Annotated in this window: 43 protein-coding genes (1 of these 43 running past the window's edge); 27 read left to right on the forward strand and 16 right to left on the reverse strand. The window is 48.8% G+C overall.

The genetic code is table 11. The annotated features are described in order from the left end of the window. Nucleotides 1–164 precede the first annotated feature (164 nt). Together M1B78_RS00790 and M1B78_RS00795 are read right to left on the reverse strand one after the other, a co-directional pair. Nucleotides 165–656, reverse strand: coding sequence for an S-ribosylhomocysteine lyase (locus tag M1B78_RS00790; RefSeq protein WP_136010026.1), 492 nt, complete (start codon nt 654–656; stop codon nt 165–167). Between the two features lie 17 nt (nt 657–673). Further along, nucleotides 674–1378, reverse strand: coding sequence for a 5'-methylthioadenosine/adenosylhomocysteine nucleosidase (locus M1B78_RS00795; protein WP_257939625.1), 705 nt, complete (start codon nt 1376–1378; stop codon nt 674–676). 373 nt (nt 1379–1751) lie between these two features. Here M1B78_RS00795 and M1B78_RS00800 point away from each other — a divergent pair, with 373 nt between their 5' ends. From M1B78_RS00800 to M1B78_RS00815, 4 genes are all read left to right on the forward strand, one after another. After that, complete coding sequence (locus M1B78_RS00800; protein WP_257939626.1) at nt 1752–4256, forward strand: YfhO family protein; 2505 nt, start codon at nt 1752–1754, stop codon at nt 4254–4256. 464 nt (nt 4257–4720) lie between these two features. After that, the gene (locus M1B78_RS00805) at nt 4721–7843 is read left to right on the forward strand and encodes a SusC/RagA family TonB-linked outer membrane protein (RefSeq protein WP_257939627.1); all 3123 of its coding nucleotides are present in this window, start codon (nt 4721–4723) and stop codon (nt 7841–7843) included. Between the two features lie 19 nt (nt 7844–7862). Beyond that, a complete protein-coding gene (locus M1B78_RS00810) occupies nt 7863–9719 on the forward strand; it encodes a RagB/SusD family nutrient uptake outer membrane protein (protein WP_257939628.1) in 1857 nt (618 codons plus the stop codon). A 307-nt stretch (nt 9720–10026) separates the two neighbouring features. Continuing rightward, nucleotides 10027–10257, forward strand: coding sequence for a TlpA family protein disulfide reductase (locus tag M1B78_RS00815; protein ID WP_257930409.1), 231 nt, complete (start codon nt 10027–10029; stop codon nt 10255–10257). Nucleotides 10258–10667: 410 nt separating this feature from the next. Here the strand turns inward: M1B78_RS00815 and M1B78_RS00820 are convergent, their stop codons facing one another. The 6 genes from M1B78_RS00820 to aroQ form a co-directional block, all read right to left on the reverse strand. Next, nucleotides 10668–11600, reverse strand: a complete 933-nt coding sequence (locus M1B78_RS00820) for an Rpn family recombination-promoting nuclease/putative transposase (protein WP_257930408.1) — start codon at nt 11598–11600, stop codon at nt 10668–10670. Between the two features lie 304 nt (nt 11601–11904). Next, a complete protein-coding gene (locus tag M1B78_RS00825; RefSeq protein ID WP_176468351.1) occupies nt 11905–13134 on the reverse strand; it encodes an FtsX-like permease family protein in 1230 nt (409 codons plus the stop codon). Between the two features lie 26 nt (nt 13135–13160). Then, nucleotides 13161–13493: a 30S ribosome-binding factor RbfA gene (rbfA, locus tag M1B78_RS00830; protein ID WP_136010018.1), complete on the reverse strand. Its 333-nt coding sequence runs from the start codon at nt 13491–13493 to the stop codon at nt 13161–13163. Nucleotides 13494–13553: 60 nt separating this feature from the next. Beyond that, entirely contained in the window at nt 13554–14183 is a 630-nt protein-coding gene (locus tag M1B78_RS00835) for an O-methyltransferase (RefSeq protein WP_176468366.1), read from the reverse strand. 97 nt (nt 14184–14280) lie between these two features. Further along, nucleotides 14281–15738: a pyruvate kinase gene (gene pyk, locus M1B78_RS00840; protein WP_136010017.1), complete on the reverse strand. Its 1458-nt coding sequence runs from the start codon at nt 15736–15738 to the stop codon at nt 14281–14283. A gap of 30 nt (nt 15739–15768) precedes the next feature. After that, nucleotides 15769–16245 (reverse strand): type II 3-dehydroquinate dehydratase, encoded by a 477-nt coding sequence (gene aroQ / locus M1B78_RS00845; protein ID WP_257939629.1) that lies wholly within the window; start codon nt 16243–16245, stop codon nt 15769–15771. A gap of 138 nt (nt 16246–16383) precedes the next feature. On the opposite strand from aroQ, the gene xerD reads away from it, so the two are divergent. The 4 genes from xerD (at nt 16384) to M1B78_RS00865 (ending at nt 21930) form a co-directional block, all read left to right on the forward strand. Then, a complete protein-coding gene (gene xerD / locus M1B78_RS00850; RefSeq protein WP_257930405.1) occupies nt 16384–17337 on the forward strand; it encodes a site-specific tyrosine recombinase XerD in 954 nt (317 codons plus the stop codon). Nucleotides 17338–17473: 136 nt separating this feature from the next. Next, nucleotides 17474–19168, forward strand: coding sequence for a tetratricopeptide repeat protein (locus tag M1B78_RS00855; protein WP_136010015.1), 1695 nt, complete (start codon nt 17474–17476; stop codon nt 19166–19168). 111 nt (nt 19169–19279) lie between these two features. Then, entirely contained in the window at nt 19280–20353 is a 1074-nt protein-coding gene (locus tag M1B78_RS00860) for a DUF4369 domain-containing protein (protein WP_136010014.1), read from the forward strand. A 38-nt stretch (nt 20354–20391) separates the two neighbouring features. After that, complete coding sequence (locus M1B78_RS00865) at nt 20392–21930, forward strand: YifB family Mg chelatase-like AAA ATPase (RefSeq protein ID WP_136010013.1); 1539 nt, start codon at nt 20392–20394, stop codon at nt 21928–21930. A gap of 37 nt (nt 21931–21967) precedes the next feature. Here M1B78_RS00865 and M1B78_RS00870 read toward each other — a convergent pair whose 3' ends face one another. The 7 genes from M1B78_RS00870 to M1B78_RS00900 all read right to left on the reverse strand — a co-directional run bounded on the left by M1B78_RS00870 (nt 21968) and on the right by M1B78_RS00900 (nt 31972). Next, complete coding sequence (locus M1B78_RS00870) at nt 21968–24031, reverse strand: acetate--CoA ligase family protein (protein WP_257939630.1); 2064 nt, start codon at nt 24029–24031, stop codon at nt 21968–21970. Nucleotides 24032–24509: 478 nt separating this feature from the next. Beyond that, entirely contained in the window at nt 24510–26816 is a 2307-nt protein-coding gene (locus M1B78_RS00875; protein WP_257939631.1) for a DUF4906 domain-containing protein, read from the reverse strand. Nucleotides 26817–26876: 60 nt separating this feature from the next. Beyond that, complete coding sequence (locus tag M1B78_RS00880; protein ID WP_257939632.1) at nt 26877–27932, reverse strand: hypothetical protein; 1056 nt, start codon at nt 27930–27932, stop codon at nt 26877–26879. Nucleotides 27933–27944: 12 nt separating this feature from the next. Then, the gene (locus M1B78_RS00885) at nt 27945–28841 is read right to left on the reverse strand and encodes a FimB/Mfa2 family fimbrial subunit (protein ID WP_136010009.1); all 897 of its coding nucleotides are present in this window, start codon (nt 28839–28841) and stop codon (nt 27945–27947) included. Nucleotides 28842–28862: 21 nt separating this feature from the next. Then, complete coding sequence (locus tag M1B78_RS00890) at nt 28863–30098, reverse strand: hypothetical protein (protein ID WP_257939633.1); 1236 nt, start codon at nt 30096–30098, stop codon at nt 28863–28865. A gap of 70 nt (nt 30099–30168) precedes the next feature. After that, complete coding sequence (locus M1B78_RS00895) at nt 30169–30855, reverse strand: DUF3575 domain-containing protein (protein ID WP_176468346.1); 687 nt, start codon at nt 30853–30855, stop codon at nt 30169–30171. A 166-nt stretch (nt 30856–31021) separates the two neighbouring features. Continuing rightward, a complete protein-coding gene (locus M1B78_RS00900; protein WP_136010006.1) occupies nt 31022–31972 on the reverse strand; it encodes a DUF5106 domain-containing protein in 951 nt (316 codons plus the stop codon). A gap of 186 nt (nt 31973–32158) precedes the next feature. Here M1B78_RS00900 and M1B78_RS00905 point away from each other — a divergent pair, with 186 nt between their 5' ends. Beyond that, nucleotides 32159–33091 carry an acyltransferase family protein gene (locus M1B78_RS00905; protein WP_257939634.1) on the forward strand — a complete coding sequence of 311 codons (933 nt, stop codon included), beginning with the start codon at nt 32159–32161 and terminating at the stop codon, nt 33089–33091. Here M1B78_RS00905 and M1B78_RS00910 read toward each other — a convergent pair. After that, the gene (locus M1B78_RS00910) at nt 33078–33245 is read right to left on the reverse strand and encodes a hypothetical protein (RefSeq protein ID WP_255260474.1); all 168 of its coding nucleotides are present in this window, start codon (nt 33243–33245) and stop codon (nt 33078–33080) included. The genes M1B78_RS00905 and M1B78_RS00910 overlap by 14 nt on opposite strands. A 132-nt stretch (nt 33246–33377) precedes the next feature. Between M1B78_RS00910 and M1B78_RS00915 the strand changes: the two genes are divergently transcribed. The 18 genes from M1B78_RS00915 to M1B78_RS01000 all read left to right on the forward strand — a co-directional run. Beyond that, on the forward strand, nt 33378–33938 hold the full coding sequence (locus M1B78_RS00915) for an RNA polymerase sigma factor (protein WP_257930397.1): 561 nt from the start codon (nt 33378–33380) through the stop codon (nt 33936–33938). Nucleotides 33939–34141: 203 nt separating this feature from the next. Further along, nucleotides 34142–35179 (forward strand): FecR family protein, encoded by a 1038-nt coding sequence (locus M1B78_RS00920; RefSeq protein WP_257939635.1) that lies wholly within the window; start codon nt 34142–34144, stop codon nt 35177–35179. A 285-nt stretch (nt 35180–35464) separates the two neighbouring features. Continuing rightward, on the forward strand, nt 35465–38746 hold the full coding sequence (locus tag M1B78_RS00925) for a TonB-dependent receptor (protein WP_257939636.1): 3282 nt from the start codon (nt 35465–35467) through the stop codon (nt 38744–38746). An 11-nt stretch (nt 38747–38757) separates the two neighbouring features. Next, nucleotides 38758–40497, forward strand: a complete 1740-nt coding sequence (locus M1B78_RS00930) for a RagB/SusD family nutrient uptake outer membrane protein (RefSeq protein WP_176468761.1) — start codon at nt 38758–38760, stop codon at nt 40495–40497. 146 nt (nt 40498–40643) lie between these two features. Continuing rightward, nucleotides 40644–42839: a beta-N-acetylhexosaminidase family protein gene (locus tag M1B78_RS00935; protein ID WP_257939637.1), complete on the forward strand. Its 2196-nt coding sequence runs from the start codon at nt 40644–40646 to the stop codon at nt 42837–42839. Between the two features lie 27 nt (nt 42840–42866). Then, nucleotides 42867–43907 (forward strand): MBL fold metallo-hydrolase, encoded by a 1041-nt coding sequence (locus M1B78_RS00940; protein ID WP_176468763.1) that lies wholly within the window; start codon nt 42867–42869, stop codon nt 43905–43907. Nucleotides 43908–43950: 43 nt separating this feature from the next. Further along, nucleotides 43951–46275 carry a beta-glucosidase gene (locus M1B78_RS00945; protein WP_257939638.1) on the forward strand — a complete coding sequence of 775 codons (2325 nt, stop codon included), beginning with the start codon at nt 43951–43953 and terminating at the stop codon, nt 46273–46275. Nucleotides 46276–46438: 163 nt separating this feature from the next. After that, on the forward strand, nt 46439–46879 hold the full coding sequence (locus M1B78_RS00950) for a DUF6078 family protein (protein WP_257939639.1): 441 nt from the start codon (nt 46439–46441) through the stop codon (nt 46877–46879). A 351-nt stretch (nt 46880–47230) separates the two neighbouring features. Further along, nucleotides 47231–47842, forward strand: a complete 612-nt coding sequence (locus M1B78_RS00955; RefSeq protein ID WP_257939640.1) for a DJ-1/PfpI family protein — start codon at nt 47231–47233, stop codon at nt 47840–47842. 76 nt (nt 47843–47918) lie between these two features. Further along, entirely contained in the window at nt 47919–48395 is a 477-nt protein-coding gene (locus tag M1B78_RS00960; protein ID WP_257939641.1) for a hypothetical protein, read from the forward strand. Between the two features lie 267 nt (nt 48396–48662). Beyond that, nucleotides 48663–49466 carry a hypothetical protein gene (locus M1B78_RS00965; RefSeq protein WP_257939642.1) on the forward strand — a complete coding sequence of 268 codons (804 nt, stop codon included), beginning with the start codon at nt 48663–48665 and terminating at the stop codon, nt 49464–49466. Next, nucleotides 49456–50712: a tetratricopeptide repeat protein gene (locus M1B78_RS00970; RefSeq protein WP_257939643.1), complete on the forward strand. Its 1257-nt coding sequence runs from the start codon at nt 49456–49458 to the stop codon at nt 50710–50712. The genes M1B78_RS00965 and M1B78_RS00970 overlap by 11 nt, the downstream gene beginning before the upstream one ends. Before the next feature lie 116 nt (nt 50713–50828). Further along, nucleotides 50829–52871, forward strand: a complete 2043-nt coding sequence (gene metG, locus M1B78_RS00975; RefSeq protein ID WP_257939644.1) for a methionine--tRNA ligase — start codon at nt 50829–50831, stop codon at nt 52869–52871. Between the two features lie 134 nt (nt 52872–53005). After that, entirely contained in the window at nt 53006–54451 is a 1446-nt protein-coding gene (locus tag M1B78_RS00980) for a lipopolysaccharide biosynthesis protein (RefSeq protein ID WP_257939645.1), read from the forward strand. Then, entirely contained in the window at nt 54448–55359 is a 912-nt protein-coding gene (locus M1B78_RS00985; RefSeq protein ID WP_257939646.1) for a beta-1,6-N-acetylglucosaminyltransferase, read from the forward strand. Before M1B78_RS00980 ends, M1B78_RS00985 begins: the two co-directional genes overlap by 4 nt. A 64-nt stretch (nt 55360–55423) precedes the next feature. Beyond that, nucleotides 55424–56287: a LicD family protein gene (locus tag M1B78_RS00990; RefSeq protein ID WP_257939647.1), complete on the forward strand. Its 864-nt coding sequence runs from the start codon at nt 55424–55426 to the stop codon at nt 56285–56287. After that, nucleotides 56284–57210, forward strand: coding sequence for a glycosyltransferase (locus M1B78_RS00995; RefSeq protein WP_257939648.1), 927 nt, complete (start codon nt 56284–56286; stop codon nt 57208–57210). Before M1B78_RS00990 ends, M1B78_RS00995 begins: the two co-directional genes overlap by 4 nt. A gap of 102 nt (nt 57211–57312) precedes the next feature. Further along, nucleotides 57313–57671: the 5' portion of an ORF6N domain-containing protein gene (locus M1B78_RS01000; RefSeq protein WP_257939649.1), read on the forward strand. Its footprint extends 40 nt past the window's final position; 359 of the gene's 399 nt are visible here — the first part of the coding sequence; its start codon is at nt 57313–57315; the stop codon falls past the right edge of the window.

Genomic DNA, 57671 nt, shown 5'->3' on the forward strand with positions numbered 1-57671 from the left:
ATGGCATATGAAGAGGATAGACCATAATCACTTCATATGCCATCTTATTTTTTAGAGACATTTACTGAATATCCCTAATAAAGGATAAGGGATTAAGGATGGGGTTATGCCTATATTAAAGTCTATGCGACCCCAGTAATCCCTTATCCCTTATCCTTAATCCCTTATTTCTCTTCTTTTTCCGGATACTTCATATTCTCCTCTTTCATTTGTTCCAATACCTCATGCAAGTATTTGGCAGACTCCCATTTAGCCATCGGCAGGTCGTGGAGCAGATAATTACCACAATCTTGCGGAGCGACACCGGGAACTTCACCTTCATATTCGGCAACAAAACGGAAGGTATCTTGCATCAGTGCCAGTATGTCCTGCGGCTTCAAGTCACCCTTCATCAGCAGATAATTACCGGTGAGGCAGCCCATGGGGCCCCAATAGATAATCTTGTCCTGCCACTGCGGGTCGTTGCGCAGGTAGGTGGCGGCAAGATGTTCGATAGTATGCAGAGCACCTTGTCCCAAGGCAGGCTCGCGGTTGGGTTCTTTCATACGGATGTCGAAAGTAGTGACTGTTTCTCCGTTCACTTCATCCTGGCGGGATACGTAAATACCGCGCAACAAGCGGATGTGGTCAATTGTAAAACTGGGAATCTTCTTCATGAGTTATAAGTTATGAGTTATAAATTACCGGGAAGGGTGGAGAGGAAGGTCCATATCGTGAGGAATGAACGCTCTGCCATGGCTCCCCAAAAATCAGCATACTGCGAAGCATGGTCTTCTACTCCGGGCGTGTCGCTAATGATGCGGAAGCTGAGAAAAGGAACATTGTACAGATAGCAAGTCTGGGCAATGGCAGCAGACTCCATATCAACGGCAAGACCGTCAGGAAAACGTTGCTTGATGGTCTCCAGCTCCATACGGTTAGTGATGAACTGGTCGCCGGTGCAGACAAGTCCGCTGTGAATGCGGCTTTCCATTCCGGCTTCATTCAACGCCAAGGCATGTTTCAACAGAGATGGACAGCCCTCGTAAAAGGTGGGGAAACCTTGTACTTGTCCATACTCATTACCGTCGCCGCACCAAACGTCATGATACACCAGACGTTGGCTTGCCACTACATCAGTCACCCTCAGGCAAGCATCAATGCCGCCCGCCACACCGGTACTGACGAGGCAGTCCGGAGAAAAGTGCCGTATCAGTTCCGAGGCTCCTATCGCCGCACTCACCTTACCAATGCCACATTGCGTCAAGATTACATGGTTACCGCCCAATGTACCTTCCACATAGCGGAAACTAACATCGCCCAACGTCTTCTTATCCTGCAAGCGCTCCACCAAACGGCAGTGTTCGTTATCCATTGCACTGATTATCCCTATCGTCATTCTGTCCTAATTTAAGCTTATACATTATCATTAAAGCATGAGGGTATGTCAACATTCTCTTAATACTTTCTTTCAGGCGTGAATTACATAGATTTCACAGATTTAATTTGCTGAATCCACGCCTAAATACGATAACATAATAAAAGTGTTTATATACTTTTGACATCCCCTTTAGTCTTTTTTGGAAAGGCAAAGGTACAACATTCTGCCGACAACGTGACAATAACAATCTGCATTTATGTATCTTTGCCGCAAAAGTGAAGATAGACTGCACCTCAACAGAACTTTTTCATGCAAGCATGAAAGTTCTATATTCGGTTTGCACTATCTTTGCCCCACAATTGATTAATTGATAACTTATAACTTATAACTCATGAAGAAGCTTCTTCCCGACCTTATTGCCATACTGGCATTCGTCCTCCTTTCCTTCGCCTACTTCTTCCCGGCGGATATAGAAAACCGTATTCTCTTTCAGCACGACACAGCTGCGGGAGCAGGGGCAGGACAAGAAGTCAAGGAGTATTACGAACAGACGGGCGAACGCAGCCGTTGGACAAACTCGCTGTTCGGCGGTATGCCCATGTATCAGATAGCCCCTTCGTATGACTCCACCAAGTCACTGCAGTGGGTACAGAAAGCCTACCAACTCTTCCTACCCGACTATGTGTGCCTCACGTTCATACTGATGACTGGCTTCTACATCCTACTACGTGTCTTCGGCATACCGGTCTGGCTGGCCGGACTGGGCGGTATCATGTGGGCATTCTCGTCCTATTTCTTCATCCTGATATCTGCCGGACACATCTGGAAGTTCATCACCCTTGCCTACGTGCCGCCCACCATAGCAGGCATTGTGCTCGCCTATCGTGGGAAACTGCTGTGGGGAGGCATCCTCACCGCCTTGTTCGTGGCCCTGCAAATCACCTCGAACCACGTGCAGATGTCCTATTACTTCTTCTTCGTCATCCTCTTCTTCGTGGGAGCCTACTTCGAGAAAGCATGGCGTACCAAGACACTTCCCCAATTCTTCAAGGCAAGCGCCGTACTGATTGTGGCAGCTCTCGTCGGAATAGCCGTCAACGTATCCAACCTCTATCACACCTATGCTTACAGCAAAGAAACCATGCGCGGCAAAAGCGAACTGGTGCAGACTGGTGACGCCGCCAAGCAAACCAGCAGCGGACTAGACCGCGACTATATCACCCAATGGAGCTACGGCATCGACGAAACTCTGACCTTGCTGGTGCCCAACTTCAAAGGCGGAGCATCCACCGCCCTCAGCCAGAGTGAAATTGCCATGGGCAAGGCAAATCCCATGTACAGCAGTCTGTACAGCTCGCTGACGCAATATTTCGGCACCCAGCCCATGACGTCGGGTCCCGTCTACGTAGGAGCCTTCGTGCTGTTCCTCTTCATTCTGGGATGCTTCATCGTGAAAGGGCCGTTGAAGTGGGCATTGATAGGAGCCACCTTCTTCTCCATCGTCCTGTCCTGGGGCAAGAACTTTATGCCGCTGACGGATTTCTTCATCGATTACGTCCCGTTGTACAATAAGTTCCGTGCCGTGTCCTCCATCCTTGTCATAGCGGAGTTCACGATACCTTTGCTGGCAATCTTTGCCCTAAAACGCCTGCTCGAAGAGCCGGAAATCCTGAAGCAAGAAAAGAAGCCCCTCGGCATCAGCCTGCTGTTCACCGCAGGCATTGCCCTGCTGCTTGCTGTTGCTCCGGGCAGTATTGGCTCCGGCTACGTGCCCGCTCAGGAAGCGCAGATGCTGCAGAATGCCGTCAACCAGCAGATGATACCCGCCAACGAACTCTCCGGTATCCTTGCCAACCTGGAAGAGATGCGTGCCGAACTCGTCAGCAGCGACGCCCTGCGGAGCTTCATCATCATAGGCATCGGTTGCAGCCTGCTCTTGCTCTACGCCAGCGGCAAACTGCGCAGTTCGCTGACCATTGCCGGTATCACCATACTCTGCCTGGCAGATATGTGGGGAGTCAACAAGCGCTATCTGAACGACGCCCAGTTCGTGCCTCATTCCATCCGTACGGAAACCTTCACCAAGACAAATACAGACGAGTTGATACTGCAGGATACCACCTTGGACTATCGTGTATTGAACTTTGCCACCAGCACCTTCGATGACAACAACACCTCCTACTGGCACAAAAGCGTCGGCGGTTATCACCCGGCCAAGCTGCGCCGCTACCAGGAGATGATAGAACATCATATCTCTCCCGAAATGCAGGCGGCCTACAAAGCCATTGCCGCTGCCGGAGGTGAGATGGACAGCGTGGATGCCAATAAATTCCGCATACTGAACATGCTGAACACCAAATACTTCATTTTCCCTGCAGGACAGCAAAGACAAACCGTTCCTATCCTCAACCCGCACGCCTACGGCAATGCATGGTTTGTAAACAAGGTGCAGTATGTAAACAACGCCAACGAAGAGATTGATGCCCTGCACAACATCATGCCCACGGAGACAGCCGTAGTGGACGCCCGCTTCAAGGACATACTGAAAGGCACCACGGAAAGCTATAAAGACAGCCTCTCCAGCATCCGCCTGACAAGCTATGCCCCCAACCGCCTGACGTATGAAACAAACAATGTCCAAGACGGCATTGCCGTATTCTCCGAAGTCTATTATCCGGACGGATGGCACGTAACCGTCGACGGACAACCTGCCGAACTGGCACGCGCCGACTACATCTTGCGCACAATGTATGTTCCTGCCGGACAGCACACCATCGAAATGCGCTTTGACCCCACCAGCCTGCATGTGACGGAAGGCATAGCTTACGGAGCACTGGCACTGCTGGTGATAGGTATCATTGCAGCAGTGCTAGTGGTCAAAAAGAAATACACATAAGAGAAGAAAAACTACCTTTTTCTATCACTCCAGCCAAGCGCGTAACGCGCCATTAAATACAGATTATCTTTTTTCAGAATTCTGTATTCAATGGTGTGTTATGCGCTTTTTTTCTTCAGAATATCGCTGCTTTTCAAGAGAGCAAGTATTCATCGTATAAATCTGCATTGTTTTTACATAATACAAACCACTGTTTATCAAATACATATAACACAACTTTAATTTCAGTAAAAGAAAAAACAAATACAGTAAATCTTTCTTTATATAAAGGTACAATTTTGCATTACCGATTTATAAATCATAAAACGTTAAAAAGATATAAAGAAAATAATAACAAACAGCAAGTACGGAAGCCTTAAAGAATTTCTTAATCAAGAATACACAGAAAAGCACCACATAAGAATTTAAATATTGCAAATATACACAATTCACAATTATTTTAAATCCTAATCTAAATTAAAAAAATGAATTTGAAAAAGTACGTGTTTTTATTGTTACTGGTTCTCTTCTGCCTGCCAATGTCGGCACAAGACGGGAAGGTCACTGTCTCGGGCGAGGTAGTGGATAACCAGGGCGAACCGGTAATTGGTGCCAATGTCCTTGAGGTGGGCACCACGAACGGAGTTATCACCGACCTGGACGGACGCTTCAAGCTGTCGGTCAACTCCAAGTCTGAAATCCAGGTGACCTTCATCGGTTACACACCGCAGACCTTCAAGGCGAATGCCGTTCCGGCAAAAATCATCCTGAAAGAAGACAGCGAGATGTTGCAGGAAGTGGTCGTAGTGGGTTACGGTACGATGAAGAAGTCCGACCTGACCGGTGCCGTTGCCTCCATTAAAGGTACGGACATGGAGAAAGAACAACGCCAGACCATCCAAGACATGCTCCGCACGGGCGTGGCAGGCCTTTCTGTAGGTATGGAGACGGATGCCAAGGGAAACAGCTCCATGCTGATTCGCGGTAAAGGCTCTATTGCTGCCAGCACAGCCCCATTGCTGGTATTGGACGGCGTTATCTTCAGCGGTCAGATGACCGACATCAACCCGAACGACATTGAGCGCGTGGATGTACTGAAAGATGCCAGTTCCACAGCCGTTTACGGTGCGCAAGCTGCCAACGGTGTGGTGCTCATCACCACCAAAAAGGGCGGTGGTGACAAACCCACCATCAGCTTCAACGGAAGCTGGGGATGGAACATGGTACACTCCAGCCCCGAAGTCTACCAAGGACAAGACTTCATCAACTTCCGCCAGGACGTGATGAAAAGCCAGCAGTATGAACAAGCTGCTACGGGCTACTTCGACAACCCTGCCAACATGACCAATACCGAATTGGCCGAATGGATGGGCTCCGATACGGGTAATCCCACGCGCGTATGGCTGACCCGCCTGAGATTGGAAAGTGTGGAAATTGACAACTACATGGCCGGTCGCACCGTAGATTGGAAAGATTTGACGCAGCAGACTGCTTTGCGCCAAGACTATACGCTGAGCGTATCGGGTAAGAAAGGAGAGATGTCCTATTATACCTCCATCAACTACCTTAAGAACGAAAGCAACAATGTAGGCAGCGAATACAGCGCCATCCGTGCCCGTGTAAACCTGCAGAACAAGGTACAGGACTTCCTTACATACGGTGTCAATGCACAGTTCACCTCGCGCAACGAAGGCAAGATGCCGTATGACAGCAATAATACGGCCGAAACTCAAATCAATTCGTATGCCACATGGAGTACGGCACTTTCTCCATACGGCAACGTGTACGACGAAGAAGGAAACCTGACTTACTATCCCAACTCCAACAACAACGCCACCAACCCCCTGCTGAATATGGTCTATACAGATAAAAAGAAAGACTACGAAAACCTGAATGCTTCTCTCTATCTGAAATTTGATTTGCCGCTGGGCTTCTCCTTACAGACCACTTACTCTCCCCGCTTCGAATGGGTGAACTATATGTTCCACAAAAGTGCCGACCACCCCGGTTCGGGTGCACAAGGCGGTCTCGTCAACCGTTGGGCGCAGAAAGACTTCTACTGGCAATGGGACAACATGCTGAAATGGAACAAGAGTTTCGGTAAGCACTCGCTGGACTTCACCGGATTGCTGAACTGGGAGAAGTTCCAACGCTGGAGAACACAAGCCGAAAACGAGGCTTTCCAGCCGAGCGACAACTTAGGCTTCCACGGCATCGAATTCGGTACCGTGCCTAATGTAGGTTCCAATGACATTTACCGCACCGGTGCTGCCATGATGGCACGTCTGCACTATTCGTTTGCCGACCGCTACCTGATTACTGCCACCGTACGCCGCGACGGTTATTCCGCTTTCGGCCAGGAAAATCCGTGGGCTACATTCCCCTCCGTGGCATTGGGATGGGTCTTCACCGAAGAGCCTTTCTTCAAGAATCTGAACGTCAACTGGCTGGACTATGCCAAGCTGCGCCTCTCCTACGGTGAGAACGGTAACCGCTCGGTAGGCGAATATGCTGCCCTGATGCAGCTGCGCGCCATGAAATACCTCTACATCGACCAGAAGACAGGCGAACTGGTAAATGCCAACACCTTCTACTGCAACAGCATGGCCAATCCACACCTGAAATGGGAAAAGACCACATCCTACAACATCGGTCTTGACTTTACTACACTGGGAGGTCGCCTGGGTGGAGGCATCGACATCTACCACAAGAGCACGACAGACCTGCTGAATGACCGCCAGCTGCCTACCATCATAGGTTATCCCAGCGTGAAATCCAACATCGGTGAAGTATGGAACCGCGGTGTGGAACTCTCCCTGCACTCCACCAATATCCAGAACAATGTACTGACCTGGCGCACCACTTTCAACCTCGCCTACAACAAGAACACCATCAAACACCTGTATGGCGTGATGGAAGACGTGAAAGACGAGAACGGCAACGTAATCGGACAGAAAGAAGCCAATGACATTGACAAAGGCTACTTCATCGACCATGCACTGGATGAAGTTTGGAGCTTTAAATTCATAGGCGTATGGCAGGAGAACGAACGCGAAGAGGCCGCCAAGTACGGCCAGATTCCGGGCGACCCGAAAATCTTAGACGCGGACAAGAACTATAAGTACAGCAACGACGACAAAGTGTTCCTTGGCAATACCACTCCGAAGGTACGCTGGAACATGCGCAACGAGTTCACGCTCTTCAAGAACTTCGACATCTCTTTCAGTATGTATTCCTACCTGGGGCACATCAAGAAGCAAAACCGCTTTACCAACAACAACGCCCTGCTGAACACCGTGAACCAGATAAAGTGTGACTACTGGACTGCCGAAAACCCCATCAACGACTATCCGCGTCTGTCTGCCAAAAGCCCCAGCGGTATCACATACTACATCTATAAGAAGGCCTCCTTCATGCGTATCGACAATCTCTCGTTCGGCTACAGCTTCCCCAAGAACCTGCTGAAGCCCGTGAAACTGGAAGCGTTGCGCCTGAACCTGACCGTGAAGAACCTGGGTTACTTCACCGGCTGGCCAGCCTACGACCCCGAACACTCGGATGCCAATACACCGAGAACCGTAACTTTTGGTATTAACATGACATTATAACATATAGATAAACAAAAATATGAAAAGTTTGATTAAACATACATTAGGATACGCCGGCATGCTGGGGGTGATGTTCACCGCCACCGGCTGTTCCGACTGGCTGGACCCCAAGCCGCTCTCTTTCTTTACTCCAGAAAATACGTTCAACACCTACGAGGGACTGAAAACCAGTACCGATATGCTGAACCGCGATGCGCGTTACTTCGACTTCTATCCCACGGCAGGCTCTGCCGACCCCGACATTCTGTCGGAGTACTTCTTCTCCGAGATGGGCGTGAACGGACGTACCGATGCCTCCAACGCTCCGGTAGACCTGACACGTCAAATTACCCCATCGGCCAGCCTGATGGGCAATGCCAGTCAAATCAATAACTACTGGACTTACCTGTACAAGGGCATCAAGGATGCCAACACCATCTTCGACCGTGCCGAAGGCGTAGACATGGACGAAAGAAAAAAAAACGAAGTGCTGGGCCTTGCCGCCTTCCACCGCGCTTACCGCTACTACCGTTTGGTACATCAGTATGGCGATGTGCCTTTCATTGTGCACGAAGTACTGGGGCCGCGCTACGACTTCAACACCACCAAGCGCGAAGCCATCCTGCGCTATCTGAAGAACGACCTCGACACTTACGCTCCGTTCCTCTCCAACGATGTCTACATCGGCCAGGTGACCAAGGCAGCCGCCTACCACCTGCTGACAAAGATAAACCTCGCACTGGGCGAGTTTGAGGATGCCGTAGCCTCTGCCAACGAAGTGATAGGTGACGGCGTTCACCGCCTGATGACCGAACGCTTCGGTGTGGACAAAAACCTGGCAGAGAAAGACGTGGTATGGGACTTGCACCAGCCAGACAACAAGGCGCTGCCCGAAAACAAGGAAGTGCTCTACATCAGCATCGACCGCTACGATGCCGGCAGTGACATGCGCTCGGCAGCCGGCCTGGAAATCAAGCGCCAGATTATTCCTTGGTACTCCGCAGCCAACCAGCTGAAGACACCTGCCGGCGAGAATGGCTTTGCCGACAACAACGAGACGAAGAACCCCTACCTCGTGGAATACGGCCGCGGCCTGAACACGCTCCGCGCCACCTGGTATCACCAGTACATGATTTGGGAAAAAAATACCGAAGGTGAATACGAAGACTATCGCCGCAAGCCGGGCAACTGGATGCACGTCAGCGACCTGAAGTACAACAACCCCGACATGAAGGACAAGAGCTGGTTCGGACAAAACGTCCGCCTGTATGCCGACAACGGCACTATCCTCTCGCCGGACACCATCCGCGCATGGAGCGGCTGGCCCCACTACAAGTCCAACATCCCCGACCAGAAAGCCGGTTGGTGGCGTGGAGGCTGGGCCGACTGGTATGTGTTCCGCTTGGCAGAGACTTACCTGCTGCGTGCCGAAGCCTACGCCTGGATGGGCAAGACCGACCTTGCCGCCCAGGACCTGAACGTGGTGCGTAAGCGCGCCAATGCCCGTCCGCTGGATGCAAGTGAGGTGAACATCAGCCAGATTCTGGACGAACGCGCCCGCGAGTTGTTCTACGAAGAGCCCCGCAAGTGCGAGCTGACCCGCATCGCCTTCCTCTTTGCCAAGACTGGGAAAGCCGACGAGAAGGGCCGCACCTACAGCATGGACAACTTCACACAGAACAACTACTTCTACAACCGCATCATGGACCGTACGGAGTTCTACAACAAAGGCGTGAAGAACAAGACAGGACTGGAATACACGCTCTCTCCGCACCACGTGCTGTGGCCCATTGCCGAAAAGGCCATCGCCACAAACACAGAGGGACACATCAATCAGACTCCGGGCTATGCCGGTTCCAAAAACAATGTGGAGCCGATGGATATTCCTAACCCGTAATACTCTTTAATCTGTCAAGCAGCAAGCAGCGTTACCTCGTACAAGTTACGGCAACGCTGCTTCTGTTTATCTTTCCCTAATCTTATAAACCGAAATAACAAAGAACAAACATCTGCTAAAATCATTCTATTAATCTGCCTGTATTCACGCAAGCAGGAGCACAGAACAAAGTGTTACGCTTGTCCTAATACACCCATCCTCAATCCGTCCCGTGAAATCATAGGGGAATTAAATGTATGGCACGATGACTACCGGATATACCGAAAAGAAGATGAAGAGCACACCTTCTTGCGATATGAAAAGATGATTGCCGCATATCCTACTTCCAAAAAAGGAATACATCGTTTCGGACATCACGAAATATACTTTTGTCATCTTCTCGACATCTTGGTGTGCTCCTTGTCACAAGCTGATTCCGCTGTTGAAGGAACTGTACTCGAAAAAGAACACCGTCATAGAGTTCATATACATATCCATAGACGAGGACAACCGAAAAAAGAACTGGAAAGAGTTGATGGTAAAGGAACAAATCCCCTGACGCTCGCTCAGATGATGGAACAACTGACATTATGCAAATGATTGCACGGATTATTATTATGACATTTTCCGCTTCCACATCTTTCACTTCTTTCTGAAATACCCTATCTATCGGCTTTTCCGGTGAAACCTCTTCCCTTTTCAAGAGACAGCGGTGAAGGATATCTCCGGGAAATATATAGGCAATAGCTGTCCGCTTATGATTACCTCCGCAAGAGAAAGGTATCACCCATCTTGATTACATGTGTTATAAGGAAGAAAATTACGATAACATCAGAAAAGAAGAGCTATTTACAGCAAATCTCTCTGTATAACGGAATGTGACAAGTGTCACAAAATTCAAGAACCTGTTTTAAATTTTCTGCAAACAGGCTCTTAAACAATCTCTTAAGAATCTTTGCAAAGTGCCAGCTAAAGCTTGTCTATATCCTCACTGCCAAGTCCGGTAATATCGGATATTACAGCATTGTCTATTCCTTTAGCCTTCATTTTACGGGCAGTGGCAAAACGTTCCTCTTCTCGCCCTTTCTCCAAGCCCTCTGCAAGCCCTTCCATGCGCCCCTCTGCAAGCCCTTCCATCCGGCCTTCCATTCTGCCTTCCATCCGACCTTCCAACTTCGCCCCGTCCAGTACGTCGTTCTGTATCATCATCGCACTGAGATGCTCGTCATAGGCATGACGCTCTGCAGGAGACATGTTGTAATAAATCAGTTTCTGACGCGCTTCACCCAAGCCCGGAGCCTGGGTATCGGGACGGATACAACCCGTCTTCAGATACTCTATCCACTCCTCCAGAGGAGTGACGGCCACTTTATTGAACTCATTCACGCGAATCAGGAAGTATTCGGGAAAGATAGTGGCGGGAAGTTTATGAACGATGGCGTTCTTTTCTTTCGTGGTGACTTCCAAATGGTCGCCCGTATGAACACCTGTAAAGGTGTTCTGGCCGTGATAAAGGTAATCGTTCCCCTTACCGATGTCGAAGTAGAGGATGCTGACGGAGTAAATCTTCTTCACGGCATAGTAACGCTCGCCCAAGCTGATATGCTCGGTGATGGCTTTGGCAACGCCATAGAGGATGCGCTCCAAGTAGTACAACTCGCGGGTGTTCTGTATCTCCACGATGATGATTTCGCCCTTGCTGTTCAGTGCTTTGATGTCCACACGGTTGAACTTGTCATCTGCGGCCTGCTGGTTGCTCTCGCTCTCAAGCAACTCGATGATGGTAACCTCCTCATCCAAAAGTACGGTGAGGAAGCCTTCGAGCACACCGAAGTTGGCTTTCTGGCGAAGGAGGCGCTTCACCGCCCAGTCAAAACGGATATATCGGTCCGGTTGATTCATATCATACAATTTATTTGGCAGTTGCAAAGATAAGATTTATTTCGGATAACGGTTATGAAAATCAAGGATTTATTCGGAGATATTCGAGGGCGATTTTCTTTTTCATGCCGATTGCCGGCTGCCAACGTTACTGCAATGGAAATGCAAAGCCACTGCAAACAGATTGCAAAGCCACTGCAAACAGATTGCAGAACCACTGCAAAGAGGTTGCAGTACCACTGCAAAACGCTTGCATTCTTTTGCAGCACTTATCAATTGATTCAGAAGTAGTTATATCAAAAGGAAAGATACGTCATCTTTGCCCTCACCTCTTCAGCAGCCTGCGCGTAAAGTAATGCACCGGATACCACACGGAGAGGAAACCTACCACCGATACCGTGGCAAACACCAGCAGCACATCCGTCAGATGTATGCTGACAGGATAGGCATCGACCACGAAATCGCCGCCGCCTCCCAACGAGACGAAGCCGAAACGTTGCTGAAGAAAGCAAAGCAACAGCCCCAGCACGATGCCAGCCAGTGCACCGAATGTGGAAATCAGACGACCCTCAAAGAGGAAGATTTTGGAGATCAGACTGCTGTCAGCACCAAGGTGCCGCAAGGTCTCCACATCCTCGCGCTTGTCCAGAATCAGCATGGACAGGGAGCCTATCACATTGAAGCAAGAGATAGCCAGGATAAAGGTAAGGAAAAGATAGGAGATGAACTTCTCTATTTCCATGATGCGGAACACGTCGGCCTGCTGCTCATAGCGGTTCTGCACGGAGAAGTCGTCGCCCAGAATGCGGGAAATCTCCTTTTTGACTACATCCGCATCGGCCTCCGGCTTCAGCTTCAGTTCTACTGCCGAGACCTCCGTGCCGTAACCGAACAGGCGACGGGCAAAAGCAAGAGAGGTGAGAATATAGCCGGCATCGTATTTCTGCTGGTTGACCACGAACACTGCCCCTGGCGAGAACAGATGGCCGCGGCTGAAGGAAGCGGAAGGATTGGCCAGGTTGACCCGGGCGTTCCGTTTGGGAGCATATATCTGCAAGGGATCGACGAACTGAATCCCAGTGCCCAGTTCGGAGACCAGTTCCACGCCCAAGATGCCGTAATCAACGACCTCGTCGTGCAGGATGAACCTGCCGGTACCATAAAGCAGGCTGTCGATGGAGGTCAGTTGCTCGAAGTTATCGTCTACGCCCTTGATGACTGCCATGGCCTGACGGTCCTTGTACTGCACCATGGCATTCTCTTCCAGCGTCTCCGTCCATACCTCAATCTGGGGCAAGGCACGCAGTTGCCGGAAGACGGCAGAATGCGGGTCGAACACCTTCCCTTCGCGAACCGTGATTTTCAGCTCCGGGTCGAAAGCCGTAAAGAACCCCGCCACCATATCCTGAAAACCGTTGAACACGGAAAGGGTGCACACCAGCGCCAACGTGGCCAGTGCCACTCCGCATACCGAGATAGCGGAGATGATATTGATGGCATGGTGCTTCTTCTTGGAGAAAAGGTATCGCCGGGCTATGAAAAAAGACAGGTTCATGATGAATCAGCCGGTCACCGGACACTCTATTTCAGCAGTTCGTCTATTTTCTCGAGATAATCCAGCGAATCGTCCACAAAGAACTTCAGTTCGGGAATGATGCGGAGCTGGTGGCGCACACGTTTGCCCAGCTCATAGCGGATGGACTTCATATTGGCATTGATGTTCTTTATCATCTCCTCCCCTTTCTCGGAAGGAAAGATGCTGAGGTAAGCACGCGCCACACTCATGTCGGGGCTGATGCGCACGACACTGACCGATACCAGCATGCCGGGCATGGACTTAGTCTGCAACAGGAAAATCTCACTCAGCTCCTTCTGGAGCAAACGGGCTATTTTGTTCTGACGGGTTGTCTCCATACATTGAATTCCTTTATTTCAGGAACAAAGGTACATAAATATATCACTCGAACGCTATGTTTACAGTTTTTTTATGATAGTCAGGCCGTCGCGCAAGGGAAGAATCACCTTTTCCACGCGCTTGTCGTGTGCCACAAGGTCATTGAAGGCCTTGATGCCGATGGTCTGCAAGTCTTTGCCATGAGGATGCTCTTCAAGCACATGCCCGTCCCACAACGTATTGTCGGCTATGATATAGCCTCCATCGGAGAGGCGGGCAAGCACCATCTCATAATACTCTATGTACTTGCGCTTATCCCCGTCGATGAAAGCCAGGTCGAAAGTGAGGTCCAGTTGCGGCACCAACTCCAAGGCATCGCCGATGTAGAACTTGATTTTATCCGCGTAACCGGAATTCTCCAGCCACGGGCGGGTGAAGTCTTCCTGCTCGTCGTTAATCTCGAACGTATGCAGCATCCCGCCCTCCGGCAACCCTTCGGCCATGCACAAGGCAGAGTATCCGCTATAAGTCCCTATCTCCAGCACCTGCCGGGGACGGATCATCCGGACAAACATCTTGAGCATGCGCCCCTGCAAATGCCCGGAAGCCATGCGGGGATATAGCAGCTTGACATGCGTGTCACGATAGAGTGCTTTCAGATAATCGCCCTCATCATCAATGTGCTGCAAAATGTATTCGTCAATCGTCACTTTGTTAATTGATAATGGATGGTTGATGATGGACAGTTGATAATGGACTGCCACTCCGCATGGCACTCATCCATCATCAACTGTCCATTATCAATTATTATAAGTATCTGTTACTATTGGGCAGCACGCTGTCTTCCGCATGCTTCAAGGCATCTTCCACTACGTTGATTTCGAGGAAGGAAGTGCGCGTACCGGCTTTACCGCTGCTCAGATAGCCCACCATGTCGGTAGGCAACAGCTTGCCTTCCTTCAGCAGGCGGCGCAAGGCGGCGAAATAATACTCCTGTCCGTTGGCCAGTTCGGGCATGTAGATGGCCTCCACACCATACGAAAGAGCCAGGTGACGCATGGTCTTTTCCTTGTAGCAAATGGCCAATACCGGATATTTGCCACGGAAAGCAGCAAGGTTACGGGCAGTACGGCCGCTGTAGCTGTCGGTGATGATGGCACGGATTTTCAGTTTGGTGGTAGCCTTTACCGCTTGTTTGGCCAGGAACGCAGTCACATCGTTGCTGTTCTCGTCCAACGGAATACGGATATCATTGTCAGGCAGCTTGTCTTTCTCCGCTTGGGCGGCAATCGTGGTCATTGTCTTCACTGCTTCTACCGGATACTTTCCATAGGCGGTTTCGCCGCTCAACATCAAGGCATCCGTACGATAGTAGATGGCATTGGCAATATCCGTCACCTCCGCACGGGTGGGACGCGGATTGGAAATCATGGTATGAAGCATCTGTGTGGCTACAATCACCGGTTTTTTGGCAAGAATGCACTTGCGGATAAGCACACGCTGGATGCCCGGAATACGTTCCTGCGGAATTTCAATACCGAGGTCACCGCGAGCCACCATCACACCGTCCGCCACTTCCAGGATTTCATCAATATTGTCGACACCTTCCTGATTCTCAATCTTGGCAACAATACGGATGTCGCTATTGTGAGCATCGAGGATGGACTTGATGTCGAGTATATCCTGCTTGTTGCGCACAAAAGAGTGGGCAATGAAATCTATATTCTTCTCAATGGCATAAAGGATATTGGTGCGGTCCTTCTCCGTCAAAGAGGGCAGATTGATGCGGACACCCGGAACGTTGACGCTCTTGCGGCTGCCCAAGACTGCTTCATTCTGTACTTCGCAAAGCAGATAGTCGGGAGTCTTCTCCACAACAATCAACTCCAAATCACCGTCGTCAATTAAGATATGGCCGTCCACATCCAGATCTTTAACAAAGTGAGAATACGAAACAGAAATACATTCACGGGTAGTTTCCTGTTCCGGATTGCCTACCACCTTCACACGGTCGCCTGCCTTGAAAGGAATGGGCTCGGCAAGGACAGTAGTACGGACCTCCGGTCCTTTCGTATCCATCAGGATGGCAATACGGTTGGAAACCGTACGCACATTGTTTATCAACTTCTCAGCACCTTCACGAGCAAGATGTGCAGTATTCATACGTACAACATTCATACCCGCATCGAACAACTGCTTTATAAAATCAACATCACAGCGCTGGTCAGAAATCGTTGCTACAATCTTCGTTTGCTTCAATAACATAATCTATATACCTATTTTATTTAATAATCTTTAGTCAGCTCCCTCAAGTAAACTAATAAACTCCTCTCTGCTGACGAAGTCAGTGAAGAGAGCTTCTTTTAACGCCTCCATGGCCAGACGGTAGGAATTCAGCCCGAAACCGAGAATAACACCCTTGCAAGCGCAGGAAATCATGGACACATGACGAAAAGCCTCGCGGGCATGCACATTAGAGATATGTACCTCAATCACCGGAGAAGTGACCGAACGGATAGCATCTTGCAGGGCGATGGATGTATGTGTGTAAGCACCCGCATTCAAAATGATGCCATCCACATCAAAACCCACCTGCTGAATCTTATCTATCAGCTCTCCCTCAATGTTGGACTGGAAATAGTCAATTTGTACATCCGCATATTTCTTACGGAGCTCAGCCAGATAGTCTTCAAAAGTTACGCTACCGTAAATGGAAGGTTCACGTTTGCCCAAGAGATTTATATTGGGGCCGTTAATAATCTGTATCCTCATAACACAATTTTTTATACCTTTGTCCCTTGAAAAGGGCTTGCTCCGTATCCGGCTGATACTTGCTCCGTAGTCTATAGGTACGGAACAAGTACGAACCGACCGGATACGTAATTACAGCGCAAAGGTAGCAAAAAAGAAATGAAATCAGAAGAAAAGTTCATGAATAAGGAGAAACAGGCACTGATAATCAGAAAGTACTACCAGTATCTAAAATTAGAGAAAGCACTCTCGCCCAATACGGTGAATGCTTATCAAACGGACTTGGATAAGTTGTTGCGTTTTCTGAAAGAAGAGAACATCGCTATCCTTGACACAACGCTGGATGACTTGCAACATTTTGCCTCCGGACTACACGATATCGGCATCCATCCCCGTTCGCAGGCACGCATTCTGTCAGGCATCAAGTCATTCTTTCATTTCCTCGTTGTGTCCGACTATCTGGAGGGAGACCCCAGCGAACTGCTGGAGGGGCCTAAAATCGGATTTCATCTGCCGGAAGTGCTGACGGTGGAAGAGATAGACCGCATCATCTCCGCCATCGACCTAGGCACAAATGAGGGGCAACGCAACCGGGCCATCCTCGAGACTCTATACAGTTGCGGCCTGCGGGTATCGGAACTGTGCAACCTGAAAATCTCCGACTTGTATTTCGACGAAGGCTTCATCAAAGTAGAAGGCAAGGGCAGCAAACAACGCCTTGTACCCATATCGTCCCGTGCCATCAAAGAGATAAGGAACTGGTTTGTGGACCGCAATGGAGGTTGGAAAATCAAAAAGGACTTCGAAGACTACGTATTCCTGGCACGCTGGGGCAAAAATATCTCACGCATCATGGTATTCCACCTTATCAAGGAACTGGCAAAGCAGGCCGGCATCACCAAGAACATCAGTCCGCACACCTTCCGCCATTCCTTTGCCACTCACCTGCTTGAAGGAGGCGCCAACCTGCGCGCCATACAAAGCATGCTGGGCCACGAATCCATCGCTACAACAGAAATTTACACACACATCGACCGGCACAGATTGCGTAGTGAAATCATAGAACACCATCCCCGTAATATAAAGTACCGCAAAGAGCGGGAAATTCATTAAATTATGATAAAATTACCGCGTGAGTTAACAAACTGTAATAGGATTTAATATCTTTGCGTTGTTGTGTCCATGTCTAAATAGCACACTAACATGAAATAGACAAATTTCAATTACAAACAATTAATTTATACCTAAAATGACTAAGAAATTGTATCTGCCGTTTTTAATGGCAATGGTTGTTGCATTAATGACATCGTGCAGCAAAAAGATGGGTGAATTGTCATCAGATTATTTCACCGTGACTCCTCAAGTTTTGGAAGCTGTAGGTGGTAAAGTTCCCGCTACAATCAACGGAAAATTCCCCGAAAAGTACTTCAACAAGAAGGCTGTGGTAGAGGTTACCCCGGTGCTGAAATGGAACGGTGGCGAAGCTAAAGGCCAGTCTGCTGTATTCCAGGGAGAAAAGGTAGAAGGTAATGACCAGACTATCTCTTACAAGATGGGCGGCAGCTACACCATGAAGACATCTTTCGACTATGTACCGGAAATGGCAAAATCCGAACTGTATTTGGAATTCAAGGCTACAGTAGGCAAAAAGACTGTCAATATACCTGCCGTAAAAGTAGCCGACGGTGTAATCTCCACTTCTGAGATGCTGGAACAAACATTGGGCAGCGCTAACCCCGCCAACGGTGACGACGCTTTCCAACGTATCATTAAAGAAAAACATGACGCCAACATCATGTTCTTGATTCAACAAGCCAACGTACGCGCCAGCGAATTGAAGACTGCCAAAGAATTCGGCAAAGAAGTGAAAAACATAGACGAAGCTGAAAACAAGAAAATCAGCAACATCGAAATCTCCGCATACGCTTCTCCCGATGGTGGTGTAGGCTTGAATACCACTCTGGCTGAGAACCGCCAGGACAACACGGCTAAAATCATCAACAGAGATTTGAAGAGAGCAAAAATCAATGCAGCGGTAGACACCAAGTATACAGCTCAGGACTGGGAAGGCTTCCAGGAACTGGTATCCAAATCAAACATCCAAGACAAAGAATTGATTCTCCGCGTTCTTTCCATGTATCAGGATCCCGAACAAAGAGAACAGGAAATCAAGAACATCTCTTCTGTTTATAAGACTTTGGCTGACGAAATCCTGCCGCAACTGCGTCGTTCACGTCTGACTTTGAACTACGAAATCATCGGCAAGTCCGACGAAGAAATCGCCAAACTGGCTGACAGCGATGCCAAACAATTGAACATCGAAGAATTGCTGTATGCTACCACCTTGACTAAAGATGTTGCCAAGCAAGAAGCTATCTTCACAAAAGCTACTCAAATTTACCCTAACGATTTCCGTGCTTACAACAACTTAGGCAAACTGGCTTATCAGGCTGGTGACCTTAACAAGGCAGAAAGCTACTTCAAGAAAGCCCTTTCCATCAAGGATGCTCCTGAAGCAAACATGAACCTCGGTCTGATTGCCTTGACTAAGGGTGACAGAACTACTGCAGAAAGCTACATGAGCAAAGCTTCCGGTTCTAAAGAGCTGAACGAGGCATTGGGTAATCTGTATGTAGCCCAAGGACAGTATGAAAGAGCAGTCAACTCATTCGGTGACACAAAAACCAACAGCGCAGCTTTGGCACAAATCCTGGCTAAGGACTACAACAAGGCTAAGAGCACACTGGCCGGCGTAGAAAAGCCAGACGCTTACACTGACTACCTGAAGGCTGTACTTGGTGCAAGAACCAACAATACATCTATGGTAACCAGCAGTCTGAAGAATGCCATTGCAAAAGAACCGGCTTTGGCTAAGAAAGCTGCTTCTGACCTGGAATTCGCCAAGTACTTCACTGACACGGACTTTATGAATATCATCAAATAATAAAGGTTAGATTAAAAAGAACGTGCCCGGCATAGAAATATGTCGGGCATTTCTTTTTATTCACACCAAAAAGAAGTATTTTCGCGACGAAGTATCAGAAAAAGACCCGGAATGAAGAAAATCTATCTTGCATACCTTCTGCTTATCATATTGTCTGCCTGCGGCGACAAAAACACGAATTCAGTCCACCTAAGTGGTGAAATCAAAGGACTGGGGAATGATACCCTTTATATATATGGTACGGACAAGTTCTATAACCGTATGGACACACTGCTTGTCAAGGATGACAAGTTCTCCGTAACCCTCAGCACCGACACGCTGGCCTCTGCATGGTTGCTATTCAGTGACGGTACAGAGTATCCTCTTTACTTGAACAAAGGAAATAAAATAAAGATAAAAGGTTCTGCTTCCGATATTACTTCATTGGAAATTACGGGGAATGTCTTCAATGAAGAACTGACAGCCTTTCAGAAAGAGTTGAAAGGTTTAAGCACTTCCTCGGAGAAAGCATTGGAGGAAAAAGCAAAGACCTTTATCAACAGCCATCCTGCTTCATTGGCAAGCATCTATCTGCTGGAAAAATATTTCGTGCAAAAACCGCAACCGGACTTCGCCTTAATCAAAGAAATGACAGAACACATGACCGGAGGACTAAAAGACCGCCCGTATGTAGATGAACTGCTTGACCTTATCCAAGAAGAAGAGAAAGTATCTGTCGGGAAAACAATCCCGTACATTCATCTGCCCAATGCGAAAGGTACACAAATCAGCCGCACCAATTTTAAGGACAAATATCTGTTGATACATTTCTGGGCATCCTGGAACCAGCAAAGCATGGAAGCCAACGCTGCCCTGCGCAGGATTTACAAGAAAGAAGAAAAGAACAAGCTATTCGCCCTCTGGGGCATCTCCCTGGACATTGACAAAAAGGAATGGGAAGAAGCAATCAAAAGAGATACCCTGAAGTGGGAACAGAGTTGTGATTTCTCCGGATGGAATACCTCTCCCGTCAAGCAGCTCGCCATACAAGCATTGCCGGCCAATCTGTTTCTTAGCCCTTCCGGAAAAATTGAAGGGAAAAACATGAGCGAGGAAGACATTAAGAAGAAACTGGCAGAAATAGAGCAAAAGGAGAAAGAGAAGGAAAAGACCGGAAAGAGACTCAAAAAACAAAACCGACGGTAGCCCCCACCCTGCCATCATTAACCCCTAATTATTAAAACGTGCTCATAAAAGTTTTTGGAGCGGCTGTTCAAGGTATTGACGCAACCCTCATCACCATTGAAGTCAACAGCTCCAGAGGCTGTATGTTCTATTTAGTCGGCTTGCCGGATTCTGCGGTAAAAGAAAGCCATCAACGCATCATATCTGCTTTGCAGGTCAACGGTTACCGGATGCCGACCAGTAATATCGTCATCAACATGGCACCGGCAGATATCCGAAAAGAAGGCTCTGCTTATGATTTGCCTTTAGCCATCGGCATGCTGGCAGCCAGCGAGGTTATCCGGTCTGATAAACTGGACCGTTATCTGTTGATGGGCGAACTAAGCCTCGACGGTAGCCTGCAACCAATCAAAGGAGCACTCCCCATTGCCATCAAAGCCAGAGAACTGGGCTTTGAAGGAATGATAGTTCCCTGCTCGAACGCACATGAGGCCGCCGTAGTGAATAACTTGAAAGTCTATGGCGTGGAAAATATCAAGGATGTCATTGAATTCTTCAACGGAAAACAAGAATTGGCTCCGACGCAGGTCAATACCCGTGAAGAGTTCTACTCCCAGCAAAGCTCTTTCGAGCTGGACTTTGCGGAAGTAAAGGGGCAGGAAAACGTGAAGCGGGCTCTGGAAGTAGCCGCCGCAGGCAGCCACAATATTCTTCTCATAGGGGCCCCCGGCAGCGGAAAATCCATGCTGGCAAAGCGCCTCCCCTCCATACTTCCTCCCCTATCGTTGGGAGAAAGTCTGGAAACAACCAAAATCCATTCCGTTGCCGGAAAACTTGGCAAGGGCGGCGGACTTATTTCAAAACGCCCGTTCCGCGATCCGCACAATTCCATTTCCACAGTAGCCATGACCGGTGGAGGAAGCTTCCCCCAACCCGGTGAAATCAGCCTGGCACATAATGGAATCCTGTACCTCGACGAATTGCCTGAGTATAACCGCAGCGTTTTGGAGGTTCTCCGCCAACCGCTGGAAGATAGAAAAATTACCGTATCACGCATTCGGTGCAATGTGGAATATCCCGCCAGTTTTATGCTGGTAGCCTCTATGAACCCATGCCCATGCGGCTACTATAACCACCCGACCAAAGCCTGCGTTTGCAGCCCCGGGCAAGTACAGAAGTATCTGAATCGTATATCCGGGCCTTTACTCGACCGCATAGACCTGCAAATCGAAGTCACCCCACTCCCCTTTGAAAAGATGGCGGACACCCGCCCGGGTGAGTCGAGCGCCACGATACGAGAGCGTGTGATATATGCCCGGCAAATTCAAGAAGCCAGATACGCAGACATTCCCGGTGTATATTGCAATGCGCAAATGAACAGCAAGTTGCTGTCTCTCTACGCCCGTCCGGATGAGAAAGGACTTGCCATGCTCAAGAATGCCATGAACCGGCTGAACCTTTCGGCACGTGCCTACGACCGCATATTGAAAGTGGCGCGCACCATCGCCGACTTGGAAGGCAGCGAATTGATACAGCCGGCGCACCTGGCGGAAGCTATCGGTTACAGAAACCTGGACAGGGAAGACTGGGCAGGATAAACCGAGGTACAGCATCAGGACTGCCACCTTTCGAAAATCACGTTTTCTCTATCCGAATGCGTGCATCCACCGCCATCACCTGCTTTTCAGTGGCCAACAGCGGATTGAGGTCCAGTTCCTTGATTTCGGTGGCAAAACGCAACAAGGTAGAAAGCCGCACAATGATTTCTGCAAACTTGTCCTCGTTCACGCCTTTCTGCCCGCGCGTACCTTTAATAATCTTATAGGCACGCAAGGAATGAATCATAGAGTAAGCCTCCTCGTAAGACAAGGGTGCCAGACCGGAAGACACATCTTTCAGCACCTCCACAAAGATGCCTCCCAGACCGCAGAGCACTACATGCCCGAACTTCTCTTCATATTTGGCACCGATAAACAGCTCCGTACCCTTCAGCATGGGTTGCACCATGATGGAATGCGCCGCGGGAATCTGCATCATGCGATCGAACTCCAACGCCAGATGCTGTTCACCCTTGATGTTCAGGACAACGCCTCCCACATCCGATTTGTGTACCGGCCCTACCACCTTGGCCACCACCGGAAAACCTACCCGGCGTGCAAAGGCAAGCACCTCTTCCTTCCGGTCGGACACAAACTCCTCTACCACCGGAATGCCTGCCGAACGAAGCAGCGCCTGCACATGGTGCGGGGCAATGTAACCGTCCTCGGAAATGGAATCAATAATCCGACGTATGCGGGGTACGTCCACTCCAAAGAGCTCGATTTCATTATTGGCAGGCCGCGGGGCGTTCATTATCCGCGAAAGTGCCGTACCCAAAGTCACTTCATCGGCAAAGTTCACATGGCCTTTTGCCAGAAAAGCAGCAACCTCGGCTCCTGCCGTATTGATGGAAGGAAGAATCGGAAAAATCGGCTTCTTACAATGCTGCATCTTCTCATGCAGCACGTCATACATTTCGAACATGGTCACCAGTCCCGGGGTGCCGAAAATAGCCATTACAGCATCAATATTGTCAAACTTCTCCTCACAATACTCCAAACAGAGGCGCAGGTGTTCCGGTGTACCCGTGGCCAGGATATCAATGGGATTTCCCACGGCTGCACCGGGAAAAAGCTTGCTCTTGAGTTCCTCCGCCACCGGCCCTTCCAGTTTCGGGACATTCAGCCCGCCCTTGCTCAACGCATCGGTCAACATCACTCCCGGTCCTCCGGCGTGGGTGATAATGACAAAGTTCTTGCCTTTCAGTTCCGGCAAAGTAAAAATGCACCCCACCGTTGTCAGCTCCTCGCGCGAATAGCAACGCACAATACCTGCCTTACGGAACAAGGCCTCCACCGCCGAATCACTGCTGGCAATGGCTCCCGTATGCGAACTTGCCGCCCGGCTGCCGCTCTCGCTGCTACCCGCCTTGATGGCTGCAATCTTGCAGCCCTTCTTGATGAGCGAAGACGCATGGAACAGCAGGCGGTCGGGGTCACCGATACTTTCAATATAAAGAAGTTTTATGCGGGAATCCGTCTCCGGATTGAATTGTTCGTCCATGTATTGCAGCACTTCCTCCACACCGATTTGCTTGGCATTTCCCACAGACCATACTGAGTTGAATTGCAATCCCTTGGTCACGGCGCTCTCCAGTATGAACACCGCCGTGGCACCGGAACTGGAAATCAGGTCCACCCCTTGCGGATGCAGTTGCGGGATGGGCTGGCTGAATACGCTATGATGCCACGAGTTCATAAAACCGATGCAGTTGGGGCCTATCAGGGAAGCTCCATACCGGTTTACCGTTTCCAGTATACGGTCTTCCAACGCAGCTCCTTCAGGAGTTTCCTCGCCAAAGCCGGCAGAGAGGATGATGAACGCCTTTACCTGCTTCTCCGCGGCAAGTACTTCCACGACATCGGGGCAAAGGACGGCAGGAATGGCAAGGATGGCAAGGTCTGTATCGGGCAGTTCTTTCACGTCGGCAAAAGCGGCAAGGCCCTGCACTTCGGTCTCTTTGGGATTCACAGCACGAAGTTCGCCGGCATATCCGCCGCTAAGCAGATTCTTCAAAATAGCCCCTCCGGGCTTGTGCACGTTATTGGATGCACCCACCACCACGATGCTGGCCGGATGAAGCAATTGGCTTGTTATCATAGTCTGTTCTTACATTAAGTTAGTGATTCATGCACAAATATACATTTTCCATACGTAAAAACAATCGGAAAAGGAAGAAATATGCCTTAGCTCCATACGGCCTTTTCATTGAAGGAAATTGAAGGGAGTTAGAAGGAGTTATCGCCTTTCGGGCTCGGAAGTTAAAGCCGATAGTTATGTTGATGTAGAGCGATACTATCGGCCTAACTCCTTCTGACTCCCTTCAACGAAAGAGCTGTGGCTTCTGCCAGAAAACGGCAATCTTGCCACAGGATATAGGTTACCCGCCTGACAAACACTTGCAATAGAGTTGCAAGATACAGACAATAAACTCCTGAAGTATTCGTTGTAAAAATGATAAAGACAGGCTGCCGGTTCTATCCCAAGCCTTGGGATAGACATCCCCAACTTCGGGACGCATATCCGCAAGCCTGGTTTCACTTTTCTATTGCCGCGCACCCACGGCCCTTTACAGGAATCACTCGTCCATCTCCTCGCGCACGCACCGCACCGGATATGCGCAGGAACGGCGGGCATACTGGTAACCGTAATCGTAAGGGTTCACCAACTCCGGATGGATATGGAAGATGGAAGAAGCATTGTGGTAAGAAGCCGCAGAGGTGTAGTATCCTCCACAGGAATTCACCACGAAGCAACTGCCGTCGCCGGTTCTCCAGCCACAGAGGGGGAAGAATGAAGTCGGACCGCTGCGCCAAGCCTGCATATAGAACGTCATACCATGATGCGCATGCTCACTACCATGGTTCGAATAATTCTGCTGTGTATAAGTGGAGGTGTTCAGCCCTGTACTTGTGAATCCCATCCACGCATCGCTTCGAGGCAATATCCAGCCGGCAGGACAGGGATCGAAAAGGGACTTCTTCGTAGCCCCGTTATTGGCCACTACATTGTTATAGTTGACAGTGGCTTCGTCAAAAGGAACCCCACCCCATAGTTTGTCGTTATGTCCCCAATACCAGTCACCGTCATTGATATAATATGCCGGGTCGTGCGTGCTTCCATTGCCCGGACCGGGTTGTCCGCTACTCTCTCCGCCATTCTGGAACAAGCCGGGAGTGACGGTCGCCATAAACTCCGTAGGATTCTGTATGGAATGTTCTATGTTGCCTGTGTCCGGAGTCACCATGACGGCCCTGAACAGCTCTCCCGTGCCAGCCGTACTGGTCATAGGCAGCAGTTTTGCTTTGCTGTCATATACACTCTGTACATGCGGATAAGCATTCGCATAAAAGGTGACCGGAACCGTTCTTGCCGTTTGCGGGAAGGGGTCCTTCCGGCCCCACTGGTAATACATGCCGAAGGTACCTATATTGCCCACATCGGTGCTCACCGCTCCCAGGTTGCAGGACATGAAACTGTATCCCGGAACACGCTTACCGGTATTGATGCCGCTGCTGTTCCAGCTGTATGTGGTGTACTTCACCGCATGCGACAGCTGTGCCGGAGCTTCATTGTTCACCCAGATGTGCCATGACCAGATGATGACACCTTTGGCATTGCGCGCCGCAATTACGGCATTGCCGTTAATGCCACCGCTCCTTACACACACTTTCTGCTCTGTCTCGTCAAAGAAAACCCGGTCTTTTTTCGAATTGTCACCGATGGGAAAGTGCGTCCCGTCACCGGTCTGCCACAAAATGTCCACATCATGGAGGGCCTTGTCCGGATTGTTCTTGTCCACATAATCGGTATATTTCCAGCCACCTCCGGTCTCGGTACGTGTATAAGGGTCGAACATGATGAAAGCGTTGTGCTTCATCACGTAGCAGTTGGCGGGTGCTGCCACCACGCGGTTGTCCGTCTTGATAGAGGTGAGGCTGAGCTTCACGTTGTAGTTATGATTCCGCTTCACGTCAAAGTTGTCCACGGTGTTCATGCCCGGATAGATGGTATATATATAGTTGCTGCCATCGGCCTCGGAAGAAACGTAGAGCTGAAGGTGCAAGGCGTTGGCAGGCGCGTTCCTGTTCTTGTTCTCGGGGTCGGTGTTCTTGTTACTACCCTGCATGTTCTCGGGCATGTACCAGACATAATCCACATCCGCTGCCGGCGACTTGATGGTATAGTCCACCACCGAATCGAGTTTCTGGGGATATATCGTACCCGCTGCCGGTGCCACGGCGCGAAAACCGGCGGGAATATTCTTCACCTCTGCACGAGTGATTTTCAGTGCATTTGCCTCCTCATTCTTGACAATACGGAAGGTAATCTTGGCCAGCATCCGTACCAAGGAGATTTCGAAATTGTTCGTGTGCCCGGGAAGGATGTTGAGCGTGGCACTGCCCAGCATCAGCATGTTGGTGCCATCCTCATCGTGCAGGTCGTCTTTCCCGAAACTGAACATCAGCTCCGAGAAGCGTTCCTCAGTGGCCAGACTGTCACTCACGAAGCCTTTGTCATCGTTCAGGTTGGCCAGCACATACACCTTACTCGAAGTAGCCGGACGAAGCATTATCTTCACATCGTCAAGGTCATCGGGCTCATAATAGCGGGGCAAGGCGATGAGTTTGCCCTTGGAGTCGTACTGGAATACCCAGATGTTATCCACCGCCTTCTCCTTGGCCTCATCCAATACACGTGTCGATGCGGTTCCGTCGTCCGGCAGCCTGCCTATCACACGGGCAGGACGCACCGATAACGACAACGACACCTCTTCCATTCCGGCCTCTCCGGCCTCGTGAGTTCCGGGGCCGATGACATCATCGGCACATGCCCATAGTATGCATAACAAGCATACGTTCAATATATAATTAACTGGTTTCATAAGTAGTTCATCAGAATTCAGAAAATAAACGCTTCATCATCCCACACACAGGAAGACATATCATCCGCCTATGACAAAATCGTTGTTCACGTTCTGCCACTCGGCGACGGTCAGTTTCCCTTTCTCGTCAAGCACAAACGTCACAAGCATCCTATAAAGATGCCCTGCACGCATTTCGCTGTCGTCGTCTTCCTGGTTTCGCACGTAAAGCTTATAGGTCTCCGCGCCTACATTGCCTTTCAGCTTCACATTCATCTCCACATACATATTCTTCGACGGATAGGAATAGGCTGTACACACCGCCGAGTGCTTTGACAAATCAATACCCTCACCGTTGTAATGCGGCTCGTCTCCACCCGAGAACACAGCGCTGTTATCGGGCGTGGAACATGCCAAATTGCCCTTCTTTGCTTCCGCATTCTTGTTGCCGTTCAGCAACACGGACGTCTGCACATCCACCAGCTTTACTCCGGTGATGACAACATCTTTCGTCAGCAGAGGAGCGACACACTGTACATACAGTTCCAGACGGGAAACCACCGCTGATGTTTCAACTTCCACCTTTAGCGGCGTGTCAGACGCCGAGGTGCTCTGCCGTACGTCGGTGCACGTCTCCCCCCACAACAGCACTTGCCCGCTCGTCCGTATGTAGTCCAAGTCGTCGGAGCCTACCACCACGCCTTTCAACTTTTCGTAGCGATAGGGGCTGGTCCATGACGTAACCGTTTCGTCACCGGTTTCAGCAATCGTGTCGGGTGTTTCCTCCGAAGCAGCCCCCACCTGTCTCACCAGTTTCTTTTTCAGCTCTTCACGGGGATTTCCCACAACGACAAAAGTCTTTTTCCCCTCGCGCAACTTGAATGCCACCATAGTGGAAGTGGCATCGAACGTAGCACATCCTTCCAAAATCCCGTCTGCATTGTAAGCAAATACAATGCCCTGCTGCAAAGTCGGTGAAAGTCGGTCTCCGTCCGTCTCTCCCGCCCGAGTATGCACTGCCACAGCGACAAGAGGGTCGGCAGAATCAATGCCATCCCCACGTTCACAAGCAACGGCCATCATCCCCCAGACAACAAGCAGCACCGTCCGGGTCATTATTCCAACTATCTGTTTCATATTTTTATTCCGTCAGGCAGGGAAGATGCTGTCTTCTTCCCACACCGGCAATTTTATGGTTACATTCGTGCCCGATATGCTTATCAGCATCTCTATCACGATTTCTTCTTTTCCTGCAAGGTGGATGCCATGTTCTGCCATGTACTTCTGCAAGCTGACTTCCGCCAGTTTCTTACCGCTTTTGCAATCGAACACCATCACTACGGCCGGAGTGTCCTCCCCGAAAAGAGGCAACTCGCACACTCCCCCATACATATTCCGCTCCGGAAAGGCATCCATGGAGGGCATGAACAGTGTCTCTTCACCTGCCGCCTCACCCTCAAAGCTCATCTCGGCCGGAAACATCCCCGCCTTCACCTCATAGGGACAATCCGTATCTTGCACCACGGTCTGTCCTGCGAAAACAATATAAGGTTTGAAGGTAATATGCGCAGCATGGAAGCGAAGTACAGTCTCTTTTCTGCCATCCACATCGGCAAGAGTGAAAGCGGTACTTCCCAGATAAAGCGGGTCGTTGCTGCCGGGCAAAGAACCGCTTGCCACCTCCCGGTTGCAGACACGGGCACCGGCAAGCGTTTCGGTGGCAGAAGCCATGTTCTGCCTGCCTATGTTTCCCCAACACACCACCTGATAGGTACCTGCCCGAGGCAGGCGCAACTTGAATCCTTGGAAATGTTCCAGATTCTTCTTGTCCAGTCGCGAAGCAATCACCAGACTCCCCTGCTCGTCATAAATGTAATAGTCTACGGCGGATATATACTCTGCAAAACAGTCTTCCGCACCGTCGGCCATGTATTCAAACCTGACGACCGCATTGTTGCAGCCACCCACCTCCACCTCGGTGAGGCAGGAAACACATCCCAAGGCCAAGGAGAGAAAAGACAACAAGAATTGCAATATTCTTTTCATAAGCACCTGAACCGTTGCCTTTTACAATGCAGGATAAATATTATCAATCTTCCAAGGAGCAACACTCACCGTAACCTTGACACTTACGTCCGTCGGCATAATCTTGTCTGAGAGGTTGGTAGTTCCAAACTTGATTTCATCTATCTTGTAGATATGTCCATTGTAGAAGTTCACAGCGTCCGCATGGGCCGAATGGCTTCTCACGAACCGGTTAAGATTGATATAACGTACCCCTTCCAGTTTTTTCTCTTCCCAGCTGTTGGTGGTCTCGTCATAAAGTTTCACTGTCATCCCGGACAGTTTCAAGAGAAGGTGAACACCCAGATGGCCTTTATAAGGTTCCACACCTTCGGCAGGCTCTTCAATGGCAAAGAACGGATAAGCCCACTTCTTGCTCTGAGTGGCCTCAGGATAGAAAGAATAAACATTGTGGCCGTCCTCTGTCTGTTCCTGCACCTTGCTAAACTCAATGCAATCGGCCATCCAGCCATATCGGGTATAAAAGGTTTTCAACTCAGCTTCCACATCACTGGTCGCATAATCCGGAGATACCCAGTCAGACTCGACGCACTGCTGATTCAAAGGCATTTTCTCATAGAATCCGGCCACATAAACACCGTCCAGTTTGTAATCAAGGATGGTCTGGTCGGTCGTAATCTTGCCTATCTCCAGACGGGCGCAGAGGGGAGACAAAGTTACCGTGGCTTCCTTCATGCCTGCACCTCCATCTGTCAACCCCTCTATGCCGGCAAGTGCCACATGATTCATGTTGTCTGCGTGCTGGTTGCCCAGAGAGATTTTCTTGAGGTGTATGTCGGATATGAAAGGAAGGTCTCCACTATGAATATCCTTGTCGTTCAATTCATCACTGGTCACATTACCCACGATATAGACCTTGGACACATCTCCTGAGATACCCGTGAACGTATGTCCCTCTTGTATCTGCTTCAACGACAGCTTGTGTCCTTCATCATCCACATCTTCCTCATTGCTCACAATGCTGTAATGGGTTCTCACCTGTCCTTTTGGGGTAAGGAAAAACAGATAGCCACTCTGAAACTCCACAGCGCTCTCTGTCTTATCATTCTTTTCGTCTTCTATCATACGTACCTTAGGCACTTGTACGTTTTCAATTCTCACAAATACTTTTTGACCCGACTTGCCACCCTCGGGCAATACTCCTTCTTCTTCTGAACGAGTACACGCTGCACAACACAGCATCATTACCGCCAAAACGGAATAAAAAATTCTTTTCATATCTAAAAAACTAATTGATTTTGTTTCTATCGCAAAGTCTTCACCGGAACACGAAAACAAGTGTGATACATCAGAACCGATAAAGCAGATTCAGGCAGAACCCCGTCAACACAAACTCATCCCTCTTGAACTTACGGCACAGACATCTGTCGCCTTTTTCGTTCAACACATACTTCTTCACATCGGAATGACGATAACCTGCACGCACATTCAACTCTACAGCAAGCCCTTTCCAGACAGGCTGAAGATAGCCCGCCGAAACGCCTTCGCTATGAAAATGTCCGGTATGGTTGGCTTCCGGTATGCGGTCGTTAAAGTCTCCTATCTGACCGTAGACACCCACAAAGAAACCCTTGAACACTTCGTCTTTCTTGAGCCAGAAGCGCGGTTCGAGTACATAGGAAGTAAATCCCTGAAAACGGTTTCCTCCTTTGTAAGAGTGCTCGCAATAGGCAAAAGTGCCCTTCAGAGAGTAACGTTTTCCCCAATAATATTCAGCATACACATTGCCTCCGTATGTAGTATACGATAAGTCCGGACGAAACCCTATCCATGAAAGCAGGTTTGTACCCACCGCCACACGCGGCTTCTTCTTTCTGAGCGAGTCTTCCGTTTCGAAGTGGAGAGAGCCATCACTCAGGCTAGTAACATTTTTTTTGCTTTTCAAATGCTGTACGGATTGTTCTTGCGCATACAACACCGCTGGGTTCGCCATACAGCAACTCAACATAAAAACAACCAAAAACTTTCTCTTCATGAGACCGTATTTTTACTATTTATTATGCTTAATTTTAAAAACGGTCGCAAAATTATTAATCTGATACAACGCAAACAAATGAATAGTGCTTATTTTTCTTAAAAAAAGAAAACGACCTATATACAGCCTCTCCAGATGCTCCTGATTCGCCGTATGGCAATTAGAATCAGAGAACGGGATGAAGAATCAAATACTCTTCTATCTGTGCAAAAGGAGCATCCTTCAGCAGTACATTCTTTTCTGCATCAAGCAGATAAAGCGTAGGGATGGCTCGCAGGTCATACAATTGTCCGGCATTGATGAGCTGTCCGGAATCATAGCCGTTTATCCATTCCTTCGGAAAGTCCGAAAGGTGTTCGTTCCATTCTGAAAGATTTTCGTCTGTATACATGGCAAGGAGGGTGAGCTCATGGTCGGCAAGCATGCGGCTCACCAGTGCGGAGCTTTTCAATTCGGAAATGACGGCTTCGCAAGCATGGCAACCGGGATTGTTGATAAACAAGAGGGTATAGTCCGACCGGAGTGCATGTAGAGTACCCTGCTTGCCGGATTTCAGAGTGTAGACAAAATCGATGGCGCGACTGCCTTTCCGGTTTTTCTGCGCCAGCTCGTAACGGGCTTCGGGAACGAGTTTCTCCGTATCGGTCAGTACCGGGGCACGCAATATGGTTTCGAGCATAGCGATATAAAACTCTTCATTGCGGATGGGCGAGTTTGGATCGTACCAATATTTATCGGCCAACCCCATGAAATGTTTGAGGACAACCTTATTGACGAGAAATTTATGAAAAGTTTCCTTGATACGAGCTTCCGAATAGTCCTCGGGGCAGGGAAGAAGCAAATAACAGAAGTTAACCCAAGCTTGCTCTATTCCTTTCTTCTCACAAGGAAAAACTGTTGTCTGGGCGGCAATCGGAAAGTGGTCCCAATAATGTCGAATCAGATAATCTTCTCTTTGGGCAACAGAGGTAAGGGTAGCAGGAATGGCCGGCAGTTCGAAACTCTGTGTACTGTCTTGCCCAGCCACCGGTTCTTTAGCGGTTTCAGCAGACTTGGGACGTACACATGCACAAGCAACCAGCCCTATTAAAAGAGCATAAGACAGTTGTTTTTTCATCTTTCACAATCGGATAATTTCGAGATAAATAACAGGTGCAAAAATACTAATTATTTGCTCACACTCTTCGTTTCGGATGCCCAAAGTGAGAATTTCACATCTATCAAAACGTTCCAAGAAGCTTGAATTATGTGCAACTTATATTATCTTTACGCCCTGAAATACAACTAGCAAACCTCATCGTTCATGGAAAACCGTGTCAAAGAGATAGATTATCTGAAATGTATCTTCATCATCCTGATGATTATTTTTCACCTTGTATATATAGGCGACAAGTATCCGTATGCGAAACAAATCGTCTATACGTTCCACATGTCTGCTTTCCTGATTATTTCGGGCTATCTGGCCAACAACCGGAAGGATGCCCGAAATTTTCTCCGCAAGTTCCTATGGATTTTCATTCCGTATGTTTGTATGGAGGCAGCCTACACAGTGATGTCGCATTTCCTACCCGTACGCGAAAACGTGGCTGAAATCACTCCCGCCGTACTGATTGACAAGGTATTCCTTCATCCGATGGGTCCTTACTGGTATCTGCATACGCTGATTCTGTGCAGCCTCATCTATTACATCACGTTCCGCTATGTACGGTTGTCAGTGGTCTCCCGACTGGTTGTGGCTGGTGTCTGCCTGTTTGCCCTTTCCTATTGCGGAGGATTGATGAACTTCTCCAATGCCCTCTATTTCCTTATCGGCATAATAGTGAGCCAAAGCGGGCTTCGTTTTACACAGGTCTTTCGCGGCACACCTCTTGCCATTGTCCCATTCGTCATACTATGCTGTTTTCCCGCCAATCTGGATAGGGGTACTCTGGCAGGAGTCGCCATCACCTGGCTTTCCATCAGCCTGTTGTTGGCAATCTACAATTATCTGTCTGCACAAGTCCGGTGGCTCACCTTTTTTATAGGGCGTAATACGCTGGTCATACTCCTTTTCTCACCTATCTTCACGATTCTTTCCAGGACATTTTTACCCGTGTTTGCCTTCGACCCTACGGGGATGCTGTTCCTTGTCACTGCTACCTTCTTTACCCTTAACGGCTGCATAGCTATGGCGTGGACTATGGACAAACTACACGTTTCCAGATTCTTCTTCGGAAAGAAGACTATATTGTGTTGAAGCGGTTCACATCTCCGCCCACAAAGGGAAGTTTCACTATAAACTCCTTTTCGTCCTTAAGAATCTCCACTCGCGTGCCGTATGGGGCATATTGCCGTTGCAGGTTCTTGATACCATGCAAAACCCAAAACCTATGTAAAATAAAAGATTTCATTTTCGATATTATTAATTAATATTGATTACATTTGTAACGTTTTATAATGGTTCATTAATAGTTAATAATTGAAAGATATGTTCTGCACATCTCTTTCAATTATTTAGAAACGATTATCCACCTTAAATCAAAATGTATCACCAAGGAGATAGGATAATATGGGAACTCTGCCTGAAAGGAGATCGTAATGCTTTTGAAGCCTTGTATCGAAAGTACTACCCTATATTATATAATTATGGAAAACTATATACCCAAGATGCGGACATCGTAAAAAACTGCCTGCAAGATTTTTTTTTGAAACTGATTTCCAACTATGCCAACCTATCACAACCTATTTCCATACACGCTTATTTATTGAAAGCTTTCCGCCACACCTTGTACAACAAATTAAGGTCGGAACAGGCACGCCACGACATCCAGACCGATTATACCGACAGTGTACTTAGCATCAAAGCAGAACAAATCATAGACGAAGAAGATTCCTCACCAAGAAACAGATTCATCTGCCATGCCTTGAAAACACTGTCTTCCAAACAACAGGAAATCCTATATCTATATTATATAAGAGAATTAAGCCATGAGGAAATAGCCGAGTTATTGAATATCAACTACCAATCCAGCAAAAATCTGCTCTTCAGGTCAATTGCCAAATTAAGAAAAATACTCCTCCCTACGGAGGATATCCGGGAATGAAAACAAACCGCCTACGCTTCCCCTATTTACCAAAATCAACAACGACAGACAGCCTTTTCCGGAGGTTGTGCCAACAAAAACATCTTTTATTGAAAAAAAACAGAAAAACATGAGTACCAAAAACCATTGTAAACTGTAATATCTACAAAAGCAATATACGAATGGTCAAGAACAACATACGAAAAACACAGTTTGAAAGTGAAATGAAGGATTTTATTTCACTTATAAAAAAGCATGAACAAATCTCAGACAAGGAAATAGAAGATTCATGGGATAACATCCGGCAAAATCTACCCTTCTCTTTCTCCCCCAAAAAGAGAAGAGTAAAAGCCATTTTCCGGTATCTGCTTGCAGGATGTTCGGTCGCCGCCTCCATAGCCATCATTTGTATCACTTCCATAAACAAAAACACCGGTTGCAAAGAATCCCAGTTCCTTACCGAACTAGCGGCTCCGGTTCCGGTCGGCAATCAAGTACAGCTGGTGTTTTCCGACAACCGGCAAATAGAATTGGAGAACAACTCCAACATCAATTACGATGAATCCGGCTGTGTCACCGTAAACAATGAATCGCCCCAAGCGCCCGAATCCGCAGAAACCGAAGAGCAGAAATTCAATCAGGTTATCGTACCGAAAGGAAAACGCACCCATCTCGTCTTGTCAGACGGTACGAAGATTTATGTGAACTCTGCCAGCCGTATCATATACCCAACGGTTTTCGCTACCGACAAGCGGATGATAGCTATAGAAGGAGAAGCCTACCTGGAAGTGGCACACAACGCCAAAAAGCCTTTCATCGTAAAGACCAAAGGCATAGATGTCAGGGTGTTAGGCACATCTTTCAACATAAATGCTTATGAACAAGACAATATCTCGGTGGTATTGGTAGAAGGACAGGTAGAGATCAACCCGGACAAAAAGACAAAAATGCTGCTGGAGCCCTCGCAAATGGCTTGTCTGGAAAACGGAATCCTGCGGAAAAAGGAGCAAGTGAACACCTTAAAATACACCTGCTGGAAAGATAATATCATGCTGCTGGAGAAGGAAAAGGTAGCGGAAGTATTGGACAAGGTAGCGCGATATTATGATGTCTCCATCCAATACGATAAAGATGCAGCTTCCCGAAGACTATCAGGAAAACTCAACCTTTGCGATTCCATTGAAAGTGTGCTTGACATCATAAAGGTTTCCGCCTCCCTGCAGATGGAGAAGACCGGAGACAACAAGTACCGATTTTATTAAAAGAGATAGATTCCCAAGTATTAACGAATAAAAACAGATTGCCTATGAAAATATGAAAACAATAAGCCAAAAAGGGTCGGATGACAGTTGGCGCTTCAATCCAGACCCTTCAAAAGATAATCCTTAATATAGTTCTAAGAATTTGACTACAAAAGTATGAAAAAAAATATTGCAACTAATCGGAATAGGAATTATTACATAAAATTAGCATGTTTATTGCTTTTTTCAGTACAGTTTTCCACCCTGAACACATCTGCTCTAGCCTCCTCCCATGCAGACAAAGAGATGCTGACGATTCTATTACAAGACAAGACTCTGAAGGAAGTATTTTCATATATTGAAAAGCACAGCAGCTATATCTTTATATATGAAGAGGCCGTCAACCTTGAAAAGAAAGTCAGCGTAAACTTCTCGGCCAAACCTGTGGACGAAATCATAAAAGAAGTTTTCTCCGCAAACGGACTCTCCTACACAATAAAAGGAAGACAGATCATCATAAAAACGAAAAATGAGCACCAACCGTCGGCACCTGCCACCGCACAAACCACCCTCACTGTCCGGGGTAATGTGAAAGATCATACGGGCACGCCGCTTGCAGGTGTAAACGTCATCGTCAAAGGCACAACAAGAGGAACCATTACCGACATCGAGGGTAACTTTGAGCTGCCCAACATAGCCAAAGGCTCTATCATACAGTTTGCCTATATTGGCTACAAGAGTCAGGAAGTGGGGGCTCAAGAAAATATGTCAATCATCTTACATGAAGACAACGAGTTGCTGGACGAGGTAGTCGTCGTGGGTTATGGAACCCAAAAGAAAGTCAACATGACAGGAGCAGTCTCTTCTGTAAAGTCTGATGCTTTGGAGAATCGTCCCATGAACAACGCAACCAATGCATTGGCCGGTCTGGCCGCCGGTTTGTCCGTCACCAACACGGGAGGAAGCACACCCGGCTGGGAAAGTCCCACTATCCGAATCCGCGGTCAAGGTACGTTGAACAATTCCGATCCGCTTGTTGTCATCGACGGTATGACCGGAGGCAGCATCAGCGACATCAATCCACAAGACATCGAGTCCATCTCCATCCTGAAAGATGCCGCATCATCGTCCATATACGGTTCGCGTGCCGCCAATGGGGTCATCTTAATCACTACCAAAAAAGGTACGGAAGGCTCTTCAAGAATTACATATAGCGGCAATGTGTCGTTTGAAAAAGTGGCCAAACGCCTGAACCTCGTGACAAACTATGCCGATTTCATGGAAATTCAGAATGCCGGTCTGATAGCCAACGGACAAGCTGCCCGCTTCTCGCAAGGCAAGATAGACGAATGGCGCAACGACGCAGGCAAGAACCCTACCATATATCCCAATACCGACTGGCAAGACCATATATACCGTAAAGTTTCTGTTGTCCAAACCCACAACATTACGGCGAATGGCGGTTCAAAAACAGCCCGTTACAATCTCTCTTTCGGATACGTCAACAATCCAGGTATGATATATCATACAAATTACAAGCGCTACCAGATGCGCGCCAATGTAGATGTCAACATCAAGCCTTGGCTGACCGTAGGTACCAATGCATACGGATATGTGGACTATAACAATCCTTCGGCAAGCACAGCTGCATCCGGCGGAGACGTAATCTGGGGTTACGGAGCGTTCAATACCGTACCGGGCATGACGTTGTATGACCCCGAAACCGGCCTATATGGAGGCATTCAGAACCCGGAAGAGGAAAATATCAGCAATGCAAATCCATATCGTCGGATGTGGTTCTATAAAGAAGAATTCCCTACCATCACCCGCCGCACCGTAGCAAAGATGTACGGACGTATCACCCCTGTCAAAGGATTGACGATTGACGCCTCTTATACTTACAATGCTTGGGACCGCCGTATGGAACACCATCTGACCGACCGTGACTTGTTCCGCTTTACAAAAGACGGTCCCATTCTGCTCCGTGCAGGAGATGTCCGCACGTACATCAGGAGATACAATTACCGCAACGATTTCCGTTCGTCGGACGTGACGGCCCGCTATGAATTCAAGGTTGACAAGCTCGATGCTTCGGTAATGGCCGGTGCCAGCCAGGAGTACAACAAATACGACAATGATTATTACCTGAAATACGATCTCGTCGACGAATCATTGACTGCCCTGGATGCAGCTTCCACACTGGGACGCATCACCGGCAACTATAACGAATGGGCCATGCGTTCCTATTTCGGCCGCATCAACCTAGTGTGGGACGACAAGTATATGTTGGAAGCCAACCTGCGCGCCGACGGCTCTTCACGCTTTGCACCCAACAAACGGTGGGGATATTTCCCCTCGGTATCGGCCGGTTGGCGCATCTCCCAAGAGAAGTTCATGGAGCCTTATCAGAACTGGCTCAACTCCCTAAAGCTTCGCGCATCCTACGGTTCATTGGGTAATAACGCAGCATCCAACAACTATATGTACCAAGCTCTGTATGCCACCACCAACTATGTACTGGGCAACACCATCACCGGAGGGTTTTCGCAGACAACCCTCTCCAATTCCCAACTGACTTGGGAAAGTACATATGTAACGAATGTCGGCATCGACTATGGTTTCTTGAACAACCGGCTGACCGGTTCATTCGAATGGTTCAACAGAGACACCAAGGGCATCTTGATTTCACTTCCCGTACCTTTGGAGCATGGTACCTCTTCCGTTCCCAACCAGAATGCCGGTGAAGTAAACAACCGTGGTTTTGACTTTGACATCAACTGGAGCGACAAAATCAACAAAGTGACCTACTCCGTAGGTTTCAATATGGGCTTCGTCAGCAACAAAGTGACGAAATTCCAAGGCGATGTCGCTTCCATCAGCGGAGTCCACAAGATTCAGGAAGGGAAACCCATCAACCAATACTACGTGCTGAAAGTAGACCGCATTGTTCGCGACCAGGCGGACTTGGATTATGTGGAAGAGCTGGTAAAGAGAAATCCGAAATATTTCGCTACCTATCAACGTCCCGAACTGGGCGACTTCTTGTTTGCCGACACCAACAACGACGGTAACCTGGATGCTGATGACCGCGTAGAGATAGGCCACGGTGACAGTCCGAGACTGACATACGGTGCCAACTTCAGCCTGAAATGGAACAATTTCGACTTCAGCATGCTTCTTCAAGGCGTGGGCGACTACGACGTCTATTATAACAACCAAGCCTTCCGGTTTACCACTGTCATGGGTAACTCACTCATCAAAGATATAACGGACAACGCCTGGACAAAGGAAAATCCTTATAAATCCAAATATCCGATATTGCGTAACAGTGCAAACAGCAAGAACGATATGGCCAGCGACGCTTTCATTCACAATGCGGCCTACCTCCGTTGCAAAAACATTCAGTTGGGTTACACAGTCCCTGAGAAGATCTCACAAAAATTCTTTGTAAAAAACCTGAAAATCTACACCAGCATCGACAATCTGTTTACCATTACCAGCTTCCCGGGATTGGATCCTGAAGTCGCAGCAACCGTAGGTTATCCTGCTGTCCGTCAATATTCCATAGGTCTCAATGTTTCATTCTAAAGCAAAATACGATGAAAGTTAAACATATACTATCCGCTTTTTTAGGCTTTGCCCTCTTGTTAAGCAGTTGTGAAAGTCTGGACTATACACGTCCCGACCAATTGTCAAATACAACTTTCTGGAAAACAGAACTTCACGCCAAGCAGGCGGCTGTCGGCCTATACCAGGCTATGATGCAACCATGGTGTTTCGGGTTGGAGTTTGCCTTCGACATGTGTACCGACTTGGCCGACGGAACCAATCCCTTTGCCGACATTTCGCGAGGAACCTCTTTCGCTTCTACCAGTGGAGCCGTACAAAATCATTGGCAGTATCTTTACGAACTGGTCCATCGTTCAAACACCGTAATCCGTAATGTTTCGACCATGGATATCGACCAAACCAAGATCGACCCGATAATCGGTGAAGCCAAGTTCCTTCGCGCCATGGCCTACTTCCGCATGCTCAACTGTTGGGGAGGAGTGCCTTATTATGACGAAACCTGCATTATCGAAGAAGAATTCGCCACGGTGACCAGTCCGCGGAGTTCCGCCGAAGACATCCGCAAACATATCATCGACGACCTGACTGACGCCATCGCCAAGCTGCCAATCAGCTGGGAAACCGGAGATTACGGCCGTGCCACCAAGGGAGCGGCGTATGCACTTCGTGGCAAAGTCTACCTCTTCAACAAAGAATGGACAAAAGCCGTTTCCGATTTTGAAGAAATCGTGTACAACAAGACCAACGATTACGGCTACGAGTTGCACCCCAACTACGAAAACCTATTCCGGCTCTATAACGGCGCACGAAGCAAAGAGATGATTTTCGCCATCCAATCCATTGACGGTAATGTCGCAGGCTATGCCTTGAATATCGTCGGCTATTTTGGCAACAAAGCCACTATGCGACTCATTGCCAGCAACTGCATCGTGCCTTCTACCAAATTGGTCGATTTGTATGAGAAACCCAACGGACAGAAGTTCGACTGGGACGAGGTGTTCCCCGGATTCAACAACGGAACTTCACAGTTCCGCCGCAAATGTCTGGCGGTTGCCATCAACGATGCCAGTACGGAAATCATCAGTACGCTGGACTGCGACGTAGAAAAAGTAACCGCCGCCTATAATGACCGCGACCCGCGCTTGTGCTGGAACGTGATTACTCCATTCTCTCATTACCTAGGTACCGATGCCGGTTCTAATCCGAGAGATAAACAATTCGTTATCGTAGATCCTACCAAAGGCGGCGCACCTATGGAAGCGCAGTCCTTTATCCGCAACTCGGAAGGCTGGAATTCATACTTCTGGCGCAAATGGATTCCCGAAGGCAACATGGACGGTTATTGGGGAGAATACAACCGTACTCCCTACGAATTCCCGTTGATTCGCTTGGGCGACGTCATCCTGATGCTTGCCGAAGCCTACAACGAACTGGGTGAAACTGATAAGGCGATTGCCGAAGTCAACAAGATTCGTGCCCGTGTCCGCATGCCGGAACTGAACTCCGGTCCGGCTTGGATGGCCGTTGGCAGTAAAGACGAAACAACCCAACGCATCCGCGACGAACGAGCCCGCGAACTGGCAGGTGAAGGCCAACGCTACTGGGATCTCCGCCGTTGGGGGCTGCTCGAATCTACGGTTAAGAATGCTACCGACATCCTTGGTGACTTGATGTACGAACGCGTATACCAGCCACGACACGAAATCTGGCCCATACCGTTTGTAGAGATGGAACGCAATCCTAACCTGACCCAGAACGAGGATTGGTAACCTTGGCGTAAACATATCTTCAAGAGAACAGGCTTGTATGAAAAAGCCAAGCCTGTTCCTGCTTTCTTCTATAAGAAACGATATGAAAGCAGACGATTCCTGCCAATAATATAGATGCTTTTCCCACCGCCTTTAATCAACAGAATATGAATAGAACCATAAGATTATGTATATCGTGTGTTTTCCCCATGGCGCTGATTCTCGGAGGATGTGACCAAGGAAATCCCCCCAAAGAGGTGAATGTCTACCCGACTCCCCAGGAAATGGACGTATCTGACAAGTGGATAAAGATACCGGAAAAAGGATACCGGATAGAAAGCACGGAAACACCTGACACGGATGCAATGAACTTGTTGAAGCAATCCGTACCCATAGCAGAACAAGCCCAACAAGCAATCACTATCGGGAAACTGGATAAAGCAACCGATGAAATGCAACGTTCGGGCGCTTATACCCTGACAGTCAACAGTAACGGCATCCATATCGGAATCTATGACGACCGTTCCCTTTTCTATGCTGTCCAAACCTTTCGGCAACTAATCCTGGAAGGAAAGGAACTTCCGGTCTGCCTGATACGGGACTATCCCGACATAGCCTTCAGAGGAGTGGTGGAGGGCTTTTACGGTACTCCCTGGTCCTTTGAGAACAGGGTAGAACAACTGAGATTCTATGGCCGCATGAAAATGAATACCTACATATTCGGCCCCAAAGACGACCCCTACCATCGCTCCCCCTCATGGCGTATACCCTATCCGGAAGAACAAGCGGACAACATCCGCAGGATGGTAATAGAAGCCCGGAAAAATAAAGTGGACTTTGTCTGGGCACTACATCCCGGAATGGATATCCGCTGGAACGACGCAGACCGGCAGGCCGCCATACAAAAGCTGGAGAGCATGTACGGCCTTGGAGTAAGGGCATTTGCCGTCTTCTTCGATGACATCGAAGGAGAGGGAACGGATGCATACAAGCAAGCCGCCTTCATGAACCACCTCAAGAAGGAGTTCGTAGACAAGAAAGGAGACATCCAACAGCTCATCCTATGTCCGACCGAATACAACAAGGACTGGGCAAAAACCGATTATCTGGATATTCTGGGTAAACTACTCGACCCTTTCATCCATATCATGTGGACCGGTGACAAGGTCGTGAGCGACATCACATGCGAAGGACTCCAGTGGGTCAACAGACGAATCGGACGTCCCTGCTACGTCTGGTGGAATTTCCCGGTAAATGACTACTGCCTGGCTCATCTGCTGATGGGGCCGGTGCATGGTCTGGAGAAGAATACGGCCACAGACATGCACGCCTTCGTCTCCAATCCGATGGAATTTGCAGAAGCAAGCAAAGTAGCGCTTTGGAGCATATCCCAGTTCACCTGGAACATAAATGGATTCAATCCGGAGGAAGCCTGGTACAAAGCATGTGAGGCGCTTGTTCCGGAAGCTCCCGATGCATTCCGGCTCTTCTGCGAACATAACGCAGACATCGGTCCCAACACGTGGATGTTCTTCAGAAAAGAGTCTTTCAATTCCGACAAGTTACTCACCCGGTTCTGGCAATCCTTAGCTGCCGGAACATATCTGGAGAAAGAAGCCGCCGAAATCATAAACATGTTTGCTCAGATAAGAAAAGCTCCTGAAACTATCAGAAGCAGTTCTGCAAACGAGCAGCTGATAAAAGAAATCGGCCCTTGGCTGACGCAAACGGCCAATGTGGGAGAAGCCGGTGTGGAAGCCATGAAAATGCTGGAGCTTGCCCAAAAGAAAGATACGGAAAACTGCCGCGAAGCCTACCGTAAAACCCGGGAAACTCTGGAAACGACAGCTGTTTTCAGCCGCCCTTACCGCCGTGGAGAGCAGGATGGCATCCGAAGCGGCTCCCAAGTATTGTTACCTTTCATCCGCAACATCGTGCAACATGTGGAAAACACCCTGCTCACCGACGAAAAACCGAAAGAGAAAGCGGAAGTACTGGCAGGTTCGCAAGCTTTCGACGAACTGTCTTGTTTCTGCGAGGATGATATGGTAGGATTAACGCCCCATTTCCCATTGGTGACAATAGCTCCCGGAGAATACTTCGGTTTCCGTATCGAAGAGAGCAAGCAACCGGTCGCACTGGTCTACGATTTGCGTAAAAGCAAATCCAAAGGACGCCAGTTCCAAGGGTCTATCGACGGGAAAGTATGGTTTCCACTACGGCAAACCGGAAAAGACCGCCTGGATACCCTCCGCATCCACGAGCCACAGACCCGATACATCCGCTGCCTCAACAAGTCGCAAACAGAAATGTCCATAGGAATCGGACGGTTCCTCGTTCTCACAGAGCCTGTCGCACCATAAAACAATCTTCAACAATCCATTTACATCATGAAAAAGAATTTTATACTTCACTTATTTATAGGAGGACTATGTATCCTCTTACTGACACCCCAAAGCACCTATGCCCAAAAAAAGGATGGGATAGAAAGAAGCGCCTTTTGGGGGAATTCCGAGAAATACCTGAACAGACAAGCTTTCAAGATGTTTGACCTGATAGACCAGGCCTTGACTGAGAATCCTCCGGTGACAGGTGCTCCAATGAACCGGAAACTGGCTCTCTATAACTTGGACGCCATGCTTCATGAGACCAAATATGACAATGGAGAACCCCTTGGCAACTTCATCGCTTCACGGATGGATAAAGTCATAACCGACCTTTCCAGTCCGGTGAAGAAAGGAATGAAGGTGTACAAGATATACAATGAGGGAATCGTAGCCCGCACTGCCTCGGTCACCTTGGCCTTCGACCTTGCCAGAGGATGGTGCCAAGGAAAAACTCTGCTACCCGATGCCTTGGTACAACAGATTGTAGACCGATGCGACATTCTGTTCCTCACCCATAACCACGGCGACCATGTAGACCCGGTTGTTGTGGACATGTTCCTGAAGGCCGGCAAGCCGGTGGTAGCGCCGACAAACATATTGCCGGACAAAAAGGAAATCTTGCATGAACGTTCCCATGAAATGATTGACAAGAAAATAGAGCTAAGCGACAACAGACACATCTGCGTAAAGATATTCCCCGGCAACCAAGACAACCTGATGAATAACATCTACGTAGTTACCACTGCCGAGAAAAAGACCATTGCCCATGTGGGCGACCAATACAACAAAGAGGACATGGAATGGATTGTCAACATCAAACAACACATTCCCCGACCGGACGCACTGGTTGTGAACTGCTGGACTCACCGGATGAACGACTTAGTGAACGGCTTCAATCCCAAACTGGTAGTTACCGGACATGAAAACGAAATGGGGCACACGATTGACCACCGCGAGGCTTTCTGGCTCACTTTCGAGAAGATGGAGAAAATCAGCAAAGACTACACAGTCATGGGATGGGGCGAATGGTTCCACTGCCGCTGATGCACAACCAATAATTTAAATCATACTTAAACAGGCACTTGCAATGAAAATAAAGACAATACTGACAGGATTGGCAACTACTGCCGCTATCCTCGCTGCTTCCACCCATGTGGATGCCAGGAATCCGAAACTAAGAGCAAACAATATCGACGCAATCATCAAGACCATGACTCTGGAAGAGAAAGTCGATTTGATAGTAGGAGCACGCATGTATCATCAAGACCCTGACGCGGCCCCTCACATCAAAGAGTCCTGGAAGGTTATTCCCGGTGCGGCGGGACGCATCAACCCGGTTCCCCGCGTGGGCATCCCTTGTGTGGTTCTTTCAGACGGTCCTGCCGGATGCGGAATCTTGCCGGTGGAAGGAGAAGAGAATTACTTCTGCACCCATTTCCCCATTGAAACGCTACTGGCCTCTACATGGGATGTGGATTTGGTAAGGAACGTGGGACAAGTCATCGGCAACGAAGCCAAGGAATATGGTGTCGACGTGCTGCTGGCTCCGGCCATCAACATTCACCGCCATCCGCTGTGCGGCCGCAATTTCGAGTACTTCAGTGAAGACCCGTTGCTGACCGGCAAGATGGCCGTGGCCTATGTAGACGGCGTACAGAGCAATGACATAGGAACTTCCGTAAAGCATTTCGCCGTCAACAACCAAGAGACCAACCGCATGAACAACAGCGCGATTGTCTCTCCGCGCGCCTTACGTGAAATCTACCTGAAAGCTTTCGAGATAGTAGTGAAAGAGAGCCAGCCCTGGACTATCATGAGCTCGTACAACCGCATCAACGACGTATACACCTCCGAAAGCCCGGAACTGCTCACCACCATCCTGCGTGAAGAATGGGGATATAAAGGCACCGTCATGACCGACTGGTGGGGAGGAGCCGACGGAGCCGCCCAAATGATTGCAGGCAACGACATGCTGGAACCGGGCACCAAGGAACAAGCCGCCCACATCATCGAAGGAGTGAAAAACGGTACGCTCGACGAAGCCGTGGTGGACTGCAACGTGCGCCGCATCCTTGAGCTGGTAGTCAAGACTCCCCGTTTCAAAGGATACAAATACGGCAACAATCCCGACATGAAGGCCCATGCCTCCGTTACCCGGCAATCGGCAACCGAAGGCATGGTATTGCTGAAGAACGACAACCGGGCACTGCCCTTGTCTTCGCAAGACAAAAACATTGCCTTGTTCGGTGTGGTTTCCTACAACTTCTTCTCGGGAGGTACCGGCTCCGGTGATATCAACCGTCCCTACGTAGTATCGCTGCTGGACGGACTGAAAAACCAGAACATCACCGTGGATGAAAACATCAAGGCCCTCTACCAGAGCCACAACAAACCGCAAGAGCAGGGAGAGCAGAAACGCATCGGCGAAATGCCGATGGACACTGCCGTCATCAAATATGCCGCGGGAAGCAACGACATGGCCATCATCACCCTGGGCCGCATTTCGGGTGAGTACGTCGACCGGGTCTCTTCCGACTTTTTCCTGTCGGAAACGGAACGTGAATTGGTGAAGAATGTAACCCGTATCTTCCATGCAGCCAACAAGAAGGTAGTGGTGGTGCTCAATGTGGGCGGTGTCATCGAAACCGACAGTTGGAAGGACATACCCGATGCCATCCTGCTCTCCTGGCAGGCCGGACAAGAGGGAGGAAACTCCGTAGCCGATATCCTGACCGGGCATGCCAATCCATCCGGCAAGCTTCCTATGACTTTCCCGGTTACGCTGAGCGACCACCGCAGTTCGCTGAACTTCCCGATAGACCAGAAGATTGACCGCCGGTGGTCCGTAAAGACCGGATTGACACACAAGGTGAAAAACGTGGATTATACGCTTTACGATGAAGGTATTTATGTGGGCTACCGATGGTTCGACACGCAGAAACTGCAGGTAAGTTACCCGTTCGGCTATGGTCTGAGCTATACGACCTTCGAATATGGAAAACCTTCGGTAGAGAACAGCCAAGGGAAAGTGACTATCCGGGTGTCCGTAAAGAACACGGGCAGGAAAGCCGGCAAGGAAGTGGTGCAGCTTTATGTGGAAGCACCTGCCGGCAAGCTGGACAAGCCTGTCCACGAGCTCAAGGCATTCGGCAAGACCCGCCTGCTGAAACCCGGCGAAAGCCAAGTCGTCACACTTACCGTTCATACGGATGACTTAGCCTCATTCGACGAAGAACAGAATGCATGGGTCACCGACGGCGGCAAATACAAGTTTGTGGTGGCTGCATCGTCACGCGACTTGCGAGGCAGTGTCACTGCCGATGTCTCTCCTTCCGTCCGCAAGGTGAACGACGTGCTCCGGATGCCCGCCGCATTCAAGAAACAGCAACAGCTTCCCTCTGATTCACAATAGGAGTTACCGGGAGCCGGCAGGAGTCATCGGTGGTGCATAACCATACCATCGGACTTTGACTCCTGCCGGCCGATGGTGAAGGAGGTTTTCGAGATAAAACAAATACCAGGCGGAGTTTCTCCAAACTAATTGTACCTTTGCAGGACTTTAAAACAGAAAGACGATGAAAGAAGAAACCTTCGATTATTCCAAAGTCCCCCATAACTTCGGCTTATGCGCCACTGACACATGCCCTCATGCCGACACCTGCCTGCGCCGGATTGCATATACGCATGCACCCTCAAACGACATCTTCCTATATGTACTGAATCCGAAAGCAATAGAGTCCACAACGGGAAAATGCAGATATTATTGCCCGAACAAGAAAGTGCGCTATGCCAAAGGCTTTATCCACACGGCGGAAGCCGTCTCTGTCGGCCAGTCCGGCGCGTTCCGCTACCGGCTCATCGGCTTATGGGGCATCCGAAGATATTATCAGAAGCGGAAAGGGGAAACTTTGCTCTCGCCTGCCGAGCAGCAACAAGTCATTGCAATTGCCCGTAACTTAGGACTCCAACGGACGGAGTACTTCGACGCTTATGTAGAAGAGTACGACTTCACATGACAACTCCGGTCACCCCAAACGGCAGCTTCGTTTACACTACGAGGTAAAAGGCGTTACACCATAAGGTAACGACCGTTACAATACAGGGTAAAGGCCGTTACATCCTATGGTAAACAATTTACCTCCGAAGGCAAACAGCCGGTAAATGCAACACGCTGATTATCGCGCGCTTTAATTCAAAAAAAACAAAAAGGCCCCCATGCACCCGCAAAGGGAAAACACGGGAATGAGAATGTAAAGCCGATTTTTTCAGGAAATAGACAGAGAGAGTCATCATGAGACAAGCAATTCTCGGAGCTTTTTATTAATTTTGCAATCAAATTAAAGTAGTTTTAATCACATCATAAGTATATGAGCAACGAAATCATGTATGTCCTATTGCCGGACTATGCCGCACACGAAGCTGTGTATCTTTCACAAGCCATCTCCTCCGATGAATTTGCCCTGAAAGAAAATCCGAAGTATGTCAATAAAACTGTAGCTCCGACACTGGAGCCGGTCAAATCCATAGGCGGCTTCCGCACCCTGCCCGATTATTCGTTTGAAACGATGCCCGACGACTATGCGGCATTGGTACTGATCGGCGGTTTCGGATGGAGCACACCCGTTGCCGAACAAGTTGTGCCGATTGTGCGGCAAGCCATCAAGAGAGGCAAGATAGTAGGCGCCATCTGCAACGGAGCTTCGTTCATGGCAAAACACGGATTCCTCAATGCCGCCCGACATACCGGCAACGGCCCGGAACAACTGAAACTTTGGGGTGGCGACAATTACACCTATCCTGACGGATATATCCATGCCCAAGCTGTCAGCGACAAGAATATCGTAACAGCAAACGGCTCTGCAACGCTTGAATTTGCAAGAGAGCTGCTTTTGTTGCTCGAAAACGACACGCCGGAACGTATTGAAATGTACTATCGGTTCAACAAGCAGGGCTTCTGCACTCTTTTCGACAATCAATAGTTATGAATAATGCCTTCAGGTAACCGACAAAGCACATAAAATATCTAAATCTATATAAAAATAAAGTATTATGAGTATGGAGAAGGAACTTAAGACGGAGTTGAACCATCGTATGCGTCCGGAACTATACGGTGATGCCGTCAACGAGATTATCCTCAACTGCTCTTTCAGCTTCTACGACCATTACCGTTGCAAAACCAATTACATCATTGCCGATGAAGCCCTGAAACTGAAGCAGAAAGATTTCTATCCTGCGCTGCTCAGCATGTTCACGGAAAAAGAGATTGAAGACAACGGATATTATCTCCGGAACCGTTTCTCCTATGGCCCGTTCAAGCCCGGCACCGGAACAATCCGCGCCGGAATCGTGTTCGAGAAAGCATTCAGCGAACTGCCCCGGCAAAAGCAGAAACAGTTGCTTTGCACGTACTTCATCCATGCCGTGCAACAGATTGCAAGCCGTCTGGGCAAAAAGGTAAACTACAATTTCTCCTTAATGACAGACGATTTCAAATCCATCTTAGAGGAGTGGTGTAAAATACAGATAAAATAACGATAACGCGACAAGAAGTATGGGCGATAGTTTACCGCTGCATCGGACATGGCATAGGAGATGCGATAAGAGTGGATGTTGTCGGCTGTGCCACCGATGAAGTTGTTATATCGAAGTGGCTACATGATGAACTCCCCAATAGCATTGATATGGCAAAGCACTGTCACTAAAACCAAATGGGACGGTGATGCTTTTTATGTAACATTTCACAGAACAGAACCAAAGTGGACAGAAACGGTGGAACTGCCCGAAAAATGAAATATGACTATGTTTAATCCGAAATCCCCCCGAGGAAGATTATCCGGCAAACTTGCCAAGAAGCCGCAGTATGTGCTCGTTACCGAGAATGGCGAGGAACGCACGAGCAATGTGACCGATGCCAAGATTATGAAGGCAGTGTATAACGTCGACTCCAATGAGTATGTTTATCTTATGAAGTGCCGACCGGTGATACTTGTTCGTGAGACCGAATGTTTCGCTTTGTGCTTCTATAGCGACTTAAGTTTTGCGGCTTTTTTCGAAGTAAAAGGAATCATATTCCGAATGGTCAAGAGCGGTGTTTCATACGATGAGGCTACCGATATTATGTGCAATTTTTTTCAGACCGCCCAATTACCCGATATGTCTGGCTGGGTGTGCGAAAAAAGAAAAGCTCCGACACAGCATACTGAATCGAACCTTTCTGTCGATGGTGAGGATTTCCGCCATTTCGGTTGTGCCGACGTTGTGGCTGCCCTTGAAAATATCATAGAAGGTAAGTCCAAGTGGTTGCTTTATGATTTCACCGGCGAGAATGGCGGTTACATCAACATTCACCGGCACAACAAGGACGGGGAAGCACCTGAATACAAAGTGGAATGGGTAAAGTGGACAGAACCGACACCGATAGGATATCATGCCATAGTGTCCGACCTCACCCGCTTGCGCCGTTGGTTGTGGGATTTTGCTGCCGAACACAAATATCCCGACCCGGCTCCCGAGTGGGAAAGCTTTGATGTGAAAGACACTTTTCAACGGCTGGCTTTTAAATTTTTAAACGAAGAAGATAAATCAGACAACAATGAACGGTAGATACAGCCTGCCCGTAGTGAAGGCAGTGGATATGATTTGGACGAGTTTCGACAAGGAAGAGATACGTCGCGGCTATGCAATGCTTATGCAAGCAGCCCAAAAAGGCGATGCCGACGCATTGTGTTTCATAGCCCGATGCTTTATGGGCGAGGAATACGTGTGGAGCGGAGCCGGTTTCGCCACCGACGATGACAATGCTTCGAAACTGATGCAGAAAAGCGCACTGATGGGGAGTGCCACAGGTGTGCTTTGTGCTGTACGAAGCGGCAACCTCACCCCCTCCGTAGAGCGCGGAATGCCTTTTGCCTCGTTCAAGGAAGCATTTGAGGAAATTCTCGAACAAGCGGAGCGTGGCAATGCGTTTTGTTGCTATATGATAGGGAACGTCTATTACTGGGGCGACTATCTGCTTGTCGAGCCGGAGCTTGCCAAGCAATTCAAAACCGAAAATAAATACAATGCCTGGGCTTATCCGATAGCCAAAGAATGGTACGAACGCAGTTTCAACGGGCGCATCTGTGCTGGTTGGGGCAACTATTGCAACATCTACGAGTCGGGGCTATGCAGTATCAAAAAGGATGTATTCGAGGCTTACTACCGGATGCTTGCAGATATCTCTCCTGTGATTTGCAACAACTACGGTTACTACCTCAAGTTTGAAAAGAATGACCCGTATAACAGTTTGATTCGATACGTCCAAGCCGCGCAGAAAGGTGACCCGCAGGGCGCATACAATGCCGGATACTGCTACGAGAATGGCGAAGCTGTGGAAGAGGATATTCATACCGCTTACCAGTTCTATGAACTTGCTGCCATTGCCGGTCACCCCGCAGGCCAGTGGCAGATAGGATATTACTATTTCAATGGTGAGGGCATTGTGGAGCAAGACTACGCCAAGGCTGCCGAATGGCTTGAGAAGGCTTATGACAATCCCAAAAGCAGCGACAACAACCGGGTGAAGACTGCTGCCTACCTTGGCATCTGCTATCAGGAAGGGCTCGGCGTGGCGCAGGACGATGAGGTGGCATTGGAATACCTCCAGGAAGCCGAAGAAGGAATCGACGACTTGTGGGAACCGATAAATGCTATGGTGCTCAACGCACTGGGTGTGGCTTACGCTTTCGGGCGTGGCACAGAAGAGGATATAGAACTCGGCTACCAATATTTTGAGGATGCCGCAAAGCTTGGTTCGGAGGAGGCAAAAGAGAATCTGCAATACATAAACTCGCCGAAATCGCGTTTTTGAATCGGGGCTGAAGTCCAAATCCGGAAAGAATCCGGAAGAATATTCATATTTTGCAGAAAACAGCTATCTTTGCACTTCCAAAAGCGTTCATAACAAAAGAGATACATACTAACACAATGGAAAAGAAATTCAAACGTACCACCGTGACATCGGCACTGCCGTATGCAAACGGACCGGTTCATATCGGACACCTGGCAGGCGTTTATGTCCCTGCCGATATTTATGTCCGCTACCTGCGACTGAAAAAGGAAGATGTAATCTTCATCGGAGGCTCCGACGAACACGGAGTGCCCATCACCATCCGCGCCAAGAAGGAAGGCATTACCCCTCAAGACGTGGTGGACCGCTATCATACGCTTATCAAGAAGTCTTTCGAAGAGTTCGGCATCTCCTTCAACGTGTACAGCCGCACCACTTCAAAGACGCATCACGACACGGCTTCCGACTTCTTCCGCAAGCTGTACGATAAGGAAGAATTCATCGAAAAGACCAGTATGCAGTACTACGACGAGGAAGCCAAGACGTTCCTTGCCGACCGTTACATCACCGGCGAGTGCCCCCACTGCCATGCCGAAGGTGCCTACGGCGACCAATGCGAGAAGTGCGGCACCAGCCTCAGCCCTACAGACCTAATTAATCCGAAAAGCGCCATCAGCGGCAGCCAGCCCGTGATGCGCGAGACGAAGCACTGGTATCTGCCGCTGGACAAGCACGAGGAGTGGTTACGCCAATGGATTCTGGAAGACCACAAAGAGTGGCGTCCCAACGTTTACGGCCAGTGCAAGAGCTGGCTCGACATGGGCTTGCAGCCGCGTGCCGTGAGCCGCGACCTGGATTGGGGCATCCCCGTTCCCGTGGAAGGCGCCGAAGGCAAGGTGCTCTATGTATGGTTCGATGCCCCCATCGGCTACATCAGCAACACCAAGGAGCTGCTGCCCGACACGTGGGAGAAATGGTGGAAAGACCCCGAAACACGTCTGGTGCACTTCATCGGAAAAGACAACATCGTGTTCCACTGCATCGTGTTCCCCGCCATGCTGAAGGCAGAGGGTAGCTACATCCTGCCGGACAACGTGCCGAGCAACGAGTTCCTGAACCTGGAGGGCGACAAGATTTCCACTTCACGCAACTGGGCGGTATGGCTGCACGAGTATCTCGTTGACTTCCCCGGCAAGCAGGATGTATTGCGCTACGTGCTGACAGCCAACGCACCGGAAACAAAAGACAACGACTTTACCTGGAAGGACTTCCAGGCACGCAACAACAACGAACTGGTTGCCGTTTATGGCAACTTCGTGAACCGCGCCCTGCAACTCACCAAGAAGTACTTCGACAGCGTAGTGCCCGCCGCAGGCGAACTGACCGACTACGACCGCGAGACACTGAAAGAATTTGCCGACGTCAAGGCAGAAGTGGAGAAGTTGCTAGATGTATTCAAGTTCCGCGACGCGCAGAAAGAGGCGATGAACCTTGCCCGCATCGGAAACAAGTATCTGGCCGACACAGAGCCGTGGAAGCTTGCCAAGACGGATATGGAACGCGTAGCCACCATTCTCCACATCTCCTTGCAGCTGGTTGCCAACCTTGCCATCGCCTTCGAACCGTTCCTGCCTTTCAGCAGCGAAAAACTTCGCAAGATGCTGAACATGGACAGCTTCGACTGGGCAGAACTGGGACACACCGACCTGCTGCCTGCCGGACATCAGCTGGGCACCCCCGAACTGCTGTTCGAAAAGATAGAGGACGACGTCATCCAGGCACAAGTAGACAAGCTGCTTGCCACCAAGAAGGCAAACGAAGCCGCCACCTACAAAGCAAACCCCATCAAGCCGACCATCGCTTTCGAAGAGTTCGAGAAGCTGGATATCCGCGTAGGTACAGTGCTTGAATGCGAAGCTGTGCCCAAGATGAAGAAGCTTCTGAAGTTCAAGATTGCCGACGGACTGGAAAACCGCACCATCGTCAGCGGCATTGCCCAGCACTACAAACCGGAAGAACTGGTAGGCAAGCAGGTGCTGTTCATCGCTAACCTTGCTCCACGCCAATTCAAGAACGGGCTGGTAAGTGAGGGAATGATTCTCTCTGCCGAGAACTACGACGGTTCGCTGGCGGTGACTTCACTGCTGAAGGAGGTGAAGCCGGGCAGCGAGGTGAAATAGGCTTGTACTTGTAAATGATAACACAGAGACACGAAGACACAGAGAAAGAAAAAAAGGGAAAGAAAAACTCTGTGTTTTTGTGTCTCTGCGTTCAAAACGCCCTATACTTCTGCATTCAATCAAGAAAATAAACTATGTCCGATACATCACTCAAAGAAAAAACAGCCAAAGGCCTCTTCTGGGGAGGATTCAGCAACGGTATACAGCAGTTGTTGAATCTAGGTTTCGGAATAGTCCTTGCCCGATTGCTGGATGCTTCGGATTATGGTATGGTAGGAATGCTTACCATCTTCTCCGCCATTGCCGCCGCCTTGCAGGAAGGTGGTTTCATCTCTGCACTGACCAACCGGAAGGAGACTTTGCACAAGGATTACAACGCCGTGTTCTGGTTCAGCCTGATGTGCAGCACTACTATATATATATTACTCTTCTTTGCCGCACCGCTGATTGCCGACTTCTACGATACGCCCGAGCTGATACCGCTGTCCCGTCTCTCCTTCTTGGGATTCGTCATTTCCAGCATGAGCATTGCACCGAGAGCCTATCTGTTCAAGAATCTCAGAATCAAGGACACTACCATCATCTCCATTTCGAGTCTGATAGTCTCCGGCATTGTGGGCATCACATTGGCGGCAAACGGATTCGCCTATTGGGGGATTGCATTGCAAAGCATCTCTTTCATCACCGTAATGACGATTCTTAACTTCTACTTCTCGCGTTGGAGACCCCGCTTCCGGTTCGACTTCACACCCATTAAGGAGATGATAGGGTTCAGCAGTAAGATAATCATTACGAATATCTTCACCATAATCAATAACAATCTGTTCTCCGTCCTGCTGGGTAAGTTCTATTCGGAACGGGAAGTAGGCAACTTTACCCAGGCAAACAAGTGGAACGGCATGGGACATACCACGATTACGGGCATGATAAACGGCATTGCACAACCCGTCTTTACCCGGGTTGCCGATGACAAGGCGCGGCAACTCGCCATATTCAGAAAGCTGCTGCGCTTCACCGCCTTTATCTCTTTCCCCGCCATGCTGGGATTGAGCTTGGTATCGAAAGAACTGATTATAATCACTATCACGGAGAAGTGGCTGCCCAGTGCCGATATCTTGCAACTGTTATGTATTTGGGGAGCATTTATTCCCGTCATCAATCTGTTCTCCAACCTGCTCATCAGCCGGGGGCATTCTTCTATCTATATGTGGAGCACCATCAGCTTGAGCCTGCTGCAAATAGTAGCTGTATGTGCCATATACCCATACGGGTTGGAGTGGATGCTGCGTATTTTCGTCATTATCAATATCGGCTGGCTGTTTGTATGGTTCCGTTTTGTCAAGAGGGAGATAGGATTAAGATTACGTGATATGCTGAAGGATATTTCCCCTTATCTCACTCTGTCCATTGTACTGGTAGTGTCAACTCACTATGCCACTCAGCTCATAGAAAACCTATACTTAAATATGGCAGCCAAAATCATTATGGTAGCCGGGCTTTATGCACTGGTTTTGTGGAAACTACAATCTACCATCTTCCGGGAAAGCATTGAATTCCTCTTAAAGAAAAAAAGAGCATGAGCCGCATAGCCTACATCATATCCGCCTACAAGGATGCCCCACACTTGGCACGCCTGGTTGCCGCACTGGATGACCGGGCAGACTTCTACGTACACATCGACCTCAATGCCGATATACACCCTTTTGAAGAAGCCTTGGGAGACAAGGTTACTTTCGTGCCCCGCCACCGGATAAGCTGGGGAGGATGGGAACAAGTGGAATATCAGAAAGAATTGCTTGCCGCCGTATTGCACAGCGGCATCCCCTATACCCGTGTAGTATGCCTGAGCGGGCAAGACTATCCGTTATGGAACAACAACGCCATCCACCGCTATTTCGAGGAGCATCAAGACACTGAATTCATCGGCGGTTTCAACCTGACACACTGCACCGTGAAACAGCAGTTGCACAAGATAACCCATTACCACCCTTTCCGTGACCTGCCTTGGAAGAGTATATGGTGGAAGAACAAACTCATCGTAGCATCGCGCAAGCTGGCACAGATACTCCCCATCCGGAAAGCCCCTTTTGCACCCTTGGAAGGCAAGCAGGCAGATGTCTATTTCGGTTCCGACTATTGGGCCATCACGTTGCCCTGCGCACGATATGTATATGAAAAGTTGTGCACGGAGGAGAAGCTGGTGAAGTATTTCAGAACCAGCTTTGTACCCAGCGAACTGTGCATACAGACCATCGTATTCAACTCCCCTTTTGCCTCAAAAGGGCTTCTTTTAGAGGGAGAATACCCCGGACTTACCCGTCTCACCCCCTTGCACTACATAGACTACGGCGCATCCATCCGCGTGATGACACTCGAGGACCTGCCGGTATTGCGGCAGTCTGGAAAGATGTTCTGCCGAAAAGTGGTAAGCGGGGAATCCGCCACACTGATAGAAAAACTCAAGTCCGATTTCGCAAAAGAAGATTGAACTGAAAAGTGCTCCTTTCAACTATTATCATTATTTTTGCAGACATCAATCAAAAATGGTATCCATGATGAAGCAATATACCCCGGAAGAACTGACCCAACTACATCAGGTGTTATACGAAATACTGGAAGAGATTGTGCGCATCTGCGACAAACACAATATCCCCTATTTTGTAATCGGCGGAACAGCAATAGGGGCACTCTATGACAAAGCGATTCTTCCTTGGGATGACGACATAGATATAGGTATGAAACGGGAAGACTATAATAAGTTTCTCCGGATAGCTTCCCAAGAACTGAAAGAGCCATACTTTCTCTCATGGATAGAGACAGATCCTCATACCCCCTACTACTTTGCTAAGGTCAAAAAGAACAACACCCTATTCATAGAGGAAATGTTCAAGGATGTACCCATGCACCAGGGAATCTTTGTCGATATATTCCCCTTCGACCGTATTCCAGACAACAAGCTATTGCGGAAGATACAATATGAAACCGTCAACTTTCTGAAATGCTGCCTGATGGGAAAAGAAGTATGGCTGTGGAAGCATTTCGGAAAATGCCAAATATCCAACCCTACCAATCGTGGAGCTGTTGCCTGCCTTCTGAACCGGATAGTTGATATGACACTCTCTAAAAAGACAATCTACCGTTTGATGGTGATAATGCAAAGTTGTTTCAACTCATGGAAAACCTTATATTACAACAATGTGATTACCACCACCGACCATGTTTTGGAGACGAGTCTCAACTGTCTGCAATCGATTCCGTTCGGTCCACTACGTCTGAAAGCGCCCAATGGACTGAAGGAGTTCCTGCTCTACAACTACCCTACCCTGCACCGCTACACGGAGGAAGAGCAAGAAAAAATAAACAATCACTATCCAGCAGCCCTTGCCTTCGACCTACACATAATCCAGACATCATGAAAACATTATCCACAGCCCCCGTAGCCCTGTTTGTCTACAATAGGCTGCACAACACCAAGCAGACCATAGAGCATCTGAAGAAGAACAAACTTGCCGACCGTACTCCCCTCTACATCTTCAGCGATGGCGGAAAAGACAAGAGATCATGGAAAGAAGTGAACAGACTGAGAAAGTATCTACACACTATCGACGGATTCGGCGAGGTACATATAGTAGAACGCCCGGAAAACTACTATTTAGAAAACAACATTATCGAAGGCATCGCCTATGTACTGCAACACCACGACACAATTATCGTACTGGAAGATGACATCTGCACCTCACCTGTCTTTCTGGAATATATGAACAATGCCTTAAACAAATATATCCATACCCCACAAGTAATGCATATAGCAGGTTTCACTAACCTGGATATCCAACAATCGGACGACACCTATTTCACTCCCCACATGAGCGGATGGGGATGGGCGACATGGAAAGACCGATGGCAGCACTTCGTCCATTTCACCTCGCGCAAGGAAGCCCTGCAAGGAATGACTGTAAAAGACTTCGAGAAACTGGAATACGGCGGTAACTTCCACTGCCTGCATTCACTCGACAAACATCCTATCCCTTGGGACATCTGCTGGGAAATAGCTATCTACAAGCAGAAAGGTCTCTGCCTATGCCCCACTCACACTCTGATAAAGAATATCGGAATAGGTAATGGTACCCACTTCAACTCCAACCGGCTATTCGGATGGTACGAGTATGACCGACCTTACCGGACGGAAAGCATCATCCTAAACAATATTCCCATCAAAGAAAACCCTGCCATCGAAGCCCTCTATGCCCAAGCGCTAAAAAATCATGGTATGAGATATAACTTCCTTGGTAGAATGGTGCGCTGGGCTTATCTCAAAATCAAAGCTAAACGTACATAAGGAAGAAGATTTCAGAGCCTAACAGGTGCTGTTTCTCCCCGAAAACCACTACTTTTGTCTCATATTTCCGACAAGAAGGGATAACTTGAAGCAAAGAACGCTATGGAACAAGAAATCATACAAAAACGAATACACGAAGTAAGAAGGTTTCCTTCTGATTTCATGTTTCAACTGACAAAGGAAAAATGGGACAACTTGAAGTCACAAATTGTGACTTCAAGTTGGGGCGGTACACGCAAACTGCCTTTCGCTTTCACCGAGCAAGGACTTGCCGCAGTGAACAGCCATCAGGAATTGGAGGATTTAAAGAACCGGATAAAGGCATTAGAGGAGATTAGTGAAGAAAACCTCTCTGAACTGAACGACCTCTCAGAAGACAGCCGTAGAGAATTTGACGACATCTACCTCGCTCTGTCGCAATTATCCCAGAAGAAAATAACGCAACAGCAACCTATCGCTTA

This window comes from Bacteroides muris (ex Fokt et al. 2023) (genome assembly GCF_024704895.1).
Classification (GTDB): Bacteria; Bacteroidota; Bacteroidia; order Bacteroidales; family Bacteroidaceae; genus Bacteroides; species Bacteroides muris.

Coding starts and splice junctions, on each gene's coding strand:
- M1B78_RS00855 (WP_136010015.1), top strand. CDS start 17,474: ATGACTAAGAAATTGTATCTGCCGTTTTTAATGGCAATGGTTGTTGCA.
- M1B78_RS00875 (WP_257939631.1), bottom strand. CDS start 26,816: ATGAAACCAGTTAATTATATATTGAACGTATGCTTGTTATGCATACTA.
- M1B78_RS00970 (WP_257939643.1), top strand. CDS start 49,456: ATGAACGGTAGATACAGCCTGCCCGTAGTGAAGGCAGTGGATATGATT.
- M1B78_RS00890 (WP_257939633.1), bottom strand. CDS start 30,098: ATGAAAAGAATTTTTTATTCCGTTTTGGCGGTAATGATGCTGTGTTGT.
- M1B78_RS00935 (WP_257939637.1), top strand. CDS start 40,644: ATGAATAGAACCATAAGATTATGTATATCGTGTGTTTTCCCCATGGCG.
- M1B78_RS00895 (WP_176468346.1), bottom strand. CDS start 30,855: ATGAAGAGAAAGTTTTTGGTTGTTTTTATGTTGAGTTGCTGTATGGCG.
- M1B78_RS00905 (WP_257939634.1), top strand. CDS start 32,159: ATGGAAAACCGTGTCAAAGAGATAGATTATCTGAAATGTATCTTCATC.
- M1B78_RS00990 (WP_257939647.1), top strand. CDS start 55,424: ATGATGAAGCAATATACCCCGGAAGAACTGACCCAACTACATCAGGTG.
- M1B78_RS00820 (WP_257930408.1), bottom strand. CDS start 11,600: ATGAATCAACCGGACCGATATATCCGTTTTGACTGGGCGGTGAAGCGC.
- M1B78_RS00915 (WP_257930397.1), top strand. CDS start 33,378: ATGTATCACCAAGGAGATAGGATAATATGGGAACTCTGCCTGAAAGGA.
- M1B78_RS00930 (WP_176468761.1), top strand. CDS start 38,758: ATGAAAGTTAAACATATACTATCCGCTTTTTTAGGCTTTGCCCTCTTG.
- M1B78_RS00860 (WP_136010014.1), top strand. CDS start 19,280: ATGAAGAAAATCTATCTTGCATACCTTCTGCTTATCATATTGTCTGCC.
- M1B78_RS00985 (WP_257939646.1), top strand. CDS start 54,448: ATGAGCCGCATAGCCTACATCATATCCGCCTACAAGGATGCCCCACAC.
- M1B78_RS00900 (WP_136010006.1), bottom strand. CDS start 31,972: ATGAAAAAACAACTGTCTTATGCTCTTTTAATAGGGCTGGTTGCTTGT.
- M1B78_RS00870 (WP_257939630.1), bottom strand. CDS start 24,031: ATGATAACAAGCCAATTGCTTCATCCGGCCAGCATCGTGGTGGTGGGT.
- xerD (WP_257930405.1), top strand. CDS start 16,384: ATGAAATCAGAAGAAAAGTTCATGAATAAGGAGAAACAGGCACTGATA.
- M1B78_RS00920 (WP_257939635.1), top strand. CDS start 34,142: ATGAAGGATTTTATTTCACTTATAAAAAAGCATGAACAAATCTCAGAC.
- M1B78_RS00810 (WP_257939628.1), top strand. CDS start 7,863: ATGAAAAGTTTGATTAAACATACATTAGGATACGCCGGCATGCTGGGG.
- M1B78_RS00795 (WP_257939625.1), bottom strand. CDS start 1,378: ATGACGATAGGGATAATCAGTGCAATGGATAACGAACACTGCCGTTTG.
- M1B78_RS00885 (WP_136010009.1), bottom strand. CDS start 28,841: ATGAAAAGAATATTGCAATTCTTGTTGTCTTTTCTCTCCTTGGCCTTG.
- M1B78_RS00825 (WP_176468351.1), bottom strand. CDS start 13,134: ATGAACCTGTCTTTTTTCATAGCCCGGCGATACCTTTTCTCCAAGAAG.
- M1B78_RS00880 (WP_257939632.1), bottom strand. CDS start 27,932: ATGAAACAGATAGTTGGAATAATGACCCGGACGGTGCTGCTTGTTGTC.
- M1B78_RS00950 (WP_257939639.1), top strand. CDS start 46,439: ATGAAAGAAGAAACCTTCGATTATTCCAAAGTCCCCCATAACTTCGGC.
- pyk (WP_136010017.1), bottom strand. CDS start 15,738: ATGTTATTGAAGCAAACGAAGATTGTAGCAACGATTTCTGACCAGCGC.
- M1B78_RS00805 (WP_257939627.1), top strand. CDS start 4,721: ATGAATTTGAAAAAGTACGTGTTTTTATTGTTACTGGTTCTCTTCTGC.
- metG (WP_257939644.1), top strand. CDS start 50,829: ATGGAAAAGAAATTCAAACGTACCACCGTGACATCGGCACTGCCGTAT.
- M1B78_RS00940 (WP_176468763.1), top strand. CDS start 42,867: ATGAAAAAGAATTTTATACTTCACTTATTTATAGGAGGACTATGTATC.
- M1B78_RS00995 (WP_257939648.1), top strand. CDS start 56,284: ATGAAAACATTATCCACAGCCCCCGTAGCCCTGTTTGTCTACAATAGG.
- aroQ (WP_257939629.1), bottom strand. CDS start 16,245: ATGAGGATACAGATTATTAACGGCCCCAATATAAATCTCTTGGGCAAA.
- M1B78_RS00790 (WP_136010026.1), bottom strand. CDS start 656: ATGAAGAAGATTCCCAGTTTTACAATTGACCACATCCGCTTGTTGCGC.
- M1B78_RS00945 (WP_257939638.1), top strand. CDS start 43,951: ATGAAAATAAAGACAATACTGACAGGATTGGCAACTACTGCCGCTATC.
- M1B78_RS00925 (WP_257939636.1), top strand. CDS start 35,465: ATGCTGACGATTCTATTACAAGACAAGACTCTGAAGGAAGTATTTTCA.
- M1B78_RS00910 (WP_255260474.1), bottom strand. CDS start 33,245: ATGAAATCTTTTATTTTACATAGGTTTTGGGTTTTGCATGGTATCAAG.
- M1B78_RS00800 (WP_257939626.1), top strand. CDS start 1,752: ATGAAGAAGCTTCTTCCCGACCTTATTGCCATACTGGCATTCGTCCTC.
- M1B78_RS00960 (WP_257939641.1), top strand. CDS start 47,919: ATGGAGAAGGAACTTAAGACGGAGTTGAACCATCGTATGCGTCCGGAA.
- M1B78_RS00955 (WP_257939640.1), top strand. CDS start 47,231: ATGAGCAACGAAATCATGTATGTCCTATTGCCGGACTATGCCGCACAC.
- M1B78_RS00980 (WP_257939645.1), top strand. CDS start 53,006: ATGTCCGATACATCACTCAAAGAAAAAACAGCCAAAGGCCTCTTCTGG.
- M1B78_RS00965 (WP_257939642.1), top strand. CDS start 48,663: ATGTTTAATCCGAAATCCCCCCGAGGAAGATTATCCGGCAAACTTGCC.
- rbfA (WP_136010018.1), bottom strand. CDS start 13,493: ATGGAGACAACCCGTCAGAACAAAATAGCCCGTTTGCTCCAGAAGGAG.